Annotated in this window: 51 protein-coding genes and 2 pseudogenes (1 of these 53 cut by a window edge); 14 read left to right on the top strand and 39 right to left on the bottom strand. The window is 49.0% G+C overall.

Going from position 1 to position 57671, the window contains the following annotated elements:
- The 6 genes from EL268_RS06225 to adhP form a co-directional block, all read right to left on the bottom strand.
- A protein-coding gene (locus tag EL268_RS06225) for a tripartite tricarboxylate transporter TctB family protein (protein ID WP_106653867.1) crosses the window boundary here: on the bottom strand, positions 1 to 388 show its 5' portion. The gene continues 86 nt to the left of window position 1, outside the view; 388 of the gene's 474 nt are visible here — the first part of the coding sequence; the start codon lies at positions 386 to 388; its stop codon lies off the left edge, out of view.
- A 117-nt stretch (positions 389 to 505) separates the two neighbouring features.
- Positions 506 to 823: an HD domain-containing protein gene (locus EL268_RS06220; RefSeq protein WP_106653866.1), complete on the bottom strand. Its 318-nt coding sequence runs from the start codon at positions 821 to 823 to the stop codon at positions 506 to 508.
- Positions 824 to 1016: 193 nt separating this feature from the next.
- The gene (locus EL268_RS33660) at positions 1017 to 1139 is read right to left on the bottom strand and encodes a hypothetical protein (protein ID WP_255438721.1); all 123 of its coding nucleotides are present in this window, start codon (positions 1137 to 1139) and stop codon (positions 1017 to 1019) included.
- Positions 1140 to 1142: 3 nt separating this feature from the next.
- Positions 1143 to 2426, bottom strand: coding sequence for a helix-turn-helix domain-containing protein (locus EL268_RS06215; protein WP_106653865.1), 1284 nt, complete (start codon positions 2424 to 2426; stop codon positions 1143 to 1145).
- Between the two features lie 563 nt (positions 2427 to 2989).
- Positions 2990 to 3370 carry a hypothetical protein gene (locus EL268_RS06210; RefSeq protein ID WP_106653864.1) on the bottom strand — a complete coding sequence of 127 codons (381 nt, stop codon included), beginning with the start codon at positions 3368 to 3370 and terminating at the stop codon, positions 2990 to 2992.
- Positions 3371 to 3688: 318 nt separating this feature from the next.
- Positions 3689 to 4702, bottom strand: a complete 1014-nt coding sequence (gene adhP / locus EL268_RS06205; RefSeq protein ID WP_106653863.1) for an alcohol dehydrogenase AdhP — start codon at positions 4700 to 4702, stop codon at positions 3689 to 3691.
- Positions 4703 to 4962: 260 nt separating this feature from the next.
- On the opposite strand from adhP, the gene EL268_RS06200 reads away from it, so the two are divergent.
- The 7 genes from EL268_RS06200 to EL268_RS06170 all read left to right on the top strand — a co-directional run bounded on the left by EL268_RS06200 (position 4963) and on the right by EL268_RS06170 (position 16214).
- Positions 4963 to 6111, top strand: a complete 1149-nt coding sequence (locus tag EL268_RS06200; protein ID WP_106653862.1) for an iron-containing alcohol dehydrogenase — start codon at positions 4963 to 4965, stop codon at positions 6109 to 6111.
- A 10-nt stretch (positions 6112 to 6121) separates the two neighbouring features.
- Positions 6122 to 7435: a sensor histidine kinase gene (locus EL268_RS06195; RefSeq protein WP_106653861.1), complete on the top strand. Its 1314-nt coding sequence runs from the start codon at positions 6122 to 6124 to the stop codon at positions 7433 to 7435.
- Positions 7404 to 8840 carry a sigma-54-dependent transcriptional regulator gene (locus tag EL268_RS06190; protein ID WP_106653860.1) on the top strand — a complete coding sequence of 479 codons (1437 nt, stop codon included), beginning with the start codon at positions 7404 to 7406 and terminating at the stop codon, positions 8838 to 8840. Before EL268_RS06195 ends, EL268_RS06190 begins: the two co-directional genes overlap by 32 nt.
- Before the next feature lie 35 nt (positions 8841 to 8875).
- Positions 8876 to 10111: a benzoate/H(+) symporter BenE family transporter gene (locus tag EL268_RS06185; RefSeq protein ID WP_106653859.1), complete on the top strand. Its 1236-nt coding sequence runs from the start codon at positions 8876 to 8878 to the stop codon at positions 10109 to 10111.
- A gap of 226 nt (positions 10112 to 10337) precedes the next feature.
- Entirely contained in the window at positions 10338 to 10868 is a 531-nt protein-coding gene (locus EL268_RS06180; RefSeq protein ID WP_106653858.1) for a YhcN/YlaJ family sporulation lipoprotein, read from the top strand.
- A gap of 167 nt (positions 10869 to 11035) precedes the next feature.
- Entirely contained in the window at positions 11036 to 14539 is a 3504-nt protein-coding gene (locus EL268_RS06175) for a BadF/BadG/BcrA/BcrD ATPase family protein (protein WP_106653857.1), read from the top strand.
- A gap of 31 nt (positions 14540 to 14570) precedes the next feature.
- Positions 14571 to 16214 carry a 2-hydroxyglutaryl-CoA dehydratase gene (locus EL268_RS06170; RefSeq protein WP_106653856.1) on the top strand — a complete coding sequence of 548 codons (1644 nt, stop codon included), beginning with the start codon at positions 14571 to 14573 and terminating at the stop codon, positions 16212 to 16214.
- A 58-nt stretch (positions 16215 to 16272) separates the two neighbouring features.
- Here the strand turns inward: EL268_RS06170 and EL268_RS06165 are convergent, their stop codons facing one another.
- A complete protein-coding gene (locus tag EL268_RS06165) occupies positions 16273 to 17148 on the bottom strand; it encodes an SDR family oxidoreductase (protein ID WP_106653855.1) in 876 nt (291 codons plus the stop codon).
- A 121-nt stretch (positions 17149 to 17269) separates the two neighbouring features.
- Here EL268_RS06165 and EL268_RS06160 point away from each other — a divergent pair, with 121 nt between their 5' ends.
- Positions 17270 to 18226 carry a helix-turn-helix transcriptional regulator gene (locus EL268_RS06160; RefSeq protein ID WP_106653854.1) on the top strand — a complete coding sequence of 319 codons (957 nt, stop codon included), beginning with the start codon at positions 17270 to 17272 and terminating at the stop codon, positions 18224 to 18226.
- On the opposite strand, the gene EL268_RS06155 is transcribed toward EL268_RS06160, so the two are convergent.
- The 3 genes from EL268_RS06155 to EL268_RS06145 all read right to left on the bottom strand — a co-directional run bounded on the left by EL268_RS06155 (position 18195) and on the right by EL268_RS06145 (position 21338).
- Entirely contained in the window at positions 18195 to 19388 is a 1194-nt protein-coding gene (locus EL268_RS06155) for an MFS transporter (RefSeq protein WP_106653853.1), read from the bottom strand. The two genes, EL268_RS06160 and EL268_RS06155, sit on opposite strands and share 32 nt — an antisense overlap.
- A gap of 202 nt (positions 19389 to 19590) precedes the next feature.
- A complete protein-coding gene (locus tag EL268_RS06150) occupies positions 19591 to 20370 on the bottom strand; it encodes a helix-turn-helix domain-containing protein (RefSeq protein WP_106653852.1) in 780 nt (259 codons plus the stop codon).
- Positions 20371 to 20477: 107 nt separating this feature from the next.
- Positions 20478 to 21338: a LysR family transcriptional regulator gene (locus tag EL268_RS06145; protein WP_106653851.1), complete on the bottom strand. Its 861-nt coding sequence runs from the start codon at positions 21336 to 21338 to the stop codon at positions 20478 to 20480.
- 137 nt (positions 21339 to 21475) lie between these two features.
- Here EL268_RS06145 and EL268_RS06140 point away from each other — a divergent pair, with 137 nt between their 5' ends.
- A complete protein-coding gene (locus EL268_RS06140) occupies positions 21476 to 22447 on the top strand; it encodes a DMT family transporter (RefSeq protein ID WP_106653850.1) in 972 nt (323 codons plus the stop codon).
- Positions 22448 to 22544: 97 nt separating this feature from the next.
- Here EL268_RS06140 and EL268_RS06135 read toward each other — a convergent pair whose 3' ends face one another.
- The 3 genes from EL268_RS06135 to EL268_RS06125 form a co-directional block, all read right to left on the bottom strand.
- Positions 22545 to 23435, bottom strand: coding sequence for a GNAT family N-acetyltransferase (locus tag EL268_RS06135; RefSeq protein ID WP_106653849.1), 891 nt, complete (start codon positions 23433 to 23435; stop codon positions 22545 to 22547).
- Between the two features lie 32 nt (positions 23436 to 23467).
- A complete protein-coding gene (locus tag EL268_RS06130) occupies positions 23468 to 25942 on the bottom strand; it encodes a toxin Cry1Ac domain D-VI-related protein (RefSeq protein WP_106653848.1) in 2475 nt (824 codons plus the stop codon).
- A gap of 109 nt (positions 25943 to 26051) precedes the next feature.
- On the bottom strand, positions 26052 to 27041 hold the full coding sequence (locus EL268_RS06125) for a lipoate--protein ligase (protein ID WP_106653847.1): 990 nt from the start codon (positions 27039 to 27041) through the stop codon (positions 26052 to 26054).
- Positions 27042 to 27281: 240 nt separating this feature from the next.
- On the opposite strand from EL268_RS06125, the gene EL268_RS06120 reads away from it, so the two are divergent.
- The gene (locus EL268_RS06120) at positions 27282 to 29039 is read left to right on the top strand and encodes a methyl-accepting chemotaxis protein (protein WP_106653846.1); all 1758 of its coding nucleotides are present in this window, start codon (positions 27282 to 27284) and stop codon (positions 29037 to 29039) included.
- 86 nt (positions 29040 to 29125) lie between these two features.
- Here EL268_RS06120 and EL268_RS06115 read toward each other — a convergent pair whose 3' ends face one another.
- Together EL268_RS06115 and EL268_RS06110 are read right to left on the bottom strand one after the other, a co-directional pair.
- On the bottom strand, positions 29126 to 30889 hold the full coding sequence (locus tag EL268_RS06115; protein WP_106653845.1) for a sensor histidine kinase: 1764 nt from the start codon (positions 30887 to 30889) through the stop codon (positions 29126 to 29128).
- A complete protein-coding gene (locus tag EL268_RS06110) occupies positions 30879 to 31604 on the bottom strand; it encodes a response regulator transcription factor (RefSeq protein ID WP_106653844.1) in 726 nt (241 codons plus the stop codon). Before EL268_RS06110 ends, EL268_RS06115 begins: the two co-directional genes overlap by 11 nt.
- Positions 31605 to 31801: 197 nt before the next feature.
- On the opposite strand from EL268_RS06110, the gene EL268_RS06105 reads away from it, so the two are divergent.
- A complete protein-coding gene (locus EL268_RS06105) occupies positions 31802 to 32791 on the top strand; it encodes a M23 family metallopeptidase (protein ID WP_106653843.1) in 990 nt (329 codons plus the stop codon).
- A gap of 72 nt (positions 32792 to 32863) precedes the next feature.
- On the opposite strand, the pseudogene EL268_RS33215 reads toward EL268_RS06105, so the two are convergent.
- Positions 32864 to 32983: pseudogene (locus tag EL268_RS33215) on the bottom strand (DJ-1/PfpI family protein); the annotation flags it as partial.
- A pseudogene (locus tag EL268_RS33925) lies at positions 32978 to 33070 on the bottom strand (DJ-1/PfpI family protein); the annotation flags it as partial. The pseudogenes EL268_RS33925 and EL268_RS33215, both read right to left, overlap by 6 nt.
- A gap of 134 nt (positions 33071 to 33204) precedes the next feature.
- Here EL268_RS33925 and EL268_RS06095 point away from each other — a divergent pair.
- Positions 33205 to 33912 carry an ArsR/SmtB family transcription factor gene (locus tag EL268_RS06095; protein WP_106653841.1) on the top strand — a complete coding sequence of 236 codons (708 nt, stop codon included), beginning with the start codon at positions 33205 to 33207 and terminating at the stop codon, positions 33910 to 33912.
- On the opposite strand, the gene EL268_RS06090 is transcribed toward EL268_RS06095, so the two are convergent.
- From EL268_RS06090 to EL268_RS06060, 7 genes are all read right to left on the bottom strand, one after another.
- Entirely contained in the window at positions 33913 to 34800 is an 888-nt protein-coding gene (locus tag EL268_RS06090) for a DMT family transporter (protein ID WP_106653840.1), read from the bottom strand.
- 95 nt (positions 34801 to 34895) lie between these two features.
- Complete coding sequence (locus tag EL268_RS06085) at positions 34896 to 36053, bottom strand: GNAT family N-acetyltransferase (RefSeq protein WP_174769423.1); 1158 nt, start codon at positions 36051 to 36053, stop codon at positions 34896 to 34898.
- Positions 36034 to 37368 (bottom strand): F390 synthetase-related protein, encoded by a 1335-nt coding sequence (locus tag EL268_RS06080; RefSeq protein WP_106653839.1) that lies wholly within the window; start codon positions 37366 to 37368, stop codon positions 36034 to 36036. The genes EL268_RS06085 and EL268_RS06080 overlap by 20 nt, the downstream gene beginning before the upstream one ends.
- The gene (locus tag EL268_RS06075) at positions 37356 to 38207 is read right to left on the bottom strand and encodes an MBL fold metallo-hydrolase (protein ID WP_106653838.1); all 852 of its coding nucleotides are present in this window, start codon (positions 38205 to 38207) and stop codon (positions 37356 to 37358) included. Before EL268_RS06075 ends, EL268_RS06080 begins: the two co-directional genes overlap by 13 nt.
- Positions 38197 to 39198 carry an NAD-dependent epimerase/dehydratase family protein gene (locus EL268_RS06070; protein WP_106653837.1) on the bottom strand — a complete coding sequence of 334 codons (1002 nt, stop codon included), beginning with the start codon at positions 39196 to 39198 and terminating at the stop codon, positions 38197 to 38199. The genes EL268_RS06075 and EL268_RS06070 overlap by 11 nt, the downstream gene beginning before the upstream one ends.
- A gap of 15 nt (positions 39199 to 39213) precedes the next feature.
- The gene (locus tag EL268_RS06065) at positions 39214 to 40389 is read right to left on the bottom strand and encodes an ATP-grasp domain-containing protein (RefSeq protein WP_106653836.1); all 1176 of its coding nucleotides are present in this window, start codon (positions 40387 to 40389) and stop codon (positions 39214 to 39216) included.
- Positions 40379 to 41374: a beta-ketoacyl-ACP synthase III gene (locus EL268_RS06060; protein WP_106653835.1), complete on the bottom strand. Its 996-nt coding sequence runs from the start codon at positions 41372 to 41374 to the stop codon at positions 40379 to 40381. The genes EL268_RS06065 and EL268_RS06060 overlap by 11 nt, the downstream gene beginning before the upstream one ends.
- 337 nt (positions 41375 to 41711) lie before the next feature.
- Here EL268_RS06060 and EL268_RS06055 point away from each other — a divergent pair, with 337 nt between their 5' ends.
- Positions 41712 to 42605: a proline iminopeptidase-family hydrolase gene (locus EL268_RS06055; RefSeq protein WP_106653834.1), complete on the top strand. Its 894-nt coding sequence runs from the start codon at positions 41712 to 41714 to the stop codon at positions 42603 to 42605.
- On the opposite strand, the gene EL268_RS06050 is transcribed toward EL268_RS06055, so the two are convergent.
- The 11 genes from EL268_RS06050 to EL268_RS06000 all read right to left on the bottom strand — a co-directional run bounded on the left by EL268_RS06050 (position 42591) and on the right by EL268_RS06000 (position 53346).
- Entirely contained in the window at positions 42591 to 42887 is a 297-nt protein-coding gene (locus tag EL268_RS06050) for a hypothetical protein (protein ID WP_106653833.1), read from the bottom strand. The genes EL268_RS06055 and EL268_RS06050 overlap by 15 nt on opposite strands.
- 99 nt (positions 42888 to 42986) lie before the next feature.
- A complete protein-coding gene (locus EL268_RS06045) occupies positions 42987 to 43973 on the bottom strand; it encodes a FecCD family ABC transporter permease (RefSeq protein ID WP_106653832.1) in 987 nt (328 codons plus the stop codon).
- Positions 43970 to 44962 carry a FecCD family ABC transporter permease gene (locus EL268_RS06040; protein ID WP_106653831.1) on the bottom strand — a complete coding sequence of 331 codons (993 nt, stop codon included), beginning with the start codon at positions 44960 to 44962 and terminating at the stop codon, positions 43970 to 43972. The genes EL268_RS06045 and EL268_RS06040 overlap by 4 nt, the downstream gene beginning before the upstream one ends.
- A 72-nt stretch (positions 44963 to 45034) precedes the next feature.
- Positions 45035 to 46015, bottom strand: coding sequence for an ABC transporter substrate-binding protein (locus EL268_RS06035; protein WP_106653830.1), 981 nt, complete (start codon positions 46013 to 46015; stop codon positions 45035 to 45037).
- 109 nt (positions 46016 to 46124) lie between these two features.
- Positions 46125 to 46976 (bottom strand): AraC family transcriptional regulator, encoded by an 852-nt coding sequence (locus EL268_RS06030; RefSeq protein ID WP_106653829.1) that lies wholly within the window; start codon positions 46974 to 46976, stop codon positions 46125 to 46127.
- Positions 46977 to 47117: 141 nt separating this feature from the next.
- Positions 47118 to 49127, bottom strand: coding sequence for a peptidoglycan D,D-transpeptidase FtsI family protein (locus tag EL268_RS06025; RefSeq protein ID WP_106653828.1), 2010 nt, complete (start codon positions 49125 to 49127; stop codon positions 47118 to 47120).
- 11 nt (positions 49128 to 49138) lie between these two features.
- A complete protein-coding gene (locus EL268_RS06020) occupies positions 49139 to 51190 on the bottom strand; it encodes a penicillin-binding transpeptidase domain-containing protein (protein WP_106653827.1) in 2052 nt (683 codons plus the stop codon).
- A gap of 169 nt (positions 51191 to 51359) precedes the next feature.
- Positions 51360 to 52052: an FHA domain-containing protein gene (locus EL268_RS06015; RefSeq protein ID WP_106653826.1), complete on the bottom strand. Its 693-nt coding sequence runs from the start codon at positions 52050 to 52052 to the stop codon at positions 51360 to 51362.
- Between the two features lie 224 nt (positions 52053 to 52276).
- A complete protein-coding gene (locus EL268_RS06010; RefSeq protein WP_106653825.1) occupies positions 52277 to 52606 on the bottom strand; it encodes a cupin domain-containing protein in 330 nt (109 codons plus the stop codon).
- Between the two features lie 134 nt (positions 52607 to 52740).
- Positions 52741 to 52977, bottom strand: a complete 237-nt coding sequence (locus EL268_RS06005; RefSeq protein WP_106653824.1) for a hypothetical protein — start codon at positions 52975 to 52977, stop codon at positions 52741 to 52743.
- Between the two features lie 90 nt (positions 52978 to 53067).
- Positions 53068 to 53346: a DUF2277 domain-containing protein gene (locus EL268_RS06000; protein ID WP_106653823.1), complete on the bottom strand. Its 279-nt coding sequence runs from the start codon at positions 53344 to 53346 to the stop codon at positions 53068 to 53070.
- Positions 53347 to 53436: 90 nt separating this feature from the next.
- Here EL268_RS06000 and EL268_RS05995 point away from each other — a divergent pair, with 90 nt between their 5' ends.
- Positions 53437 to 53766: a hypothetical protein gene (locus tag EL268_RS05995; protein WP_174769424.1), complete on the top strand. Its 330-nt coding sequence runs from the start codon at positions 53437 to 53439 to the stop codon at positions 53764 to 53766.
- On the opposite strand, the gene EL268_RS05990 is transcribed toward EL268_RS05995, so the two are convergent.
- The 4 genes from EL268_RS05990 to EL268_RS05975 form a co-directional block, all read right to left on the bottom strand.
- The gene (locus EL268_RS05990; RefSeq protein ID WP_106653822.1) at positions 53763 to 54746 is read right to left on the bottom strand and encodes a helix-turn-helix transcriptional regulator; all 984 of its coding nucleotides are present in this window, start codon (positions 54744 to 54746) and stop codon (positions 53763 to 53765) included. The genes EL268_RS05995 and EL268_RS05990 overlap by 4 nt on opposite strands.
- A gap of 134 nt (positions 54747 to 54880) precedes the next feature.
- Positions 54881 to 55657, bottom strand: a complete 777-nt coding sequence (locus tag EL268_RS05985) for a GNAT family N-acetyltransferase (protein ID WP_106653821.1) — start codon at positions 55655 to 55657, stop codon at positions 54881 to 54883.
- A 29-nt stretch (positions 55658 to 55686) separates the two neighbouring features.
- Positions 55687 to 56580: an AEC family transporter gene (locus EL268_RS05980; RefSeq protein WP_106653820.1), complete on the bottom strand. Its 894-nt coding sequence runs from the start codon at positions 56578 to 56580 to the stop codon at positions 55687 to 55689.
- Positions 56581 to 56592: 12 nt separating this feature from the next.
- On the bottom strand, positions 56593 to 57558 hold the full coding sequence (locus tag EL268_RS05975) for a PfkB family carbohydrate kinase (protein ID WP_106653819.1): 966 nt from the start codon (positions 57556 to 57558) through the stop codon (positions 56593 to 56595).
- Positions 57559 to 57671 lie beyond the last annotated feature (113 nt).

Below are 57671 nucleotides of genomic sequence, written 5' to 3'. Positions count from 1 at the left end.
CAATGGACGTACGCCACCGGTAGCTGCCGATCAGTATAAAAAAGGCAAAGGAGACAAAGAGCGTAGCCATTGTGTAACCGATCGCGCCGAGCAGCCAGACATACAGCAACAGGAATAAAAAGCAAAGCAGCAGGCGCAGCCTTTTTCCAGGAAGAGGCGGCCCGGGATTTGGGGAAGAAACTTCCTCCGTCACACGGAATGATTGGACCAGCAGCACACCTCCGAGCATGAAAAACAATAAGCCGAGAATCGCAGGCAGCGTGTGATCCCCTACGTACAACGACGTCGAAAATGCCTCCAGACGATAGGCCTCGAACGATATGAAGACTCCAAGGATCATACTTAGAAGGGCACCGATAAAATCTGGCTGATTATCCGGGCGTCTCATGTGTATCACCTCAGCAAAAAAGCTACCATCAGCCTATGGCTCATGCGCCCATTGTGTGCGAAAACAGAAAAAAACTACCATACCCAGTCCGCACGGGACAAAGCATATGGTAGTCATCTAGATTTCGATTTGGTCGATCAGACGAATAATGGCATGGGCGACCTTCGCTTCATACGTCTCATTGCTTTCGAACTCGCTCCAAAGCTCTTTGATATCGTAGTTCGAAACATCGTCTATTCGCAGTCCGCAAATGGAGGAACCATCCTGCTGCTGGGTCGTTTCCCGTTTTGCAGACTCGGAGGAGACATCGTGGATCATCAGCATTTTCAAAAGCTTCTCCATATTGGCCTGATTGCGGATCAAATGAGGCTCCATCCGCTTAACCACCATCCATAATTTTTGCGAATTGACCATCGTCGTTGTCACCATCTGCATTCGCTACCCCCACACTAGTTATAACTATATATAACTAGTTATAATTAATTATAACGAATTACTCAAGTGAAAATGTTGTCTTCCGACTGTTGTGGTCAGTTTTGTACGTATAAGAAATGCCCTCCAATTGGAGGGCATTGATTGTATGGTTCAGTATGTTGCTTATATTTCTACTGTCAGAGAAAAAAGATGATTACCAAGGCTCCGGCCAGCCGTATTGTATAATCGAATTTGTTTGCTTGGCTGGTTGTTCTACTAAAACTGGTAATGTAACGAAGGCGGTTAACATACACAAAGACAATATCCATTTCTTCATGACCTATACCTCCTGTTTGGATCTATGATTACTTCCATTATACACGTTTACCAATTTATGGAGTATATCTACAGGAAGATTTTTTTTCTGTGACACATAGAATTCAAAAAGAACGCTAAGACTTTTATCTGCTTGTTTTATCTCATTGATTGCGCGATAGTAATTCACGCTTTCCACAAGACTATCGATTCCTAAGTCTACTTCGCTTTGTTGAATGTAAAAGATGCCCTTCGTTCGGAAATACAGTCCCATTTGATTGTATTGATTCGGAGTAGTTAAATTCTCTGGCAAAATAGATGCTTCTGCCAAAAATAGTTCACGAATTTTCTTTACTTCTCCTACCTGTATATAAATCTCCAGCAAATCATTCGCGATCACAATCTTGTCATCTTGTGCTTGTTGCGCAAGACACTCTTGTAATACCGGAATGGCCTTATCAAATTTCCCTGTCTTTCCGTATAGTTTCCCCCGAATATGTCTGGCATGTTTATGTACTTCGGGATAATCGAACATTTCGTATCTCTCCAGATAAAAATGTCCCAATGTGTAGTCTTCCAGCTCAAAATAGGAAATGATGATCGCAAGAATGGCTGCTGCTTTTTGCTCACTCTGACTATGGTCGATTTCAAGTCCTTGTTTACACAGATGGATGCAATCTGAATAGAATCCAAGACGCAATGCATGGAAGGAAAATTTATAGTAGGCCAGAATTCGCTCATTGATATGCAGATAGGACGTATAGTGCAATAGCTCCTTGCCCTCTACATAGGTTTGATCTAGCTCACTTAAATTTTCACGTCGAATCATGTATCGTTGGAAAAGCGATCTTGCCAGATACAAAGGAATTCCATGCTCACGTGAGTAGTTACAGATCACGTCATAAAGAGCCAAGCGCAGTTCTTCATCCACTTCCGTTCCTGCGGTTTGATACAGATAGTCTAAAGTAAGAAATGTATTGCTTTTGGGACAATTCAGCAATTGCAAAGCTACTTTGTGTGTAAGAACCACATTCTTCTGTTGCATCACAGCCTCTAATAGAAACTGAAGTGTCGCTTCACGCTTAATTTTATGTAAATAGGGTACGATCGCTGTATAAAGTGGAATATCCAGTACTTTTGCCAGTTTCAAGACATGCTGCATATTTGGTAAAGTAAGTGCATCGGATTCTATCTTACTAATGGTTCCAGAAGCTACACCTGTTCTTTCTGATAACTCAGTCAGTGTTAAGTTTGCTCTATTTCGATATGCTCGTAATATGCCCCCAAAGGTCTTTCCCTCTGAAATCACAGCAAATACACCCTCCTGATGATTCCTTTTTATGGATATGATAGCACAATAAACCACGGATGATATAATCGATTTGAATCATTTTTTAAATAGATTACACTTTTTACTAGAGTGAAGGAAGGAGAAAATGGAAAACTATCTCTTTAGAGGGTGCAACACTATTACTAGGAGTCCATAAGGCAATTATCACTTATTTATTTCCAATTGAGTGGAGAAGATTTGGGCCATGAAGTGATCGGGAAAGTTCCATGGCTTCATCAAAATCGAGTGGATAAAGCCTTTATGCAAGCCTAGCAATTGGTTTATTAAATGTTACTAAATTATTTTATGTTGTACTATCGAATTAATTTCATGTCAAACATAATTTGGTTAAGAATGACCTGATATGAAACTACACTCATCAATAATTCACTGTCATAACACCCAAGTATTGGTATGGGTATAGATCAACAGCAATCATATTATGCGTACATGAAGGCATTTACGAAAAAGCCGCTTAACCAAACAAGCGGCTTTTTATGGCTATCTACTTCTGTCTTCTTTAATACTATCCGTTCTTTCAATCATTTCTTAGAATCACGTTGTTGTCTATACGCATTTAGAGCATCCATCCAAATCGTAACGAGCTCTGCAAAATACTTTGTTTCAATGATCGACTCCAATTCCTCGCCAGTATCTATACCCGCTTCTAGCTGTTCCTCAACGTATGAGTTATAAATCCGAGTATAATCCCTCCGTATTTCGGAACTGTATAAATTCCCTGTCCCTTCTGATACTTCTTCTTCCCCGGAAACAACTCGTTGTATCCTATCTAAGATTAAGTTTTTTGAGAGTTCCGATCTAACCTGTCCCTCCAAATACTCTTCCACTAAGGAGAGGTGTTCCGGTAAGCAGATTCGTAGTTTATCAGCTTTTTCATCGAAAAAAATTTTGTAAGGTATCACAAGGATCCTCCCAGATTATGGTTCATAAATTGGGTAAGCTGTAGTAATCCTTCCCTCTTTGTCTAGCCACATTTCAATTTTAATGCCAAAGATTGCGTCAGCACACACTTCATAAATAGCGGTCATTACCTCATCTGCTGACCAATGTTTTGACAGAAGGTTGAGATAAGTATATGCTTTCTAGCATTTGTTGTCTTCCGACTGTTGTGGTCCTGTGAACCCCTGCCACAACCTCTTTCATTTATCCAAACAAATAAGCTGTCGCCAGGACAATGCTCGAGAAAGCATAGCCCGACAACAGCTTCACCTATCCTTCTACTACTCCATCGTCAAAACAACCCGACCATTGATTTGACCTTTTTCCAAACGCTCCAACACTTCGTTGATCTGATCAAGCGGCTGCGTCTCGATGATCGCGCGAACCTTGCCTCGTGCTGCAAAATCAAGCGCTTCTTGCATATCCTTGCGCGTCCCCACGATGGAGCCTTTCACCGTCACGCCATTCAACACCGTGTCAAAAATCGGTATCGGCAGCTCAGCATTCGGCAAGCCAACAACGACAAGAGAACCGCCGCGTCGAACGGATTTGTAGGCCTGTTCAAACGCCTTCTTGGTAACTGCCACGCTGATTGCACCGTGGACACCGCCCACCTGCTCTTGAATAGCTTGTACGGGATCAACCTCACTGCCGTTTACTGTCACATCTGCCCCTAGTTCTTTTGCCAAGTCCAGCTTTTCCTTGTGAATATCGACCGCTACGACGTTGTAACCCATCGCCTTGGCATATTGGAGAGCCACATGTCCCAAGCCGCCGATGCCATAGATCGCCACCCATTCACCCGGCTTCACGTTTGCTACCTTCAATGCTTTATAAGTGGTTACCCCTGCGCACAGAATCGGTGCTGCTTCCACATCGCCCAGCTCGTCAGGAATGCGTGCCACGTAAGCAGCAGGCGCTACGCAATATTCGGCATAAGCACCGTCAGCGGAATAACCCCCGTTTAACTGCTGCAAGCACAATGTCTCCCAGCCAGTGAGGCAGTAGTCGCATTCGCCGCAAGCGGAGAATAACCACGGAATGCCTACCCGATCACCAATTTTCAGCGAGGTAACGCCTTCCCCCAGCTTTTCGACAACACCTACGCCCTCATGCCCAGGAATCAAAGGCAGATTTGGCTTCACAGGCCAATCCCCATGTGCCGCATGCAGGTCCGTATGGCAGACACCGCACGTCTTGATTTTTACCAGAACCTCACCGTGCCCGACTTCTGGAATAGCGACTTCCTTTACTTCCAGCTTTTGATGGAATTCGTTGACTACTGCTGCTTTCATCTTGACCTTCCTCCTCTTTTTTCCCCTTCAGGCATGTGCGCAAAGGGCAGGTATTCTTCCCGCCTCCTACTAATTGCAAGCAGTGTGCCAATATGAAAGCGCTTTAAAAAAGCAGAAATGATGCCACTCCTCTTCTTCCGTGCAGCCGATATTGCGGCACATGAGCCGAAAAATCGGCCCACTTGCCAAGCTTTTGGCCGAAAAAGGGTATTCATCCTTGCCTGCGGTATTACTACGTAGTGGAAAAAGGGGGAGTACGCATGCAAATATCCAAGTTCATGACGCCGGAAATCATTTTCGGGAACCAGTCTCTCGGCCAGGTAGGGGAAAGCTTGCGCCGATTGGGAGCTTCTCGCGTCTTTCTTGTCAGTGATCCTGGTGTGGCAAGCGCTGGCTGGATCGAACGAATCATTTCTTACTTGCAGCAGCAAAAGCTCGACTACCATCTATGGACCAACGTGACAGCCAATCCGAAAGATTACGAGATTCATGCCGGGATTGCCGAATATCGCGCCAAGGAGTGCAATGCCATTCTCGGTGTTGGCGGAGGCAGTGCGATCGATGCAGCCAAGGCAATCGCTTTGTTGGCTACCAATGAGGGCAGCATCGTCCAATACGAAGGCGTAGATAATATCCAGCATCCCCTTCCTCCCATGGTGATGGTACCGACGACAGCGGGCTCCGGTTCGGAGGTTTCGCAATTTTCCATTATTGTGGACAGTGCACGCAAGGTGAAAATGGCGATCATCTCCAAATCGCTCATACCCGATATCGCGATCATCGACCCGCAAACCTTGATGACCAAGGACAAGCTGCTCACTGCCAATACAGGTATAGATGTGCTGACACATGCCATTGAATCGTATATTTCGCTCGCCGCGACGCCGCTGACCGAGGTGCATTCGCTGCAAGCCATGCGTCTCATCGCCCAGCATTTGCGCCCATCTGTCGCCAGTCAATACAATACAGAGGCCAAGCAAGCGATGGCCATGGCGAGCCTTCAAGCCGGAATCGCTTTTTCCAACGCCATACTCGGTGCTGTGCATGCCATGTCCCATCAGCTTGGGGGATTCCTCGACGCTCCGCATGGCGAGGTGAATGCCATCCTGCTCCCCCATGTGCTCGAGTACAACTATATCGCGGCACCGGAAAAATACAGGCAAATTGCTGAATGCCTCGGGGAAAACACGGCGGGCTTGAGCACACATGCCGCCTCTCGTCTCACACTCAAAGCGGTCAAGGAGCTGGTAAGCGATCTGGAGGTGCCCCAATCGTTGTCCGCCATCGGGCTGCATCCAGAGCAAATTGACCTACTCAGTTCGCTCGCCGTACTGGACGTGTGTATGACGACCAATCCCCGCGACATGACCGTCCATGATGTCGCAACGCTGTTTCGCCAAGCCTTGTAGGAGGTTCGTCATGCATACCAAACAAGAGATTTTGGAAAAATTGACCGGGATTCAATCCTCGCGAAAAAGCTATTACAGTGAGCTCGTCTATCTGATCGAGGAGATGAAAAAGAAAAACAAGCAGCTCGCCGTCATTAACCAGCTCACACAAATTCAGATCAACGCCACCTGGCAACAAACAACCAGTTATATCGCCGCACAGCTCTCGCAAATTCTCGCGTTCGAGCATTTTGCCCTGACCATTGTGAAGGGAGGCATGCTCTCCTCCTATCTCGCCAAGTGGAAGGACGGGGATTGGCAATGCCATACGCTGACACAGACCGTTTCAGTGGAAGCCCCTGTGCTCACCGGGCAGGTTCACCTTACCCTTGCCGAAGTGCTGCCTGAGCATCACGCTACCTCTGTTCCGCTGCGCAGCCAATTGAATCAGACCTTTGGTTTTCTGACGCTCTTACGCCAAACAAAGCAGCTGGCAGATCGAGACGAAGCCGAATTGATCCAGCTCGTCGCCAGCCATGTCGGTGTCGTCGTAGAAAACAGCCTGCTTTTTCAAGACGTGAATGAAAAGATCAAAATCGAAGCCCAACTGATTCAATCCGCAAAAATGGCGGCGATTGGCGAGATGGCTGCGGGCATTGCCCATGAGCTGAACAGTCCGCTCACGGCCATCCTCGGAAACTCTCAATTGCTCATGCGCGAGATGACAGATGCCCCAGAGGCCCCTTTGATGAAAGACATCTATCAATGCGGGGTACGCTGCAAAAAGATCATTCAAAACCTGCTCACCTTCTCACGGCAGGAAGAGTACTTGTTTTCTACTACCTCTATTGACGAGGTCGTAGAGGACGTGCTCGGGCTGATTGGCTACCAGCTGTCTGTTTCCGGCTTGACCATAACCCGGGAAATGTCCGAGCCTCCTCTGCTGTTTCATGGAAGTCGTCATCAGATCGAGCAAATTGTGATCAATCTCCTGTTAAATGCACGGGACGCTGTGGCAGGCAGGGAATCTCCACACATCGTTATCCGTTCCTTCCTCGTACCAGAGGACAATAGCTCTTACGTAGGGTTATCCGTTTACGATAACGGCACAGGGATTTGTGCAGAACAGCTTTCGCAGATTTTTCAGCCCTTCTTCTCGACGAAGGAACGGACAAAAGGGACTGGTCTCGGGCTTTCCGTCAGTCTTGGAATTGCAGAAGCACACGGCGGGAAGCTGTTTGCTGAAAGCGTGGAGGGAGAGTACAGCAAGTTTACGATGCTTTTGCCACTGTTAGCTGACGAGGAGGACAACGATGGAGAAAAAACGGATTTTGATCGTGGATGATGAAACAGAAGTGACTACCTTTTTCACCTATTTTCTTAAGAAAAAAGACTGCGATATTATCGTCGCCAATTCTGGCAAGGACGTGGAACGGCTGCTTCGCTCGGATTCTACCGGCTTTCACGCTGCACTCGTGGACCTGAAGCTGCCTGATGCCGACGGATTGACGCTGCTCAAACAGATCAAGGCCGTATTTCCCGCCTGCGAAGTCTTGATCATGACGGGCTTCAGTACGATTAAATCGGCTGTGACAGCGATGCAATGGGGCGCGCGCGATTACTTGGAGAAGCCATTCGACGATCTGGACAGTCTGGAGCAGGTCATCGACGCGGTGCTCTCCTCTGCCAGCAAACAAAGCGATCACCTATCCCAAGAAGCCGCCCAATATGGTATCGTGTATTCATCTGACAGTCCGATGGCCAATGTGACCGCAATTGCCAAAAAATTAGCAAAAAAGGCGATCCATGTGCTCATTGAAGGCGAGACGGGTACGGGCAAGGAGCTGATGGCCCGTTTTCTCCACGGAGCAAGCAATCGCGCCCAGCAGCCTTTTGTCGCTTTTAACTGCGGGGCAGTCCCGGAATCCTTGCTGGAAAGTGAGCTGTTCGGCTATGAAAAGGGCGCTTTTACCGGAGCCCTCAAATCTCGCAAAGGCCTATTCGAGCTGGCACATAACGGAACGCTGTTTCTTGACGAGATCGGGGAGGCTCCCCCTTCCATCCAAGTGAAGCTCTTGCGTACGCTAGAGACGGGAGAGTTCATGCGCGTCGGTGGCGAGCAGATCGGTCAGAGCAATATTCGCTTTATTTCTGCCACCAATCGCGATTTGGAGCATGAAGTCGAGATGAATCGTTTCCGTAGTGACCTCTTGTATCGTCTGGAAGGGATCAAACTGTCGATTCCTCCGCTTCGCGAACGGATTCAGGATATCCCCACCATCGCGCACTACTACTTGCAAAAGCGCAGTGGAGGCCCGTGCGAAATCGACCAAGATGCCATCGAGCTCTTGCAGCGCTATGATTGGCCCGGTAATGTCCGCCAGCTGATCAACGTTCTGAATCAAACCATCGCCTTGCACGAATGTGAACGACTGCGTGCCGAGCATTTGCCAGCGAATTTGCGAAGCCGCACGGTACAGGTGCATCCACCCACTGTCCCCAAACGGATCGAGCAGGTCATCGATCACGAATGCGAGCGTTTTGTCGATACGATACTCCGCCTTGTCACCTCTGTAGACGGGATCGACTTCGATTATCTGATCAAACGTATCAAGCAACTCGAAGGCGAGGTCGGGCGAACGATTATCGAAAAGGGCTTGACCGAAACGAATGGAAACAGACAGCTTTTAAGCAAAAAATTAAACATCACCAAACGGACGATTCGCTACATTTTGAATGAAAAAGCATAACGTCTGCATTGGCGCATCTAGGAGGCATTCACGTCGTGGTTCCCGAAAAACCTTTCTCGACCCTGAAAAAAATCCCTGCTGACTTCTCTCTATCTGCCGTTATTGTTGGACTTATCGCCACGATGGTCTCCTATGCAGGACCATTGCTGATCGTCTTTCAAGCTGCCAAGGGTGCCGGACTCAGCGATGCTGTCCTCGCCTCTTGGATTTGGGCCATCTCGATTGGGAGCGGCTTGACGTGCATTGTGCTCAGCATCTGGTTTCGCACCCCGATCATCACTGCTTGGTCGACGCCAGGGGCAGTTCTGTTAGTCACCAGCTTGACGGTATACTCTTTTCCCGACGCAATTGGCGCGTATATTTTTTCGGCCGTGGTCATCACACTCGTCGGTGTTTCCGGTTTGTTTTCCGTCTTGATGAAATACGTCCCGCAGTCGATTACGACCGCCATGCTCGCGGGGATTCTTCTGTCTTTTGGCGTAGAGGTCTTTGTTTCCATGCAGCACCTGCCTGTATTGGCTCTGCCGATGATCTTTTGCTATCTGTTCGCCAAGCGCTGGTCCCCACGGTATGCTGTCGTGCTTACGCTTTTGGTTGGCTTGGTTGTCGCCTTTCTTTTGGGGCGTTTGCAAATGGACAATGTCCAGATGTCCCTCGTCCAGCCCGTCTTTACGATGCCGACGTTTTCTCTCGATGCGATCATCGGCTTGGGAATTCCATTGTGCATCGTCGCGCTTGCCTCTCAGAACGCTCCAGGAATTAGTGTCTTAAAAGCAGACGGGTACGATACACCTGCTGGGCCGCTCGTAACGACTACTGGCATCGCTTCGCTCTTGCTTGCTCCTTTTGGTTCACCAGGAATCAATCTGGCGGCGATTACAGCTGCCATTTGCACGGGAAAAGAAGCTCATCCGGATCATACCAAGCGCTACATTGCCGGGATTGCCTGCGGGGGCTTCTACTTAATCTTCGGGATGTTTGGCGCTACGATGGCTTCGGTATTCGCTGCCTTGCCCAAAGAATTGATCGCCGTCATTGCTGGCTTGGCTCTGTTTGCTTCACTTAGTTCCAGCCTCGCACAGGCGATGAGCGAAGCGAAGGAACGGGAATGCGCCTTGGTTACATTTCTCGTCACGATTTCCGGTATTTCCATTGGCGGGATCGGCGCTGCCTTCTGGGGCTTGATTGCAGGGGTAATCACTCATCTGATTTTGAATGGCAATGTGAAAAGCTGGTTTGTGAAAAAGAAGAATACGCAGCCGTTGGCTTAAATAAAGGTGTGTTCCAACGATGCATCATGCTACAAGTTAAACCAGGGCAGGAACCTTAGATGGCTTCCTGCTCTTTTTGTTGTTCGCCCCATCTTGGCTCAACTCCTAACAGTTTTCAGTACGCCCTAAACCGTTTGTGCCGAAGTTAATCAATGAATTTGGCGAATGGGATACGAAGCATGAAACCATAATAAGGGCATATTGCTGGAAGGAGTGACGCACAATCATGAAAAGAATGACATGGCTATTCATCATTTCCATAATGATGGCTGGCTGCCTGAACAATAACCAAGGCCAACAACCAGGGGCTCAAACACAGCAAGCTCAAAATCAACAACAAAACCAAAATCAACAACAAAACCAAAATCAACTGCAAAACCAAAATCAACTGCAAAACCAAGCTCAACCGCAGGGTAATTTGAATAATCGCATTCAAATTGCCAATCAGGCGGCAGAAAAGATTACACAAATAAACGGTGTGACGCAAGCGAATGTGCTGGTTACACAAAGAAACGCCTATGTAGCTGCTGCAGTGAATACGAATCAAGGTCAACTCACCCAAGAGCTGGAAGATCAGATCTCCAAGCAAGTCCGCGCAGCCGATCCAAACATTCAAAACGTGTATGTGTCCACCAATCCGGAATTTGTTGATAGTGTCAATCGGTATGTGACAGATGTAGGACAAGGAAGACCGGCTGCTGGCTTTTTTGAAGAATTTAACGAGATGGTCCAACGGGTTTTTCCAAACGCCCGATAACGAACCGGTCTTTACAAATGAATCCTTGCCGGTATTCCTTAACGTACAGGATACCGGCGTTTTTTATATCAATCTCAACACTTCCATTTAACACTGTAACCATGTTGTATATGTTGCTTCCATTATTCGAATAATGTATTAGAAGAATTTGGAGAAGGAATGATGATATGGACAGCACAGATCAATGGTTAGATTCTGTCATTCTCGGCATTGATGTCGGCTCGACAACCGTCAAAGCGACAGTGGTAAACCCGAACAACAAAGAAATTCTGTGGTCAGATTATCAACGGCACCATACAAAGCAGGCGGAAAAGGTTCTGGAGCTATTGGTTGCCATTGGAAATCAGTTTCCTCACATTCCTCAAAAAAACATTCGTGTATTTATTACAGGCTCTGGCGCAGGTCCGATTGCTGAGCACATCGGAGCGAAGTTTGTTCAAGAAGTGAATGCTGTCACTATGGCTGTAGAACAGCTTCATCCCGATGTAGGGAGTGTCATCGAACTGGGAGGACAGGACGCCAAAATCATTATTTTTAAGGAAAACGAGGAGACAGGCAACAAGCAAGCCCTTACGTCCATGAATGACAAATGCGCATCTGGCACGGGTGCCACGATTGACAAGTGCATGATAAAAGCTGGCATGCCGATGGATGAAGTGGGCCGATTGCATTTTGATGATTCCAAACTGCACCATGTGGCAGCCAAATGCGGTGTGTTTGCGGAAACAGACATAGTCAATCTGGTAAAAAGCGGAATTCCCTCCGCTGAAATCATGTGCTCCCTTGCCGATGCGATTGTGATGCAAAATCTCTCCGTTCTCACCCGCGGCAATACGTTGCGCCACCGTGTCCTTTTACTAGGCGGTCCTAATACATACTTGCCTTTCCTTCAAGAATGCTGGCGAAAACGGATTCCGCAGACCTGGCAAGAGCGCGGATACGAATATCCTCTAGACATCCCGATCGAAGAACTGATCTTTGTTCCTGACAATTCCCAGTACTACGCCGCTTACGGTGCCGTCATTTACGGAATGCATGAGCCGGCTGGCGTTGGCAATTACACGGGTTTGGAAGGACTGAAGGAATTTATTGCGAACGGTCGGAAGGCAAAACTGGGTGAGAAGGCAGGCCCCCCGCTTATGCGTTCGGAAACCGAACAGGAAGAATTCCGCAGAATGTACAGCATACCCACATTTACATCTGCGAGCTTCACGCCGGGGCAAAAGGTACGCGCCGTAATTGGTCTCGATGGCGGCTCTACTTCATCCAAAGCGGTTCTCGTCGATGATAGCGGAACCATCTTACTGAAGGAGTACCAATTATCAAAGGGCAATCCCTTGGAAGATACAAAGGAAATGCTGAAGAGGCTTCGAGACAGGGTGAGTGAGCAAGGAGCCGAATTAGAGATCATCGGCTTCGGGGCCACAGGCTATGCTGCCGATGTTCTGGAAAAAACATTGAAGGCGGATGTCAACATTGTCGAAACCGTTGCTCATATGATGAGTGCTGTCAACCAATTTGGCGATGTCGATGTTATTTGCGACATCGGTGGACAAGATATCAAGGTCCTCTTCATGAAAAATGGAGACATCCGCAATTTCAGACTGTCTAACCAATGCTCTGCAGGAAACGGAATGTTGTTGCAAGCGATGGCAGACCAGTTCGGCATTCCCGTTCAAGAATATGCGGATACAGCTTTCCAAGCTGACCTTTCCCCTACCTTCTCATACGGATGTGCCGTTTTTCTCGATGCCGACCGTGTCAATTTCCAAAAGGAAGGCTATTCGAAGGAAGAGCTGTTGGCCGGCCTCGCTTTGGTTTTGCCGAAAAACGTTTGGCAATATGTCGTGCAAATCCCGCGCATGTCTGAACTGGGACGCAAGTTCGTTCTGCAAGGCGGCACGCAATATAATCTCGCTGCGGTAAAAGCACAAGTCGATTACATCAAGCAGCGCGTTCCTGATGCAGAAGTTTATGTTCATCCCCATCCAGGAGAAGCGGGAGCAATCGGCGCCGCGATGGAAACGCTGCGTGTGGTCAAGCGCCGCGGCTATTCTACCTTTTTGGGCCTTGAATCAGCGATTAACCTGTCCTATTTGAGCCGTAACGATGAATCTACTCGCTGTACATTCTGCCCGAACCATTGCAGCCGTACGTTTATCGATTCCGAGACGCCGGATGGGCAAACGGCCAGGTATATCTCCGGTTTTAGCTGTGAGAAAGGAACGGTGGAGGACAAGGAAGCCGTGATCCAGCTCACCAAGAAGCGACAAGAGCTGAAGAAGCACTATCCGAATTTGGTGGAATATGAAGCCGTACGCATGTATCAGCACTTTTACGACCCAGAGCCGCTCCCCCAAACGGATACACTCGTAGAGGATGTTCGGTTCAAACGAAGCTGGTTAGGATGGGGGGGCACGCGGAAGGCTTCCTATCAACGTCCATTCCAACGCTCTGCCCCGGCGGCAATGGAACGAAGAAACCAGATACGCATCGGGATTCCCCGCGTGCTTAATATTTGGTCCACCGCCCCTTTTTGGCGCACCTACTTCGAAACGCTGGGTGTAGATAAAAACAATATTGTTTTCAGTGACTTTACCAGTGAAGAAATGTGGCAAGAAGGCGGAAAGTACGGTTCTATCGACCCTTGCTACCCGTCTAAGGTGGCGCAAGCCCATATCCACAATTTGCTGTTTAAGCACCATGAGAAAAAGCCGCTTGACTCCATCTTTTTCCCATGCATCACCCATATCCCGACGCATCTGCAAAATGTAATGGATTCATCAAGCTGTCCCATTGTAGCAGGAGCACCTAACGTGATTAAGGCCGCCTTTACAAAAGAAGTCAACTTCTTTGAGACGAGAGGAGTCACCTATCTCGATCCAGCCGTTACCTTCACCGAGCTGAATTTGATGAAAAAACAGTTGTATGAAGCGTTCAAAGACTTTTTGCAAATGACAGAGGATGAAAGCGATTTTGCCGTGCAGCAGGGCTGGATCGCAATGAATCTGTTTGATGCCGAGATGCAGGAAAGAGGAAAAATGATACTGGAACAGGTGGAAGCGGATAATCGGCTCGCGATTCTGATGATCGGCCGTCCCTATCATTCCGATCCTGGCATGAATCATGGTGTTTTGGAAGAGTTTCAAGTATTGGGTTATCCGATTCTCTCCATGCGCTCCATTCCGAAAGATGAAGAGTGGCTGCACCGCTTTTTCCAAGACGATCTGGAGAGCGGACGTGTGGAGTATGCATTAGAGGTCAGTGACGTGTGGCCGGAAAACTTCAGTTCCAATTCTGTGCAAAAAGTATGGGCATCCAAATTTGCCGCCCGTCATCCCAATGTGGCCGTACTTGACTTATCCAGCTTTAAATGCGGACATGATGCGCCTACCTACGGGCTTATAGACTCGATCATTTCGACGGCAGGGACGCCTTACTCCGCCTTGCACGATATTGATGCCAACAAGCCAAGCGGGTCGATCAAAATTCGCGTGAAAACCTATGCCCATAGCTTGGGACTCCATGAAGAACGCTTGCATGATCTGGCCCAGAAAAAGGCGGAACTGCAACAGCGTTTAGAACAGAAGCGACTGGAGCTTTCCAGCTTGCAAACAAAAGAGCAAACGAACTCCTACGAGCAAAAAAACCTTTCTCAGACCGGCAACTAAACGTCCAGAAAAAAGGAGCGACAACCACCAGATGACTACAAGCAAGGTGCTTCCCAACGAATCGGAGACAAAACACTCAACTGATGAGAGCAAGTTGCTTCACTTTCAAGCAGAACAGGAACTTGCGTTAGGTTTGGAACAGGCAAAAAGAACACAATGGTTCGATCCGGTACCGCGTCAATTTTTAATGAAAGATAAGGCAACCACAACGATCCTCTTTGGCGGACTTACCATGGCGCACGATTTTCTGGTTGAGGGAGTATTGAAAGGATTGGGCTATACGGTGAAGCACATGGATTGCCCGGATACCGAGTCACTTCGGTTTGGCAAAGAGTTCGGAAACCGCGGGCAATGCAACCCGACGTACTTTACCGTAGGCAATCTGATCAAGTATCTGCATCATCTGCGCGAAGTCGAAGGAAAATCAAAAGAGGAAATCGTGAGCAACTACCTGTTTATCACCAGCGGTTCTTGCGGCCCATGCCGCTTTGGCACCTATGTCACGGAGTATCGCAAAGCCTTGCGTGATGCCGGATTTGACGGATTTCGTGTTCTTTTGTTTCAGCAGCAGAACGGTCTGAAACAGGCAACAGGCGGCGAATCGGCTCTAAAATTGGACACCTCGTTTTTTGCCGGTTTTCTCAAGGCGGTTCTCCTGGGAGATATTTTGAATGCCATCGCTTATCGGATTCGTCCCTATGAGGTGGAAGCAGGCTCCACCGATGCCGCTCTCGCACGCTGCAAGCAGTTCTTGTACGATGCCCTGCATCAACGCAAGTGGCTGATTCCCGCGCTGCTCAGATGCCGCAAAGAACTGGAAGCAATCAAGGTAGACCGTACACAAGTCAAGCCGAAGGTGAGCATCATCGGCGAGTTTTGGGCGATGACAACAGAAGGTGACGGCAACTATCAACTACAGCGGTTTCTCGAACAGGAAGGGGCCGAGGTGGAAGTACAATCGATTACCGCGTGGATTCTTTTCCTGATTTGGGAAGGACGCTATGACACTCAAAAGCGGATGAGACTGCGTGGAGAAGATTCAGGCCGCTACGGCTTGGAAGGGAAAAACCCTGTGGTACGTCTGCGCATGTTGGCTATAGCTGACCGTGCCATTCGAGTCCTGTTCCAGGTCTACGCGAAGACGATCGGGCTCAATGGTTATCATCTGCCCGACATGGACGAGATCGCAGAGGTATCCCACCAACACTACAACAACCATGTCCGCGGTGGAGAAGGTCATATGGAAGTAGGGAAGCTAATCTTAAACGTCGCCAAACGGAAAGTAAACATGACCCTCTCCGTCAAGCCATTCGGATGTATGCCGTCTTCTGGCGTCTCCGATGGTGTTCAATCATTGATTACTGAAAAATACCCCGATGCCATCTTCCTTCCGATTGAAACAACGGGAGATGGAGCGATCAACGTATACAGCCGCATACAGATGATGCTGTTTAAAGCAAAACAAGCTGCGCAAAAGGAGTTTGACGATGCTTTAACCAAAAAAGACATCACGGTTGAGCAGCTTCAGAGCGCTAGCATTTCAACAAGTACCCATCCATTGCGAAAAAGCCGTCATGTCGTGGCTTGTACGGCGGCAAACATGGTATATGGCATGCGCGGTTTTATGAACTGGTATTCACTCCGACGAAACAAGGAGGAAGTAAAAGGGGTATAAAACTTTTAAGGAAAAACGGCTCTTTCGAACTGATTCGAAGGAGCCGTTTTGTATGTTCTTACCGGTAAAGTCCTTGTTTCTCGGCGTAATTTCCCCAATGCGGGCGGCTACCGTCTCTATCCGTAAAAGGATACTCGTCCGACAAGCCCCATGTACTGACTGTTTTCCCCGTTTTTTCTGCGACAGCCGGGTCCGAAGCCAGCGCAACCACTGCTCGACCGATGTACGCAGGTGTTTCCGACATGATGAAGTGCTTATCTTGCTTCACTGCCTCTCTCCACGTCTCTTCTGTCACGCCAAAATGATCGAGCATCGCTTCCGAGCGTAGGAAGCCCGGCGTTAGAGCCAATGCGGTAACCCCGTGTGGGCGCAGGTCCTCTGCCATCGACGCAGCCAAATGAATCGTCGAGATTTTTGCCAAGCTGTAGTACAGATTGCCGCGGTACCGATAGTCGATTCCGTCCGTAATCTCGATGATCAACCCTTTTTTCTGTGCCACCATGAGCGGAACCGCATAGTGACTGGTGATCATATGCGTGCGAATGGCGCGCTCTTGCATCAATAGGCCGTCTGCCAATGGCTGCTCCCAGAACGGCGTTCCCCAGTGAGTCAACGGATCTCCACCCCAGATGTCATTGACCAAAAGATCGAGCTGTCCATCTTGCTCCGCCTTTACTCGCGCAAAGAACGCTTTTACCTCTTCTTCCTGCGTATGATCGACTCGCACAGCGATCCCGATTCCCCCGCTTGCCGTCACGAGCTCTGCTGTCTCTTCGATCGTCTCCTGTCGTGCCATATCAGAGTGCTGACCACGCACCGTGCGTCCCGTTACATATACCGTCGCCCCTGCTTCTCCCAGACTGACGGCGATGCCCCGTCCTGCCCCTCTTGTGCCGCCTGCTACCACCGCTACTTTGCCTTGTAATGGTTTCATTCGTAATGCCTCCTTATATCGATTCATGCATCAAGAATAACGAAGTAAATATGACAACCGCTGTCATATTCGTTACGATACAATCAAAGTAATTTTGTTTTTATTTCTAGGAGGGCTTATTATGCGGGCAGATCGACTCCTTACGATCTTGTTGCTCTTGCAAAACCACGGTCGCATGACTTCCAAGCAATTAGCAGAAAGGCTGGAGGTGTCCGAGCGAACCGTTCATCGTGATATGGAAGCTTTGAGTGCGTCGGGTGTTCCCGTCTATGCGCTGCGCGGTGCAGATGGGGGCTGGGCTTTGGCAGAAGGCTATCGCAGTAATTTGACCGGAATGAAAATAGATGAGCTGCAATCACTGCTCGTAGCCTCCCCTGCTGCCTTGTTGAATGATCTCGGACTCCATGAAAACTATGAAGCTGCTTTTCTCAAACTGCTGTCCGCACTGCCAAAAACCGTTCAGCAGGACGCCATCCACGTACGCCAGCTCCTTCATATCGATGGGGCTGGCTGGCATGAATCGACGGAGACGTTTCCGTTCTTATCGGTGGTTCAAGATGCCGTATGGCTTTCCCGCAAGCTGTTCATTCGTTACATGCGCGAAGATGTGACAGTTGAACGCATTGTCTGCCCGTTCGGACTCGTCGCCAAGCGCAGCATCTGGTATTTGGTCGCCAAAGTGGACGAGGACATGCGGACGTACCGGATTTCACGACTTTTGGATGCACAGCTGTTAGATGATGGCTTCATCCGCCCAAGTGATTTCGATCTCGCTTCCTATTGGGAACAATCCACCTTGGACTTCAAATCCAGCCTCCCACGTTATCCTGCGCGGTTACTCGTCAAAAAAGAGACGTTGCCAGCTGTAAAACAGGAGCGTTATATAAAAATAGCTTCCACCCAAGCCGCAGCAGACGACTGGATGGAAGCAGAGGTTGAATTTCATACACTTGCGTCAGCATGTTCGCTGGTGCTCAGCTTCGGCCCGCACATTCAAGTGTTGGAGCCACAAGAGCTGAAACGTGAGGTCGCAGAGCAGGCGCATGCTATACTTCGCCTGTATGAGGGCCAGAATTAGCAAGGACTTTTGTTTCTCGTCCGCACAGGAGCAGGACGATTGTTCCCACGATCAGCACTGCGGTAAACATACTAAAAATGAATGTGTAGCTGTAATGATGCGACGAGTAGTAACCGACGAGATACGGCGCGATAATACTGCCGATTCTTCCGACGCCGGATGCCATACCAGAACCGGTAGCGCGCAGCGGTGTCGGATAATTTTCCGGCGTGTACGCGTACAAAGCACCCCAGGCCCCCAGATTGAAGAAGGACAAGAAGGCTCCCGTCACCAACAGCTCCATGGTGCCACTGCTTTGTCCAAAAGCAAAGGCCATCACTCCGGTCATGAACAAGAAGGTTGCCAGCGTCCATTTCCGTCCCCATTTTTCCACGAGGTAGGCTGCCGCGAAATAGCCTGGCAGTTGGGCCAACGTCATGATCAGTACGTACTGGAAGCTTTTGATCATCGTAAAGCCTTTGTCGACCAAAACAGATGGCATCCATAAAAACATGCCGTAGTACGAGAAAGCAATTGCGAACCAGACAACCCACAGCGTAATCGTCTCTGTGCGATGGGACGTCAACAGCTTTGCAACAGGAATCTTCTCGGCTTGCTTTTGAAACTGCGGAGATTCAGGAATGCTCTTCCGGGCAAACAAAGCGTACACGACAGGCAGCGCTCCGATCATGACAGCCACGCGCCAGCCATAGTCCGGAATGATGAAATACGCTATGACAGCCGCCGCGATCCAACCGACCGCCCAAAAGCTCTCCAACAGCACAACCGTACTTCCTCGCTTCTCCGGTGGCGCAAACTCGTTTACCAGCGTCGAGGCCACTGGCAGCTCGGCACCCAAGCCGAGTCCCATCAGGAAGCGGAACAGCAGCATGGTTGCAAAACCAGTTGCGAAAGCGCTCGCAAAGCTCGCCAAGCCAAACAAGACCAAGGTCAGCAAAAATACTGGCTTGCGGCCAATCCGGTCAGCCAAATAGCCACCTGCAATCGCCCCAATCGCCATGCCGACGAGATTGCCCGTTCCTAGCAGCCCGGCCTCTTCCCCTGTCAAACCCCATTCCTGTCGTAATGCCACCATAATAAAAGATAAAAGTGCAACATCCATGGCATCGAACATCCAGCCAAAACCGGCTGCCCAAAAAACTTTTTTGTAAGGCTTTGACATTCTCGTTCCCTGCTTTCCTTTCTTTTGCGCATGATATTTGCGCCTAGTTATCATTTCGCTTTTTCGTCCAATATCCTGCTCGCAGAAAAAAGTTCGACTATTGTGATAGTAGCCTTTCCCAAGAAGCTCCATTCTAACCAGACCATGACGAAAAGGCAGTCCGATGATTCGTAAGACCGCCGAATAACAAGAGACTATTTTTTTATTGAGGAAGCCGCTGAATGAATCTGTTCATGAGCAAAGAAAGAGAAATCAAGATGGGAGGGTCGTCCGGATGAGGCACATGAAGAGTAACTTGCTGATGAGGGACGATCGTAGTTGGTGTGACAATGATTGGTTTCTTGGATCGTGTGCGCAATGTCTCGTACGGCAAGAGAAAATCCATCGCCTGCATGCCCCAGGCAACAGACGTCGCCATCAAGTAATACGTGCCCGGCTTGACATTGGTAAAACAAAAATTGCCTAGTGAGGGCAGCAATGTTCCGTATAAAGGAAGACCTTCTGGAATCGGCTTGGCAAACAATCCAATCAAAATGACGCCTTGAAAAGGCTCTGTGGACTCGATTGTTCCTGCAATGGTCATCGGTCGCTCGGGGGCCGGATGTAACCGGGTCCACTCTGTCAGCTGCTGCAAGGAACGGAGGCGGTCTTCCGCTAGCTGCGCCGTTTCTCGAAATTCGCTAGGCGATACCCCGACACGCTCTGTAAAACGGGTGGAGAACGTCCCCAAGCTCTGCTGACCAATTTCCAGACCGATGTCGCGAACACTCATATTCGTGCGTAGCAGTAAATCCTTTGCCCTTTGGAGTCGCATGGTCGATACGTAATAAAGTGGCGGGAGCCCGATTCTTTCTTTAAAAATCCGCGCAAAATGATACTGACTATACGCAACATGATTCGCCAGCCGGGAAAGTGGTAAAGGCTCGTCTAAATGCCGATGTATATAAGCAATCACTTCGTCAATTTCCGTATACCTGTCCATCAATCGAGCCGCTCCCTCCTTCTTCTGCACAGCCAAAGACAGAACGTTTGTTCTGAAATAAAATTTACCATATTTTTCTCATCGATGGAAGGAGTAATTTGCATCACTTACGCTTTCGTTTTCTGCAACCGGATTTCGTTCAGAAACGCTTGCATCGTGTTCGTTACAAATGAATCTTTTCGGCGAATAAAAACGGTTGTCACCTCATGATAAGGCTCCGGGATGCGATGGATATGAACCGTTCCGCTCTCGACCAAGTGGTGTACTGCCGACTTCGGCAAAATGGTAATGCCAATCCCCGCTGCTACGCCCCCGATAATGGTCTCAAACGTTCCGAACTCCATCACTTTTTTCGGAATCAAGCCCTCTACCTTCATCCAGGTCTCTAACCGTTCCCGATACCCGCACCCCTTTTTGTAGAGCAAAAGAGCTTTCCCTGTGATATCACTGGCAGTGAAGGAACTGTTTTTCGTTACCAACACCAGCTCCTCTTGAAACACTTGCTCCTGCTCGATCAAAGGATGGTTGATCGGTCCACTCACGAACGCTCCATCCAGCGCGAGATCCAGCACTTTTTGCAGCAAATTCTCCGTTACCCCAGCCTTGAGTGAAATATCGACATGGGGATACTGGCTGCAATACGAGGATAACAACCCCGGAAGGCCATTAATCGTCTCAACCATCCCGACTTCCAACACCCCGGACGGCTCAGACGCCCGATGAAAGTACTTTTGCATTTCTTCGAATTTGGCGATGATCTCTCGCGAATATTCAAGCAGGCGCTTCCCTTCTGTATTTAAGGTCATGCCTCGCTTGTTGCGATAAAACAAAGGTGTCCCCAGCTCTTTTTCCAGCAGCTTGATCCGCGCCGTCACATTCGACTGAACGTAGCTCAGCTCGGCTGCGGTCTTGCTCACGCTACCCAAAGTGGCAACCATCTGAAATATTTTCAAATCATTGATCTCCACGTTTCTCTCCCTCCTTTCATCTATCACTGAAAATGATACATAAAGTTATTATCAATCATTATACTAACATATTTTCATCCAGTATGATGTGGGAAGTCAACTTTGTCAGCTTCAGATTGAAAAGGAGAAATCGCATAATGAACAAGCAACTACTTTTGGGGTCTATTTTCTGCATGGTCGCCAGTATGTCATGGGGGGCGATGTTTCCGGTTGCGCACATCGCACTGCAAGAGATCGATCCATTTTACTTCTCATTTCTTCGCTATTTTTTCGTAACGATTATTTTGTGCGGTTTGCTCTGGGCAAAAGAAGGCTTGTCTGCGTTTCGTTGGGAGGGGCGCGGGAAGTCTCTGCTGTTTTTTGGAACAATGGCGTTTACCGTCTACAATATGGGAGTATTTCTCGGGCAGGATTTGATGGGAGAGCCAGGCACGATTGCAGCGTCCATTATGGAAGTGCTCATGCCGATGATTTCGATTGTCCTTTTGTCCATTACGACTAGAAAGCTGCCGCCTTACTATACGTTGGCGACGATTCTGGTAGCTTTGGTCGGCGCTGTCCTTGTTATTACGAATGGCAATCTTACCTTCTTTACTACAGCAAGTGAGCATTTGATCCCGTTGTTCTTCATTTTCATCGGTGTCGTGGGTTGGGTCGTTTACTCGATCGGCGGCGGGCGTTTTAGCACGTGGTCTACACTTCGCTACTCCACGTTGACGTGTCTCTTGGGAACAGGAGTGAATTTCGTGATTGTCACGACTGCCTCCCTCTTTCAATGGCTTCCGGTTCCTACCGTCGAAACTGTGATGTCCATCAAGTACGAAATGGCGTTCATGGTTCTTTTACCCGGCTTTGTAGCTCTTCTGAGCTGGAATGCAGGCATTAAGCTGCTTACTCCGCTCAACGGCATTTTGTTTATCAACCTGGTTCCGATCACGACCTTTGCCATGATGGCGTTTCAAGGCTATGAGATCAGCCGTTATGAATTGTGCGGCACCTTGCTCGTGATCCTTGCCCTGATCGGGAACAACCACTTCCAAAGAAAGCAACTGCAATACCGTTCAGTCACCAAGCAACAACCGAGTGGAAGAAAAGTTCCGTCCATGTAGTCTAAAAAAGGAAGGATAGAAATTCAGGAAGCCCTGAATCTCTATCCTTTTTTTATCTCTACGGTCGCCGCTACCCCTGCGTGACAAGCATACATTTTTAACAGAAGTGATCCGAATATTGTCCGACTAGCACCTTCGTCGTTTCAATCCAGAGCTTCCGGTGCAAAATTGTCGGACCCAATCTTCTTTCCATAAACCGCAGCATTGGCTCGTTGTCATGCTCGACAAAGCACATGCCATAAGGAAACGTTGGCAGCGCCTGTTCAATCGTTTTCATCAACAGCGTAATTCCTCTTGCCTGCTTCTGATACTTTTCCTGGACGAACATCGTTTTGTACAAAAGCAGATTACCAGCCATTCGCTGTACGATCACCCAGCCAATGACTTTCCCCTGATAGCGCAAGCCTGTACTGTAATCGGGATCGAATTTTCCTTCTTCAAAAAACGGAGACAATAGCGACGTGTACCATTGCCCTTCTCCCTGTTCAATTTCCAGTCGCTCTGCTGGTGTCAGGTCTTTCCAAGGAAAGAGGGTAAAATCTTCGGGGAGCGTCAGCCTCTCCACCCACTGGCACTCACCCAGCCGCATTGAGCCGAGTGTGTACATATAGGTTTTGACCTTTGGCAACTGCCAGCCTTCCCTGATCGCTATTTTGGAGAGCCATGAAAAATCTTGTGCTTTGATGAAGCCAGCGAACTGACCATCGCTGATGCCTTGCTCTCTCATCTTTTGCTCAGCGTGCCACAGCAGCTTCATGCCCATTCCCTGCCGTTGATGCCCCTCTGCTACAACAAGCTCGATGATCTTGGCCTGTCCCTCGTTTATAGCGGATCGCCCCAACACGATGCCCGCAGGCTGATTGTTATTAGAAGCCCCAAATCCCCAAACGGATGAGCTGTTGATCTGGTCCAGCCACTCCAAGTGCTTGGGGTGCACCAACGATTTATACGCCCGTGCAGTGCTAGCAGTCAGTTCCTCTAGTTGCAATGTTCGTACCTCCTCGATGGACTTTGGCTTATTCATTGCTTGGGTTTTACAGATGCTGTTGCTGTACCTTGTATGAGATTCCCGGCCTTATCCCTCATGAAGCCTGGTCCAAAGGAAACCTTGCTCTGTTCCGTGATGAGAGACCCGAACGTGGTGTAAAACGTATCCTGAAACGTTACGCGAATGGTGTTTCCCGACACCTGGAATTTGGCATACCCTGTTACCTCTCTCATGTCGTCAAAATTCCCGGAAGGTGAGAATAGCAACCTCAAATTGGGGTTCGGGTCATTACGAAGTGGTTCTGACGCCGACAATGTATAGGTTGTTCCCTCTTCAGTGACGTCTGGGGACAATTGTGGGTTAGTAGCATCAAACCCGACACCGATCTCCTCTGTATCCAGCAAATCTTGGCCGCGATACAGCTTGAACACTGCATAAGAGTTATCATCTTCTGTAACCGTTGGCTTGGCCTTGATCGTCACGCCATAATCTCCATGGTTCATTTCCAGTAAAGACCCGTCGACCTCGACTGTGATGTATTCCTTTTCATTGATCACAAAACGGTCCAACTGGTTGTCATATTTGTACGAGAGAGGCTGGTTTTTTACAGATACCTCAAGATATTCGCTTAATACCCTTTTATCCATTGCCGGCTCCCATTTGTCGGCAATCGTAACTTGACGCGTCTGAGTCGGAGCAATCGGCAGCTCGATCTTTGCATCTGGCAAACGTTCCATGCGTGGAATGTTGAACAACATTTGTGCTTTTGCCACATACGACATCCAGTGTGTTTTTTCTGGACTTTCACTCAGAAGCTCGACCTTGGAAGAGGCCGCATCGATCATTTCCTGAGTGACCTTGGGCCTCAGCTCGATCATATCATTCGTCGTATAAAGGCCCTCAACTGCCTGCTTCACTTCCTCCAGCAGATTGTTCCCTTGATCAAATAGCTCCTGTGCTTTTTGGATGTCCGCTAACAGCAATACCTTTGTCTCCGAACCATCTTTTAGTTTCGCCACTTTCGCCTTCGCTGCATCGATCGTGCTCTGTGTCACTTCCGGTTTTAGCGCTGTCTGGGTTTCATCGGTGAACAGGTCACGAACGGCTTTTTGGGCTTCCTCCAGCAAATTGTTCCCGTTATCTAAGAGTGTTTGAGCTTTCCCGATATCAGCAAGCAGACCTGACTTTTCCGATACACGATTGTCCAGCCCCTCGACCAGCTTTTTCGCATCATCGATCTGTTTCTGGGTCGTTCCTGCCCGTAGTTCTTCTTTCTTCCCATCCGTAAACAGCTCTTCGACTGCTCTCTTGGCTTTCAGAAGAGCGGGGATCGGCGGAGGATCGATTGGCGGCGGAATCACAATGACGGGTTCTTTGAATCGGATGGAAAAACTGTCACTCGTGACATCTTTCTGTGCACGCTTGATGTGTCGCTTGTCGATCGTGAAGCTGACCTCTTTCACATTGTCCGTAGCGGTATGCTTTTTGGCTTGTCCAATAAACAAAATGGTGAGCTCGTCGTCACTCTCTTGTTTAACCTCAATATCCAGCCCGTCAGGCAGATGATGTACCTCGATATCATCGGCAGACAGTTCACCAAGGAACTTGCCGTTAGACAGCTTGAGCGTTTGTTTTGCCGTGATGCTGCCATCATTTGCTCCTGCCTCTTCTATCACCGTCTCGCTGACAGAAAGCGCGGGCAAATCAGGCAGCTCGGCTCCATCTATGGCTATCTCAAAGACGGCTTCCGCATCGTCCATTTTTGCCGTAATTTCTACCAAACCTTCTTTCTTTGCTGTTACCTTGCCCTCAAAGTTGACGAATGCAATTCGTCTATTGCTAGAGCTCCAGAGCAGCTCCCGTCCAGAGACGATGCGATCATGATCATCCCAAGCAACCGCGACCAGTGTCAGCGTCTTGTCCGTTTTCTCTTCCGTAGACAACTCTGCATCTTTTGCCATCGCTACCAGCTCGATTCGCTCTGCTTTTGTCCCTTTCTCAGCGATCACGAATGGTTCAAATTCCTCTTCTTCGCCGTCATGCTGCAAGCGCAGGGAAACCGTCTGTTCTTTTTTCGCGGCACGAATCGGTGAAAAACTGAGCAAAACAAGCTGTTCTTCCTCTAGCCAGACGAAGCTTTTGATTTTGATCCAAATGGGATTTCGATCATCTATAGCGGACGTCAAACGGAAATCCTTTGCAGCAGGTGCTTTGTCGGGAGCTGTCTCCAATCGATAGGCAATAAAGCCGTTGGTCGCTGTATGCCCCTCTGACTCTAGCAAGGACTCCCATGACTGGTTCTCTTCTTCTACTACTTCTTCTGATGCCTCTCGTACTTCCTCATCTGTTTTGTCTTCTGCTACTGACGTGCTGGCTGTCCCGATTGTCTGGATTTCTTTAATCGGATAGGAAACGGCTGCATAGGCGTTGCCGACAAAAGAAAGCAAAAAACCAGTGGAAACAACGGCTGTCAGGATTGTTTTGGCTTTTGGCTGCTGTTTGCCCATATGTAAATACCCCCTCTTTTTCTTTTGTATGACAAAATCATGCAAACTAATGCTATCAGAGGAGGAAATGAAAAAAACCTAACAAAAGTTAGGTTTTTGACGTTCTTTTTTAGACGAGTAACAGATCGACAAAAGACGCTTGTTCCAGATTCCCGAAAAACTCCTGAAGATTGATGTCGGCGAGTCGCTCACTGACTGAGGAGCGGTCGTACGGCGTATCTCGCAGCACTGCTTCAAGCTCCGCCACATCACGTACACCGAAGAAATCTCCGTATATCTTCGCTTCTTTAATTTTGCCTTTCTCAATATCAAGCTGGATCTCCACGGTGCCGATATCGAAACGTTTGGATTGACGGTAATTGCTTTTCGGTGACTTGCCGTAGTTCCACTCCCAAGTCTGGTAACGGGAACGGGAAAGCTCGTGAATGTTCTCCCAATCCTTTTCAGTCAGTATGTATTCTTCGATCTCCCCTTCTCCAAAAATCGAACGGAGAATCGCCAGACGGAACTCTTCAATGGTCATCTTCGTCCCCAAAAACTCCGAGATGTTGGCGACGCGGCTGCGAATAGATTTGATCCCTTTCGACTGGATCTTCTCTGCGTTTACCTTTAGAGCAGACACGACGTTTTCCATTTCCGAATCAAAAAGCAGCGTTCCGTGGCTGAACATGCGTCCTTTGGTCGAATACTGCGCATTGCCAGAAATTTTCCGTTCCCCGACCTGTATGTCATTTCGTCCTGTCAGCTCTGCTTCTACCCCTAATGTTTTCAAGGCTTGTACCACAGGAGCCGTGAATTTGCGGAAATTGTGGAAGGACTCGCCGTCATCATTCGTAATAAAGCTGAAGTTGAGATTGCCCAGATCGTGATAAACAGCACCGCCTCCAGACAGTCTGCGAACGACGTGGATATTGTTTTCCTCTACATAAGCCGCATTAATCTCCTCAATTGTGTTCTGGTTTTTCCCGATAATAATAGAAGGTTCATTGATATAAAACAGCAAGTAGTCGTCACTGTTGGGCAAATGCTTCAGGGCGTACTCCTCAATCGCCAAATTGATGCGCGGATCTGTTATCCCTTGATTATCGATGAATTTCATTAGATAGCCCCCATCCGTAAGCGTTCTATCTTCCTATCATACCATTTCCTGCTGGTCTGCACTGCTTTCGAATCTGCTCATGTATGCGGCTACGTTTACTTATCTTATTTTTTTTGTAGTTTTTTTGAAAATCCTCTATAAAAACGTTTTCAAATTGTCGATAAAGGACGTAAGTCTAGGGCAATCATCTTGGTGTTTTCTTTTCTAGATGAAATACTATGGATCAACGAGGTGTTCTTTATGAAAACAGCCAAGTTCTCCCGTTCAAGCTCTCTACGTACCAAGCTCGTCCTGTTATGTCTCCTGCTATTGGCGCTTCCTTGCCTTAACATCGGAATTCAGGGCTATTATTCTGCAAGCTACAGCTTGGACGACTTGGGCAGCCGCATCTTAAAAAACAACGTGAACTTGACGATTGAAATGATTGATGTTCTCCAGAAACAGGTCGAAGCTGGGAAAATCAGCAAGGAAGATGCACAAGAGCAAGTAAAAATTCGCATCCTCGGGCCAAAGCAATCGGATGGAACCCGCTCGATTAACAAAAATATCGATTCCGGTGCCAGCGGGTACATGTTCGTTCTGGATGAGAAAGGTGTCATGCTCGCCTCTCCTTCTATTGAGGGGAAGAATCAATGGGATACAAAAGATCCTGACGGTGTCTTTTTTACCCAAGAAATGATAAAGCGCGGTCAGGAAGGTGGCGGCTTTACATACTATCAGTGGTCAAAGCCAGCGGAGCCAGATGTTCTCTATCCGAAAATCGCTTATTCCAAGCTAGACCCTCACTGGGGATGGATCGTAAGCGCAAGCAGCTACATGGAAGACTTCAATGCCCCTGCCGAAAGTGTACTGTCTGATTTGCTGATCGTGCTGGGACTCTCCTTGATCGTCGGATTCTTCGTCTCGTGGTATGCCTCCGGGTTCATTTCCAAGCCCATCTCCTTGGTTGCTGAGCGCGTGAAAGAAATTGCCGGTGGAGATCTGTCCGGGAAAGACATCGTGGTAAAAAATCGTGATGAAATCGGACAATTGGTACATGACGTGACCCATATGACAGATCATCTGCGCCAGCTCATCTCTCGTGTCCGCATCAGCTCTCTGCATGTTGCTTCTACCTCTGAGGAGCTGACAGCGAGTGCAGAACAGACGAGCAAGGCAACCGAGCAAATCGCCGTCACGATGCAAGAGATCGCCATCGGAGCAGAGGATCAGTCCAAAACGATCGATGGAACGGTCAAGACGATCAACGACATGTCCTCCCGTCTGCAACAAATTGCATCCAGTTCCGAACAAGTCTCTCTGACAGTCGATACAGCGAACATGCTGGTCTCAAGCGGCAATGAAGCAATTGGCGGTGCCATCGCTCAAATGAATTCCATCAACACGACTGTTCTCGAGTTGGCAGAATCAATCAAAATGCTTGGTCACCGCTCTTCGGAGATCAGCAATATTGTCGAGGTCATCACCTCGATTGCCGAACAAACGAACCTGTTGGCGCTAAACGCTGCGATCGAAGCGGCCCGTGCTGGAGAGCATGGACGTGGATTTGCTGTCGTCGCCAATGAAGTACGCATCTTGGCTGAGCAATCAGCAAAATCTACCCAGCAGATTAAAGACCTCATTAGCGCGATTCAAGTCGACACGAACAAAGCCGTATACGTGATGCAGACGACGACATCTGAGGTTTCGGCTGGAATCGAAGTCGTACATGAAGCCAGCAAGGCCTTCCAGGAAATTTTATCTGGAACGACAGAAGTAGCACGTCAGATTCAGCAAGTTACAACTGCTACTCATCACATGACAACCGGAGCGGAGCAAGCTGTCCATTCCATTGAAGCGATTGCCTCCACTGCGGAGACAACGGCTTTCGGAACACAAAACATTTCGGCTGCCGCTGAACAGCAATTAGCCTCTATGGAGGAAATTTCGTCCTCTGCTGCTTCCTTGTCAAAAATGGCGGACGAGCTGCATGAATCGATTCAGCAATTTAAGGTGTAACCATCATCTCTGAAACGAAAAAGGCTGCCTTTGCTGGTCACCCCTGACCTCGCAAACGCAGCCTTTTCGATTCAATAAAAGCCTCTTTAAGCCCGAGGCGGTTGCTCCGCTTCCCACGTAATCGAAATCGTCGTCCCCTGCCCGACGGCTGTTTTCACCTCGATTGAACCACCAAACGCTTCCACTAATGCTTTTGTAATGACCATCCCAAGGCCTGTGCCTTCCGTCCGGGACTCGGTGTCTGTGCCACGATAATACCTCTCAAATAGTCGATCAGCTGTTTCTTCATCCATCCCACTACCATTGTCGTTAAAAATAAGCACAGCTGTAGATGGCTGGACTGCCTGTACGCAGATGGACACAGTCGTACCGCTCTCGTTGTGAATCAAAGCATTGGCAACCAGATTATCCACGATACGCTGAAACCAAGGCTTGTAGACGAGTATGTAAACAGGTTCGGTAGAGGGGATAAAGCGGATGCAGCCTTCCGGATACAACGGATGTTTTGCTGCTTCCGTAATGGCTTCAGCTGTGCAAACATTCAGGTCAACGAGCTCGACTGTAGGGGCACCTTGTCCGTTCCTCAATCGATACGTCAGCGCCAAGTCGTTGATCAAGTCTTCCATATACGCTGACTTGTCCAAAATAATTTTGGCGAAAGCATGTACCTCATCTGTCGTCCACGTATACTCGGTATTTCCTAACAAATGCGCGTACCCTTTGACAGAGGACAGCGGCGTTTTCAGATCATGGGAAACGCCTGCGATCCACTCATTTCTCAATTGCTCCGTTTCTTGCCGAAGCTTTTCGTTGCGGTTAAGCGTTTGCGACAAGGAGTCCATCGAATCGATCACATCTTGGAAGATAAGGTATTTGCGCTTTTTCTTCCCTCGCTTGTCTTGGCTGAGCGGAACACCATCCGCATTGGCAGGCTCCTCGTACTTTCCTCCACGCAGAAAGGTCAGCCATCGTAAAACGTGAACAATCGGTGCGCCAAATCGCTGTCCGAACAAGTAGGACACAATCCCGAAGACGAACATTGCCGACAAGAGCAACATACCCATCCCGATGAAAAGGGCCTTACTTTCCGGTGTCAAAAGCGGCTCTTCCCCGGGAGTCGTTCCTGGCAACGGAAAACTGAGTACCCAGGTTTGACCGCTGTTTTGATCATAATGCGATACAATTGTTGCTCCGTAGCGATCCGGGTATACCGAGCGCAACGCCAGTTCTTCCACTGAGAAATCCTTGATCGCTTTTGCAGGCTTATTGAATGAAGCCAGCTCCGCTCCCTTCGGATCAAGGAGCTGCACCCAGCCCGATTTACTCTTCAGTTGATTTTGGATGCTTGGAGGAAGCATAATCTCGTGATTTTTATGTACAGCCTCCTTAATCACCTGCTGCAAGAAATCGTCATCGCGATTCGTCCTCCCATACAGCAAGGTGTGAACTACGCCGTCTTTCTCCTGTATCCATAACGATAGCTGATACGGAAACGGGCTTTTTCGGAGCCAATAAGCGGTTAATTGGCCGGGACCGTAGTAGCTGGGTACGTCAGCCGGGGTAAAGAAAGAGTCGGTGACATAACCCTTTTCATCAATCCGCTGAAGCCACCCACCGCTATCTCGCACCTGCTCCAGCAGCTTCGGGTCAAAACGGACATCCTCTCCCTCTACTTCAATGGTCTGGATCAACCGCTGCAAGCCGACACTCTCAAATTCACGTGAGGACTGTACTTTTGACATTTCTTCAAGCGTCCAATATAACGTAAACCCAGCAAGTACAAAGAGGATCAGGCCAACCAGCACCAGCCACATGATCAGATGGAGCGCAATTCTGCTCTTAATATTCATAAGGAATGCCCTTTTTCACCATTTTGTACCCGAGTCCCCTGACGTTCACCAAAAACTCCGGCTGCGCTGGATCGGGCTCGATACGCTCCCGAATCCGATGGATATGCACCATGATGGTGTTGTCGTCACGTAAGCTATTCACGCCCCACACTCGTTCGTACAGCTCGCTTTTCGAAAATATCCGATTCGGATTTTTGCACAAAAATAGCAACAGTTGAAAAACAAGGGACGGACAAGGAATAACTTTCCCCTCCACATAGAGCTCCCCTGCTGCTTCATAGACTTGAAAACGACCAAAATCATAGACCCCATAAACGGGTGCTGTCGGTACGGTCGGGTTCGTTTTGCGCGTACGGCGAAGCAATGCCTTGATGCGTGCGACGATTTCCATCGGGTTAAAGGGCTTCGTCACGTAATCATCCCCGCCAACGGCAAATCCGGTCAGCTTGTCAAAGTCGGTATCTCTCGCACTCAAGAACAAAATCGGCGCTTCCGTCAGACGGCGGATGAATGGACAAGCTTCTATGCCGCTCATGTTTGGAAGCGTTACGTCCAGGACGATCAGATCATAGCTTTTTCGTTCGCATGCACAGAGCGCCTCTTCGGATGTTTTCACCTTGTCGATTGAGTGGAACCCTTCTTTGTGCAGTACGGTCTCAAGCAATTGGAGAATGGCTTGTTCATCGTCCACGAGAAGGATAGCTGCATCTTTCACGATCACTTCGCTCCTTTTGCGCTTTTGCGTTATCCTCCATTTTATCATGCGTACTGTCATCACGCGCCCGCAACAACCTTAACGGAATCATAATTTTGCCGCGATCGATTTAAGCATCCTGTAAGCCAGCGTTTCATGTCCGATAAGAATGGCTTTCTATAATGGAGCTAGCGCTAGAAAAAGATAGGAGTGGCGACATGAAAAAAGTATGGATTTTACTTGGTGTGGGAGCAATTCTTTTGACAGGATGTGCTGGGCAATCAGAAGCAACCTCAATATCCGCTGCTGCTGAATCCCCTACAAAGAAAGAAGAAGGTGCAAAGACGATGACTGTTCAAGCGGAATCTTTTGTGCAAGCTCTCCATGACGGAAAAATAGAGGATGTGTATGATCAAACAAGCTCGTCATTCAAACAGCAGGTTTCAAAAGCACAATTTGTAGAGGGGTATACCGCTTTTAGCAAGGGGGTGAAATCATGGAATCACCATTCCCACACGTCCGTAAACGGCAGCTATTCTGACACCTGGGTGGATCAGGACGCCAAACGGGGCCTCGTCCTTACGACGGATGAAAAAGGGATCATAACGGGCGTTTTATTAAAGCCGCTGCAAAGCTACCCTGACACCGACAATGCTTTAACAAAGCTGGTATATAGCGCACCGTTTACAGGTGAGTGGTATGTGTTCTGGGGAGGTCAGAATGTCCTTTCGAACTATCATTACGAGGTGGAAAGCCAACGCTATGCATACGATCTGATTCAGGTCAAAGACGGATTGTCCTACAAGGATGATCCTTTGAAAAACGAGAGCTACTATGCGTTCGGGCAAGAAATACTCGCGCCACAGGCAGGAACAGTCGTGCATGTCGTCCATGATATCAAGGATAATGTCCCTGTCGGAGCAATGAACGCGCAGCAGCCTGCTGGCAACGTCGTCATCCTCGATCATGGCAACGGAGAATTCAGCTACTTCGCCCATTTGAAGGAAGGCTCTGCCAAGGTGAAGGTTGGCGATCATGTGGAGAAAGGAGATTTGCTTGGGCTATGCGGAAACTCCGGCAATTCCAGCGAGCCTCATCTGCATTATCAGGTCTCTGACGGCAAAGATTTGTTCCATAGCAAATCCATTCGCGTGCAATGGGAGGACGGATTGAATCCGCGTCAAGGTGAAAGCATTACCGCGAAATAAATCGTATAGCTGTTAAACAGTGGCAGTCCATCCCTTTGCCTTATATTCAAAGAGATGGACTGCCGCTTTGTTTTAGAGGACAATATCATACTCCATTGTCTTGGCAGTTTGTTCTGCTACTTCCGCGTCTACTACTCGTTTGATGATGTGAAAGGACATATTGATACCCGCTGAGATCCCAGCAGATGTCACCGAGAATACTTCAAACGGACCTGCAAAATCCAAAACCTCCACATCGTCAAACAAAAAAATTCCTACTTGCCCTTGCTTGGTCTCCATGTGGATCTCCCCCATTTCACGTTTGGATATATTTTACAATAGCTTTTTGCAAACATCTCTAGTTTTTTTAGCTGTAAGATTCTGCTAGAGTCATTGATAGAAGATTAAAAATGATGGAGGAGGTCCGCTGTCTGATGAGTACCAGCCCGAATATTATAGAGGTCGCGTCCCTCATAGGAGAACCATCCCGCGTCTCCATCCTGGTCAGCCTGATGAACGGCAAGGCACTCCCCGCCAGTGAACTCGCACGAAACGCAAAAGTCACCCCCCAAACAGCAAGCACGCATTTGGCAAAGCTGGTGGAAGGCGGTCTTTTAGTCAGCGAGTCGCACGGCCGACATCGCTACTATCGTCTGGCCAGCCCTGAAGTCGCCCATGCCCTGGAATCGTTAATGACTATTGCTGCACCTAAGCCTGTTCGTTCCTTGCGCGAGTCCGACCAATTGCGAGCCGTCCGCTATGCTCGCACCTGCTACGACCATCTCGCAGGCGAAGTGGGCGTTGCCCTGACGCAGAAAATGCTGGAATTGCAATTGATCGAGGCATCCGGACAAGACTACGTGCTCAGTGATGCGGGAAAAACCAAGCTGCAATCACTCGGCGTAGACCTTCAGGCCAAGCCGAAGAGCAGGCGTCGCTTTGCCCGTCCGTGTTTGGATTGGAGCGAGCGTCGCCACCACTTGGCAGGCAGCCTCGGGGCCTCACTCACCAACCGATTATTTGAGCTTGGCTGGATCGAGCGAGTGCCAGGAGGGAGAGCAGTCCGTGTCACGCCGTTAGGCAGCTCTGGATTTATGACCGAGTTCGGACTGCATGTAGATGAATGCAAAAAGCACAGCTAGCTACTCTGCCAGCTGTGCTTTTTCACTTACTTGCCTTCGTGGGGCAAACGTCCAGTTCACGAGGAAAATCCCTGCGAAAATCAACAATCCTCCCGCATACACATGCCATTGCACTACCTCACCCAGCAACACCCAGCCCGACAAAACACCGAAGAACGGAGCGAGGAACAAGAATGCACTCGTTCTGCCCGGATCTCCGTGATTCAACAAATAAAACCACGTCGCAAACTGCACAATGGAAGCCATAATCGCGAGCCATAGGACGACGAATACAGCGGTCGGTGTGATAATCAGCTTCGGCGTTTCCAACGTGAACCCCATCACGAGGAGAAGAATTCCTCCGAACAACATCTGATAGGCTGTCATCACCCATACATTGAAACGGACTCCCCACTTTTTGACGAGAATCGTGGCAATTGACCACGCAAGGGCGGACCCGATACCAAACAGCGTTCCCGTCTCCCATTGCAGATGGAAACCAAGCGTGATGAACACCCCAACCAGTCCAATCAGAACCCCCATCCATTGCGTCAGCCGATAGGATATGCCTAGAAGCAACGTTCCCCATATGACCACGAGCAGTGGGTTCATAAACGTCAGGATCGAGGATTCACCCGCTGTGATCGTACGCAGACTTAAAAAGATACACCCCATGACGGCGGCCGTCTGCAAAAATCCGATCAAACACAGCTTTCCCCAGTCACCCACCGACTTCGGGAGCGGCTTTTTCCATACCCATGCTCCCATGATCAGTCCTGCCAGGGTAAAACGCAGCCCTACCAGCAGCAATGGTGAAAAATAGGCCAATCCAATTTTTCCTACCGCAAAAGACGAGCCCATCAATGATGTCGTCACGACGACAAGTATCCCGAACAAAATTCGATTCATGGCGTTGTTCCCCCGTTTCAGGCAAGCTACTTGTTTCTTCTTACATGTAGTGTACCTGACGGTTAGTTCGATGAGGGTCGAAGTGTGCAAAAGGTTTACAGTCGGTACTTCTCTACCATCTTGATCCCGATTTGATTCAGCAAGACAGCGAGCACTTTCCAGACCGCTTGACGATAAAACGGCAAATGTTTGACATACACCGCAGTATATTCCGGTTCTCCCTCAGCTCCCCTGTCCGCTTTGAATGCGCCTACGCCCGCACTTTGATGGAGCAGGATGCCTTTGCTCTGTGCTTCTTGTACCAAGAGGCATGACAGCATCCGATATAGCCCGGTCTCTTTGGGGAGCGTCGTATCATAGCCGAATAGTGGCGTCGTCATCACACCATTTCGCTCAAAGTAGCCAAGAATGCCGTCCAGTCGTCCGTCTTTTTCCAAGCCGATGAGGGTCAATGTCTTCTTTTGTATCGCCAGCCGGACGAACTCCACCGAAAACTGTGGATTATGCCGGGAGTATTTATCCAGGTACAGCGCGTTATATAAAGCAACGATTCGCTCGACATGCTGTTCTCCCAGCTCCTCATGACGCAGGATGCGATAGCCGGATTTGGCAAGCATTTTCCGATCGCGATTGAGCGTATTGCGGACCCGCCACTTACCCTGCGCTGGCCAATCGGGGTGAAAAAGGTAGACGTAGCGGCTGGGAACCATGAGATAGCCCTTCTCTACGAGTCCCTTGTGGAAATCCGGATACAGCCTGCGACAGACAGATCGAAACGCGATGACATGGCCAGGGAACTTTTGGATGCAGTTTTCCGTGATGTCCTTGACCTCATCTGTACTCACATCATGATACAGATTCGTCGATAACAGCCAGTTGTTGACGATGACCATTTTGTTGCATTGGCTTTTTTTCATCCAACGTCCAAGCCCTGTGAGTACTGTCGACAATACCCGCCTCAACATCCTTGAATCGAGCATGCCTAGCTCTTCCTTCGCATACGTCACGTAATGGGTAAACACCGAACTTACATACGAATTGTCGTACTCGGTATCGTTCACCGTTACGGGCATGATCCGATCTCCTACACGAAGTGCATGCATCCGCGTCTGTACATTTTGCACATAGCGAGATGGTTGTTCCGTCATCATGGGCAGCAAGTAGCTTTTGACGTAGTCGGCATCCTGTACTTGTTCCCAAGGGATTGGCCCCGCCGAGATCCCTTCATACCATTCAATCCATTGCCTGCTCACCTGGAACAAACATCCTCTCTACCCGCCGCAATTTTTTCGTACCGAGATTCAACTCGTACGGTGCAAACACAATCGCAGGCAATTGTCCTTGCTGATCGGCAATGACTCGCTCAAGACTTTGGCGTACTCGTTCCTGCTCCCGCATGGACGGTCCTTTCCCATCCTTCATGAGCAGTGCTACCTCAACTTGCTCGTAGCTTAGCTGCCGTACCGTGTACTCTTCAATCGCATCAGACGAGGTGATGACAGCACGACGGATGAAATCAGGAAAGACCGATATTAGGCGCACCTCATTTTCATGGCGAAAAACAAACAGATCATCTGCCCTGCCCTCAATCGATTCCAGCGCCATAAATACCGAGCCACACGGACATGGGGTACGCTTTTCCGTTAAAATGTCGTTCAAACGGTAACGGATAATCGGCTGTGTCGTCCGGGAAAAGTCTGTGATGATCGGAAAGAATCGCTCCTTTTGCTCATCGAGATATTCCTTTTCCACCACCACGAGGTCTTCATTGATATGCAGCGTCCCGTGAGAGCAGCTCACCGCAAGCAGTCCTTCTGTGCATTGATAAATTTGATGCACGATCTGCCCGAACACTTCTGCGATGTATGTTTGATCCAACGGGTCCAGCACTTCTGCCACCGAGATCACTTTGATCGGAGATATCCGCAATTTCCCTTGATGCTGGGCAGCCGCGAGCATTCTCAACATCGAGGCTGGCGCAACCAGCACCGTCGGCTGATACTGATTCAGGTGATCAAGGTGCTGATCGAGCGGTATTTGCAAATCGAAGAACGAGAATTGAATGCGCCGCCTGTTGACCGCCGTATACAGGTTGCTGTTCGCTCGCAGGAAAAAAGCAATCCGATGCGTTGACCATAGCTGACCAGGCAGTGCTTTTGCCAAAATCACCCCTGCCCATTTCGCCTGCTCCTGCGGTCCCACGAGAAAAAGCCCGCGATTGCCAGATGTCCCAGAAGACAAGCCTACGGTCACGCCGTTTAATTGGGGAGTGAAATCGCGTGTCGTTTCTGCTTTCAGTGCAATCCCAAACGCTGCTTCCCTCTTGATCCCGCACGTATTCAGCTCGTCAAAATGACTCATCATGCTCTTTTTATCAATCGGCTCCATCTGTCTCCATTGTTCTGGCGTTCCCAATCTCTTTCGGTAAAAAGGAGAGGCTGGCAAAATGCGAGACAGCATCGCTCTGACCTGCGCTTCTTGCCATTTCACCAGCTGCTCACGCGAGGAAAACCGACGGGCAAGCCACTTCGTTTTTACATACTGCTTCAAGAGCGTCATGATCTCCATGTGAACTCTCCTCTGCTGGCCTGCCAGACTTCCCCGCAGTGTGTCGGCATGATTTTCATGTCGGGGCGTTGGCGGGATAGCACATGAAGCTTGTGCAAATGCTCGCGATACGCCGGTCGATCCGCCATGATCAACCTAGCCAGCGGATGAGGCAACAGGTTGCCGCGATAGGCTTCACTCGACCAAGCGGCATCCGCACACAAAAATACATCCCCATGATCCCGATCACGCAGGATTACACCAAACTGCCCGATTGCATGGCCGTTCAGATCGACGATATACAGACTCTGATCCGCAAACAAATCGTAGCCTTCGGTGTACGGCGCGTAAGCTTCAGGCAATGCCACCAGCCCTCCGCGATTAATGAAAGTCACCCTTTCTTCGAAGTCGTCAGGCATCAATTCAGGCAAGTACGCCTCCCGTAGCGCCGCCCACCCCGTTTTTCCCTTGACGTGGTTGTAGGCACTCTCGAAGCAATATAGTCGCGCATGTGGAAAATCGCGCAAACCGCCGATATGATCCGCATGAAAATGAGAAATAAGAATGCCCGCTATATCTGTCGTTTTGATTCCGCGTACTGCGAGCTGCTCAGAAATACTCTCATGTGCCTCCGAGAATACCGGCGTTATTTTGCCGTACAGCGAATAAGGAAGCTTGCTCGTAGCTTCAAAAAAGCGCTGCGAATAGCCCGTATCAAAGAGCAGCAAGCCGTGGACGGGGTGCTCGATAAGCCCTGCAATGGCGTGAAACGGGATGTTTTTCATCCGGCCGCCTTTTCGTGAAAACATCTCGAGCTGCTGGCAGTAGCCCGTGTCCATCAGCGTCAGTTTAACGTCCATTATGCGTCCTCCACCAATCTGTAAACGTCTCGATGCCCTGGGCAATGCTCACCCGTGGTTCATAGCCCAGATCGCGCTTCGCCTTGGAGATATCCAAGGTTTGTGATTTGGCGAGCACGCCTACCGAGTAACGCGTCAAAACCGGCTCGCGATAGCCCAAAACGGTCTTGGAGAGCGTCTCCAGCACCCAAGCTGCCGCATACGCCTTCCAATATGGCAGCTCGCGCGTTTTCAGCGGGACCCCCAAGCGGCGGAATACATCTGACAACACCTCGATCATCGTCACTGGCTCCCCATTTGTAATGTTGTAAGCCTGTCCCAATGTGTGCGCTGGAGAATCCATGCACAAGATCAACGCGTCCACGACATTTTCCACATAGGTCAAATCAACGATCGCCTTGCCTCCGTCGATCAGCGGAACGAATTTCTTTTCATTGGCGCGAATCAATCGAGGAAGGATTGCATTGTCCCCTGGGCCAAACAAGGCCCGAGGACGAATCGTTATCGTCGGAAGCCCTGCAAGAAACGCCTTGTCGACTTCCAGCTCCGCCTGGTATTTGGTCTGTGCGTATGTATTGGCAAAACGTACGGGCATCGGCTCATCTTCGCGGATTCCCAGCTTGTCGTCAAAAGCAAAATAAATACTCGGTGTCGATACATGAACCAGACGCTCGATGCCGTGTTGCTTGCAGCCCTCGATGACATGAATCGTTCCTGTCACGTTCGTCTCGTACATGTCACGGTACGTTCCCCACGGCGAGGAAAAAGCAGCCGCGTGATGCACGATATCCTGATCGCGGCATGCCTTCCGCATGGCTTCTCTGTCTCTTAGGTCTGCCCGAAGAAATCGTATGCCTCGCTCCTGCAATAGCTGGCCGATTCGCTCGTCTCTCCCTTGAGCTGTTACCTCATAGCCCATTTCATGGAGTCGTGTCGTCAGCTTCTGTCCGAGAAACCCCGTCGCCCCTGTTACTAGAACTCGCTTGTTCATTACTTCCTCACGTCCTTACGCCTCTTCTCCGTTCCATTCGATATCGCTCGTACTACAAGCGATCATGCTTTTTCTCGTTCGAAAACTCTGCCAAGCCAAATCTGCCAGCATGGAGAACTGATCAAAAAAAGGCCGCGGATCATCCCGCCTAAACAGAACATCCCTTGCAGAAAGCAGATCGCTTACCCAACGCTTTGCCTTCTCTCCATTCGTCATGCCAGCAAGGCCGTATGTCAGCATCGCCATCCCTAGCATGCAAGCTTGTTTTCCAGCAGGAACAACCGTTTTTCCCCGATCAGAAAAATAAGCAGTCGCAGCCTCTTGCTGTCCTGCAAACAAATGCACACCGCTTGTCAGGCGTGGATTGCACTCGATCACGTATAGCTCTCCCTGCTCATTCTCCATGAAATCAAATGCGATTTGTCCACTAAACGTATGCTGTTGCACGAAGCGACTAACAAAATCTCTTACCTGTGGATGGTCTGAATAGACGAAGTGAATCGAGGCACCCTGCCCTGCTGTATATGTTGTTTCGTAATCGGCGTACAGGGTGAGCTGTCCATCATGAGCAACCGCGTAGCTGCACACCTGTTTCCCTTTTATAAACTGTTGGACTAGCCATGGCTGCCTAACTGTCGGTTCGGGTAGCGTGGACTGCCCTGCCGCAGAGGACGGGTTTGCCACGATCTGTACATGAGCTGCGAAGCGAGAATACACGGGCTTCAGCACAACTGGCCCCCTAGCTTGCAGCATAGCCTCCCGCAATTGAACAGGAGATTGTACCCGAACCGTCTGTGGAACCAGTGCGCCCACCTCACGGGCCATTTCGGCAAAAAGCCATTTGTCGTGCAACGAACGCAGTACCTCGATTCCTTCTACAAGTACTTCACCAAAGTCAAGCAAGCGATCCCGCCCGCGCGATACGTAGAATATCTCCTCGCAAGTCGGGATCAAAAGATCGATACGCTCACGCTGCATGATTTCACACAGCTTTTCGATATAAGCATCGGGCTCTTGTCGGGGAGGAGGCACTTGGTAGGAGCGCTCTACATAACGAGAGTGCTGGCATAAATGTCGCCGCGCACTCTCTGCTACAATGACTCGATGTCCCGCAGAACCCAGCAAGCGCGCCAACTCTAACGTAGCTGGAGCTCGCCCTCCTGTCAGCAAGACGGATTGTTTAGTATTCAAGCACAATTCCTCCGAGAGACAAGCCGGCAGATGTGCCCAGCAGCAACAGATGATCGCCTCGCTGTACCCGATTCTGCCCAATCGCTTCATGCAGCGCCATCGGGATCGAAGCTGCGATGACATTGCCGTGCTCCGCCAGAATGTTCACCATTTGCTGGTCGCTAAATCCGAGCTTGCCTGCCATGATCCGCATCGCCATCCCACTGGCCTGATGAGGAATGACTGTACGAATTTGTTCCTTGGTTACGGAGGCTGAGGACAGCAAGCGCTCCACAAATCCGGTAATCAACTGCGAGGTCAGGCGAAAAATTTTCCGTCCATCCATATCAAACGCAAAGTCTGCTTCTCTTCCTTTCGCAAATTGGCTCGGGTGGATCAGCGTACCGCCACCCCTTATTTCGGAATAATGCGCTCCTTCACTGTATGTTTTCATACTTGAACCCAAGATGCGGGAGCTTTCTGTTGCTGGCGTCCTGCCGATGACAACAGCCGCAGCTCCATCTCCGAACAGCACGCAGCTCTCTTTTTGCTCCCAATTCAAACCTGCGGAGGATATCTCCGATGAAATGATCAAGACTCGCTCATAAATACCAAACGCCATCTGGCACGACATCACATCCAGCGCAGTGACGAAGCTCAGGCATGTCGCATTTATATCAAAGCAAGGGATACCTGTTTTGCTTAGTTGAAGCTCTTCCTGAATCAAGGCAGCCGTGCATGGGATTTCCTGCTGCGCCGTCCCGCTTGCACATACGATACAATCGATATCGTGAAGGGAGAGGCCCGCCGCTTCCAAAGCACGCCTGGCAGCGATGGCCCCCATCTGTGCTGCCGTTTCGTCCGTCACAAAATGCCTGACGCTTACCCCGGACTTTTTCTCTACCCATCCAGCCGCAAGTCCCAGCTTTTCTTCCAGTTCTGCCGCTGTCACTCGCCGAGTGGGCAAGTATTTTCCTGTTCCGAGGATTTTGATTTTTCTCTCCATAATCTGTGTCTCCCTTAGCTCGCATTACTCACACACTATTCGACATCTGCCCTATATTTTACATAAGTTTGTCGATTTATGGTAACAGAATAAACACTTGGTACTAATTACCCAAGTGTTTGTCGTATCGGGATTTCTTTTTTGATCCGCATTTCTAATATGCTGGTTATGATCGATCTTTGCGACTCCCTCGAGAGTGAGCTTTTTCGCATGCTGATCCCTCCTATTTTCATCGAAAGCAACTGTCATCGCTTTCTATACCAATGATGATAAATTGAGGGTATGCTATATTGAAAGTAAGAGAGATCAGCATGAACCTGAAGTGGAGGCATCATCGATGAGTATGCAAGAAGGCTATATTGAAGTTCCTGGCGGAAGAGTATGGTACAGTCGTGTCGGCGCAGGGGAGAAAACGCCTCTGATCGTCCTTCACGGAGGACCTGGCAACACGCATGATCCGCTCAAATCAACGCTTCATGTCTTAGGCAACGACAGACCCGTCATTTTCTACGATCAGCTCGGATCAGGAAATTCCGATCGACCAACTGATCTGACTCTTTGGAAAACCGAACGCTTTGTGGAAGAGCTGGCTTGCATCAGACAAGCCCTTGGCTTAAAAGAGGTTCACATTCTGGGACACTCGTGGGGCACGATGCTGGCAGCAGCTTATTTGGTGGATGCCAAGCCGGAAGGGGTACAGAGCATCATCTTCTCCAGCCCATGCCTGAGCGCAGAACGTTGGAAACAGGACGCAGATCGCTTAATCGAGCAATTGCCAGTGGATGTGCAACAAACCATCGCTACACACGAGGAGCAGGGCACAACTGATTCACAAGAATACCAGGATGCCATGAAGGAATACTACAAGCGCCATGTGTGCCGCCTTGATCCAATGCCAACAGTCATGACAGAAAGCCGTCCAAGAGCAAACAAAGAGGTTTACATGACAATGTGGGGACCGTCTGAGTTTTGCCCGACAGGGAATCTGAAAACATTCGACTACACACCCAAACTGCATCAAATCAACATCCCTTCCCTGTTCGTTTGTGGCCGCTACGATGAAGCGACTCCAAAATCGACAGGTTATTATCAGTCTCTGGTGCCAAATGCCGAGCTCCATGTCTTTGAAAACAGCTCCCATGTCGGCTATCTGGAAGAGACAGACGAATACGTGCGAGTCGTCCGCAGTTTTTTACAAAAAGCAGATACGAAAACCTCATTCTTTTTTTAAGTAAATCAGGAAATTTAGTATGTTTAACCCTAATATGATGAGAAACATATAGGTGGACATAGCATCGCCACTTAGATTAAATTCATCCGCTATGTAACCCATAATCATAAGATTCGTTCCAGAAACGATTACTGAAATTGCTGAAATCATACTAAGTGTAAATCCATTGACAAGATTACATCGTTTCTTTTGAAGCAATAAAGCAACGGAAATAACGAGTAAACTTATGATAAAAGTAATCAAAACAATTCTTACTAAATCGTTTATCTCCATCCCTGCCATAGTCATCCCCCTAACAATCTTATACCTGCTATATTTTACCACACAAAAGAAAGACCGAATCTCGCAAGCAAGTCCTTTTGCAAGATTCGGTCCCTTCTTTTATACTCCTTTTCTTTTCTCTCTTCCGATCAAATACAAGAAATACGGCGCACCAATGACAGCTGTCACGATGCCTACGGGAACCTCCATCGGCGGCAAAAGCCATCTGCCTAGCCCATCAGCGGCGACCATGAGCGTAGCACCGAGCAGAGCGGCGACCGGGAGAAGAAGCGCGTGCTTCCCACCTACCAATCGACGAGCAATGTGCGGTGAGAGCAGACCGACGAACCCGATGGAACCGACAACCGCCACACATGCACCTGCAAGTGCGACAGAGGTTATCAAAAGTACAACACGCAGTCTCGTCACATCCTCGCCCAAGCCTTCTGCTACTTCATCTCCGAGAGTCAATACGTCGAGCCGGTACGCCAATAAATAAGCAATCGGTAAAAAGACGAGTATCCACGGAAGCACCGCCCATACGTGTTCCCATCCACGCCCCCACAAGCTGCCTGCCATCCAGAGCAGTGCCGCATTGACATCCCCCGGATTTTTGACCATCAGGTATTGGATGCCCGCCTGACAAATAACCCCGATAGCGATCCCTACCAGCGCTAGAGTAGCGGGCTGGACGCGTTTTCGCGCGGTATATACATACAAAATAGCAGCGACAACTGCCGCACCCCCAAAAGCCGCCAACGGCAGTAAATAAGCTGGAGATTTGGGAAAAAGAAAAATGACGATGGCAGAAGCGAGCCCCGCCCCTTTGGTGATGCCGATTACGTCAGGCGAGGCCAACGGATTGCGAATCATTCCTTGTAAAATAGCCCCGGATACCGCCAATCCCGCTCCAGCCAGCATGCCGAGGACGACACGCGGCAAACGATACTGTCCAATAATAAAGCTATGATTTTTCGGCCCCGTCCCGAAAAGTGACTCGACTACCTCGCGCGGCGATATGGACACCGCCCCCGTTCCGATGCTGATAACAGCGGTGACGATGAGCAACAGAAGGAAGGCAGGTGCAATACTTTGTCGGCGTGTCATGAAGCTTTCCTCTCCTTGCCCACTAAGTAAAGGAAAAAGGGAGCGCCCAGAAAAGCGGTCACGATGCCTACTGGCGACTCATACGGATACGCAATGAACCTGGCAAGAATATCCGCATAGACCAGCAGCAATGCGCCGAGCAGCGCTGTAATCGGGAGGTATAGCTGACTCTCTCTTCCTAACAAAAGTCGGGTCAAATGTGGCACCATCAATCCGATAAAGCCGATCGGACCAGCAACGGCAACAGCCGAGCCTGCGAGTACGATGACAATGATTCCAAAGATCGTCCGCACCCGAAATACATGTTGTCCAAGATTTTTGGCCACATCCTCACCCATACGCATAATCCCGATGGAGCGAGCCATAAAAAAGGCAACCACGAGCCCACCAATCGACCATGGCAGCACACGGTTCACATCCGTCCAATCTGCTCCATCCAATGAGCCTGCAAGCCAAAACAGGACTTGGTCGGTAGAATGCTGATGGAACAAGATGAATGCCTCTGTAATCGAAGCGAGAAACAAATGGACTGCTGTCCCAGCCAAAGCCAGCTTAACAGGAGTCATCCCCCCAGCCGCACCGAGATAGTACACCGCAAAGCCACCTATGACAGCCCCGCCAAAAGCGAGTGGCGCTAAAAATGGCACCGGGAGATTGGGCAAGAGTACCAAGGCAGCTACGACAGCCATCGATGCACCTGCGTTAACCCCAAACGTCTGTGGAGAAGCAAGCGGATTGCCTGTCATTGCTTGCATAATCGCACCAGCCACACCAAGACCAGCCCCAATGATGACCGCCAATAGCGCTCTTGGAAGCCTGAGCGTCGTCACAATCAGATGCTCCTGCGATGTAGAGGAGGCAAATAGTGATTTTACGCCACTCACCACCCCCATGTCTGTCCAACCAACCGAGATACTGACGACTAAACCAAAAACGAGCAGGAGAATTCCTGCCGCAAGAACAATGCCCGCCTTTGAAGCTCCCTCCATAGGTACAACCTCCTCCCGCAAAAACGACGGGATCGATGTCAGCTACGACACCCATCCCGAAAAGTTTCCTCTTTATTTGCCAGAAAGAAGCGTTACTGCTTCCTCCGAACTTAACTCCGATCCGATCAAGCCACGCGACAGCGCCCATTTATTGCGTGCCACTTCAAACACCTTGCCATTTTTTACGGCGTTGATGTTTTGCCAAAGTGGATTCGTCTTCCATTCATCCACAATCGTCTTGTCACCTGTTTTCATCAAAAACAGTACGTCTGGATTGAGGGCAACCAGCTGTTCCAGATTGGTTTTTGGATACGCCTCTTCACTCTTTGCCGCATCCTCCAACCCGAGGTATTCCATCAAAGATCCCGCATAGGAAGCATTGGAGTGAGCGAAGAATCCGGTCGGGTTCACTACTGCTGGCAGAACCTTCAGCTTTGCATCTGTTTTTGGCAGCTTCGCTTTGATGGCATCCATTTTCACTTGATGCTCGTCGAGGCGCTTTTTGCCTTCTTCTTTCATGCCTGCTGCATCTGCGATTACGGCGTAATTGGCTAGCATATGCTCATAGTTCGCCTGATGGTCATTCAGTACAATGGTCGGTGCAATTTTCTTCAATTTGTCGTACACAGCCTTGTGCTTGTTCAAATCTGCAATGATGAGATCAGGAGCAAGAGAACTGATCAGCTCCATGTTTGGTTCGTAACGAGAACCGAGTGATGTATAGGTTCCTACTTTTTCTTTCACCTCAGGAATGATCAGATTCGCATCACTGTCATCAGAGATTCCTACAGGAGCTACACCCAATGTCGCCAAGGCATCTGCAAAGGAAAAGTCCATCACGACAATACGCGCAGGCTTGCCAACGATTTCTGTTTCCCCCAGCTCATGCTTGATCACTCGCTTTTCACTTGGAGTAGCCGGTGTAGATTCTTTATTGGTCGCAGCTGCTGGAGTTGTTCCCTGTGCATGTTGTGTCGCTGTACCGCAACCACTCAAAAAGACAGATAGTATAAAAATAAGAAGAAAGCCGGGTAAAAACAGTCTTGCTCTCATGATGAGAAAACCTCCTACCAAAATAAAACTCTATCGAAATTGAAAATCATTTTCAATAGAGATTATATCGATAGCCACTACACCATACCATGAAGAATCTTGCTCGATTTCATGAATTATCTTGTCTCATATGCGTCTTGACGTATTCCGATGGGGATAGGCCCACCACTTTTTTAAACATCTTGCTGAAGTAAAACTCATCGTTATAGCCCACGCTTTGAGCCACCTCACGCAATCGACTCCCTGACAATCGGAGCAGCACCTTTGCCCGATTGATTCGAAGGCTTGTCATGTAATCGGAAAAGCTCACACCCTTTAACATTTTGAACATGCGTGAATAATAGCTGGGACTGACATTCGCCTTTCCTGCCAACATTTCCAGCGTGAGATTAAGCATGTAGTGCTGATCGACATACAGAATCGTTTCTTCAATGCTAGCTATCGTATTTTCGTTGCTCTCAATCGAAGAAAAATCTTTCACCAGGATGTACAGAATGCGCTCGAATAACAACCTCTGCCGAAATTGCTCTCTCTCCTCATTCGACGCATAGCTTTTATGTAGTTCCTCCATTAAATGCAAGACCTGCGAATGGCTTCGTACCCGGAAAGTCCCTTCCAGAGGAAAATTTTCTCCGCCCGGAACAAATACTCTCTCTTTCCCTGTTTCGTTTTGTTCGATCCAATAGGAGAACGCAATGAAAAAGACCTCCAGCTCTTTGTCTTGTTCCGTCCGCAAAGAAACGCTCTTCTTCGGCTTGATAAAAAACACATCTCCTGCCTCAACTAACTGCCTCTTCCCGTTCTCTTCCATTGTTCCTTTACTATTTTTGATAAACCCGATTCGATGAGAATTGACAGCTGAGAGAATCAGTGGTTCGTTGTGACGGCAAATCGCAACACTGACCGTGTCGAGGGAGTAGATCATCTGTTTTAACTGTCGATAGGCTTCATTTGCAATCAACGGTGCATCCCCCTCTCCTATTCCTTCTATTATAGCTTGTTTACGCTATCTGACGCATTATTTGAGGGTCTATGAGGGCCATGGTAAATGAAAGAAAGCTGCCCGAAGTAGATCCTCGACAGAACCACTTCGAACAGCCTGTTATTTCAATCCAATATGCTTGTCATACACATCGTATACGGAACGTGAAATGATCGCAGCCGATCTTCCCCCATAACCACCCTCAGGAACGATTACGGCTACTGCCAGGACAGGATCGTCGACTGGGGCATACGAAATGCTGACACCATTCGTAATGCGGGCATGCATTTTCCACCTTGTCTTTTTCTGTCCTGTTTTCTCATCTGTCACCATCACCGGTACATAAATATCTTGCTCAGATGTACCCGTTTTTGCAGCTACCTGAAACGGCATTCCCTCATACGCGCGGACTGCTGTTCCACCTGGCTTTGTCACCATCACCATGCCTTGCTCTAAAATATCCCAGTATTTATCGGGGTGAGGGAAGGTACTCATGGTTTTTGGCGTGTGCGTTTTCACCAGTTTTCCTTTAGCGTCTGTGATCTTATCTACCATCTGCGGCTGCAAACGCACACCTTTATTCGCAAGTGTCGCTGCATACTGTGCCAATTGCATCGTCGTTGCTCGAACTTGCTGGCCGAAGGAAGCCTGCACCATCGCTGCTAATGGACCGTAGTTTTCATTCATCACCAAATAGTCTTCTTTGCCTTTGTTTTCATTCGGCAGATCCACGCCAGTCTGAACCCCTAATCCAAATGCGTGATAGTACGATTGCAGCACGGACGCTGACTGTTTTCCTTTTCGACGGGACAGCTCCTCCCCGATTCTCGCCATGTACGTATTCGAGGATTTTTGCAGGGAAATCGCAGGCGTAATCATGCCATGCGCTTTGGAGCTGTCGTTCTTAATCCGGTCTGTTCCACGTCCATAGTGATAGACACCTCCGTCATTCCAACGATCGAAGGGAGTGATGATGCCTTCCTGCAAGCCGAGCAATACCGTAATCGGCTTGAGGACAGATCCTGATGGCACAATTGAACCCGGATGCTTGTAACCCTCCTGGATGGCCGCCTCGCCCGTTAATGGCCGCGTATCGTATGGCGCTTCCCGAATCGTCCCATTCGTCACCGCCAGCTTGATCTCGTCATACATTTTTTGATCCGGTCCCTCAATCCATACGTTTGGATCGTATTCCGGATAACTGACCATCGCGACGACCTTGCCTGTCTTAACCTCGACTGCCACGACGTACGCTCCCTTTGCCCCCTTCGCCTCAGGGATGGTTGCACGCATCTTCGGAAGAAACGCTCGGATCGAATCCCGGATATCTAGCTGTACCCGCTGATCGATGGTGAGATACACATGATTGCCCGGAACGGATGGAACTTCCTCCACTTGCTTCACAATTGTCTGATCTGCTGCGACCTCATACATCCGGTAACCGTTGCTCCCGCGAAGCTCTTTTTCGTAAGACAGCTCAATCCCATCGAGCCCGACTAGCTGGTTCGGCAAATACCGCTCGCTCTCATCCTTGTAGGAGGCGAGCTTCACATTTTCAGCAATGTGAAAGGGCCGAACATACCCGACCGCCTGTACAGCGATTTGCTTGGGATCGTAATTCCTGATCGGTTTTGTTACTACTTCAATCCCCGGCAGATCGCCGCGATGCTCACCCAGTACCGCGATTTCTTTGTCCGTCAAATCCACCTTCAACTCTTTTTCCAAATAGCGCGGCAATTGCCGTGCCACTTCCACATAATTGCCTTTCTCGTAGGCATAGCCGACATCCATCTTTTTTAATAGCGTGGCCTTGTCGAGGCTCAGTATTTTCTCCAGCTTTTCCACCAGGTCAAAGTACGCTTTCTTCTCCATGACCTCTTGTTCACGGAAGACAGCGAGATGGGAAGGCCGACTTTCGGCAATGACATACCCGTTGCGGTCATAAATGTTTCCTCGCATAGCAGGAATGTAATCTTTTTTATACGATCTGTCTGCCAGCTCATTTGCATAATCGCTCCCTTGCTGGATTTGGATTTGCGCCAATCTCAAAATGATGACCACAAACATCAGAAATACGACGATATAGACGATTTGCAGGCGCTTCACTCGATCATTTTTTTCTTCCTTCATCCTTGCTCTCCCTACTCTTTCAGTACCTTCGTGAAAATCCGTTTGATACGTGCATCGAGTACGTGACTGCCACCCCGACCACGGACATCTTCGATCATCATGGTAACCAGCAAACGCGGATCATCTGCATTAAAAACGGCGTACCATCCGTTTTCCACTCCGAGCTCGCCCTTTTTCTGTTTCAGCTCAGCTGTTCCAGTCTTGCCCGCCATGCGAATACCAGGCACACGCGCTCCTCGTCCTGTGCCGCGCGGGTCTTCCATGACCTTTATCAAATGCTGCTTCACCGTGCTCGCCACATCGGCAGGTATGACATTTGTCTTCCAATACCCGCCTTTTTTGTCTTCCTGCACTAGTGATGGATAGACGATACTCCCGTCATTTGCAAAAGCGCTGTACACCAACGCGAGGTGAAGCGGTGTCATCGTTACCTCGCCCTGACCGTATCCGGAGTCTGCCAATTGAATCTCGTTTTTGAAACCGTCGTTATACAGCTTCGACTTGTCCAGTGGATATGGAATCGGGAGAGCTTCATGGAATCCAAACAGCTCGCTCTTTTTCACGAATTGCTCCTCCCCCATGGAGAGTGCCGCTTTTGCAAAATAAATATTGTCGGAGTACACCAATGCTTTTTCCAAATTGACAGGTCCCCCGTAATCGCTGACCCGCGTTACCTCGTACCCACCCCAAGACGCATCCTTTTGCCAATGCAGTCCGCGGACATGGATACTGTCCGCAGGGGTAATTGCGCCTGACTCAAGTCCAATTGCTGCCGTAATCGGCTTGAAGGTAGAGCCCGGCGCAAACCCGCGCGCGAATCGATTGAGAAGCGGCTTTTGCGGGTTTTCATTCAATTGCTTCCACTCTGCAGCCGACATCCCAAGCACAAACGCATTCGGATCAAAGGACGGCGAATTGACGAGGGCCAAGATTTCCCCGGTCTTTGGTGAGATCGCCGCAGCCGTGCCTGCTTCGTTTTTCAGCTCCTGGTAAATCGTCTGCTGTACTTCAGCATCTATGGTTAATGCCAGAGGCTGTCCATGCTTGGCGGAGCGTTCCGCCACGGTCTTTTTTTCCGTTCCATCTGCTTCCGTGATGACGATACGCCCACCTGCCCTCCCTCTTAGCTGCTCTTCAAAAATCTGTTCCAGTCCTGATTTTCCAATCACATCGGACGTTTTATAGCCCTGATCCTTTCGCTTCTCGTACTCTTCCTGATTGATCGCTCCTACATAGCCAACCAGATGGGCTGTCGCGTCCTGATAGGGATAGTAGCGGACTTTCTTTTTGTGCAATGTGAGCCCTTCTGTTTTTTCCAATGGTTTGATGCGTGCATCGTCCTGCGGCAGCGTGGCGATCCGGATATACTTGGCCGACTTGCTTGTCGTAGCTTGGACCTTCGAGGTGAGGTCATCTAACGGAATTTGCAAAAGCTTGCTGACCTCCATTTTCCCGGTCTGTGAAGCCTGGCTCCATTCTCCCGGATTTATCCCGATATCTACCACGACACGCTCTGTTGCCAATGGACGCCCTGCCCGATCCGTGATTTCACCTCGTCTGGGATACACTGTATTAGCTCTTACTTTGTCCCCTTCTTTCATTTCTGGAAAAATAAAAGAAGGATTCCAATGAATGTACCAGTCCTCCAAGTCGTTCTGCGTTTCTTTGACAAGCGTTGCTTTCCCTGTAAAGGAAATCGGTTCGACGAATGTTTCCATCGTCAGCCGATAATGAAAGTTGATCTGCCCATCCTCACCCGGCATGACGTCGCCATTGTACATCGGCTCGACCGCAACCGCTTTGGCCTCGATTCCTCCGTAAATGTTTTGGTAACGCGAAACGAATTCTTCTTTGCTGATGGTCTTTTTTGTATGTAAAGAAAGCTGCTCATACATGTCAGAGAATTTCTGTTCTCCCCACTTTGTCGTATAAGTGGTGAATGCTGCCTTTGCCCTCTCGCCATCCGACCGCGTGGTGTCCTTCCAAAAGTCCCAGAAAAGATAGAAAAACCCTGAAAGAACAACGACAAAAACCGTCCAAAATACCAACCATGTCTTTTTCACTAGTCATTCACCTTCCCTCCCACACGATATTACAGTCGGATACCATAATATATGGAAAAAAGATGATGACAAGATGAGACTATTCTCATAGGACGATGATAAGTGTCAGATAGTTACATCAAATGCAAAAAAACACAGGAAATTCATCCTGTGTCTGTCGTACTGCTTACTATTCTTCCCACATGTAACCAAAGCGCGGAATCGTGGTGACGTTCTCGCCATATCTGCCCAGCCGCTTACGCAAGCGATAAACGAGCGCGTTGATCTCCGCTCGGCCAACATCCGGGACGCTGCTCTCCGTATTCAGCAACCGCTCCGGCCAGACGAGTACCATGATTTCCTCATAGCTGACCGCCTGATTCGTACGTTGGTACAAAAGCATGAGCAAGTCCATATCTTTTCCGGTCAAATGGATTCTCGCGCCATCGAGACGTATTTCTCTGCGTTCCAGATTGATGACCAAGCCGGAAGTGGAGGTGGTTTCTTTTGGATTCGTCAAAGGGAATGAGAACTCCCTCGTCACATCCATCTCGCTGCCCTCTGCGAAAAATATCATCTCAACCACGCCTTTTGCCAGCGTAATATGATCACCGTGATAAAGAAAATGCGGTGCTTGCTGTATCGGCATTCCGTTTACTTCTGTCCCATGCTTGCTTTGCAAATCAGAAATCGTATATTGGTTATTGATTTTCCGTATCACTGCATGCCTTCTGGATATATACGGACTGGAAAAAGCAATGTCTGGTTGTAATTGATTGCCCCGTCTTCCAATTGTACACTCTTCCTTATGTAGAAACTGACGCTTTTGAAGCTGCTCGGGGTCTCCTTTTTTGATCAATACATATATGCCGTCGTCCAACATTCATCACCTCGAAAAGAGTTGGAGCTATCAGTATTTATTACATAATAAATTACGCATAAGTCAATACTTTTTTCTTTTAGTGGAAGGTCAAAAAGTTTTAAACATAATTAATAGCAAAAAAGCCGCCAATTGTCCAGACAACAAAAGTGACCGGTCGATTGACAGCTCTATATCATCGCTATCCGACAAACGAATAGCGCTCGATTTTCTATGTTGATCGTGTCTTAGGAGCAGCGCTTGAGAGCAGCGAATTGTTTCGGTTCAATCGCCAGTAGATGACAATCTCCATTCGGGATAAACAATTTGTAGGAAACTCCCTTTGGCACAATGATAAACTCTCCGGCTTCCACCCATATATTACGCTCGTGGTACATCATCAACACTCTTCCTTTGACGACAAACAGCAGTTCATCTTTCTGGTCATTTTGTTGCCAAGGATACTCACCTTGCAGCTTCTCTAGCTTAATAGACGTATCATTCATCTCTCCGACAACCAGAGAGCCCCAGGAATCTTGCAAGCGTGATAAATGTTGTGCGATGTTTACCTTTTCCATGATGATCCTCTCCCCTTTGCACTCTACGATATTATAATTTGCAAGAGAGAGACATAGTAGCGAAATGATAAATCATCTCATAAGGCGATGATAAGATACTGAAATTTCTGATACAAAACAACTGTCATCCAAAATTAATCGGAAAAGTCTCGAAACAGCACATCCAACTCCTTCTCGTCGTACCTATCACCGTCACTTATAAATTTTTCGATCTCTATCGTACCGTCCTCCATAATCTCGATCTCCCATCTTTGACCAGGGACAGCTACCTCGATCATGATGCTTTCACTCCTTATTTTACTCAAGCGATAAAAGATATGTCGCTCCTCCAATTTGTTTAGCAAATCGTTCAACTCATTTAGCCGCTCCATAGGCTCACCCCGTATTCATTTCTCGCAAAATAAAAATGGGCAGTTGCCTTAATGGACTGCCCCTAGAATAGACTGCTTGTCTTCATCGTCTCACTGCTCTGTCGTGCCAAACCGTTTGGCATTTCTCGCGCGAGCACGCTCGATTTCGACTTCTCGATTGCGTGGCTCTGCATTCGTCACCAGCGAATCCAAGAGATTTTTCGCAACAACGGAGACCTCTTGGACCGCGCGGTGAAAAGCCTCTTCATTGGCCTTCGAAGGCGTGTTGAAGCCCGAGAGCTTTCGCACGAATTGCAGGGCTGCTGCTTGAATCTCATCTTCTGTCGCGGGTGGGTCGAAGTTGAACAAGGTTTTGATGTTTCGGCACATCGCTTACACCTTCTGTTCCTTTTTTTGTATCATTTTACTATACGTGATCGTTGAATCGCTAGATGAGAGGAAACGGAGTGAAGCACAATTATGGCCAAACGCGCATTAACCTATGCCCTCCTGATCATGTCCATTCCTGTTGTTGTAGGAGGATGTACGGAGTTCTTCGGGACCATATCAGGCAGGATACAAACGAACCAAGATGCGATTGCTTACATCCATCAAAAATATAACATTCCTTTAGAAGATTTGAAGGCTGACATGCCATCATTTCGTTACGGGATGAATCGGTATTTTACGAGAGTCCACGATGTCAAAAACAAGAAAGTGTATGAGTTAACAGTAAGGCCCATGCCTGATAACCATGTGCCTGTTGTAGAAGAGTCACCTTTCAATCCACAGGAAGCAGCGTCTAACTAACAAAATCTTCCCCGCTTCACTTCGGAAGGATTGAGTCCATACTGCTTGCGAAACGCCTCGGAGAAATGACTGAAGTTGGAGAATCCCACGATGAGTGCAACCTCACTGACATTCAGATTGCCCTCCCGCAGCAATCCAAGCGCTTTTTCCAAACGCCTTTCCCGCAAATAGGCAAATACACTCGTCCCGAACTCTTCTTTGAAGCCGATCTTCAGCTTGTATTCATTGAGCTGTGCCATACGCGCCAGTTCGATCAGAGAAGGCGGAGACTCCATATTTTCGAGTAGAATGTCACGGGCGTTGTGAATCTTTTCCCGATCACTCCGAGATAACTGTGTCCTTGGTCGATTCTCTTCCCGCTCGAACAAAAACGTATCCAGCGCCGACGACACAATCTCCAGAATCTTGCCTTCCGTATGCAATCTACGCAGCTTCAGATGAGAGGATGAAAAATCGTTCAACTGCTGGAGCATCCGAGCCATATTCGGTTGCAACGGCATCCGAAACAGACGATAGGCTTGATTGCCAAGCAGCCCTTGAAATGAATACGCTGCTCCCACATCGCTCTCAGCCACCCAATCATTAAATTGCTCCACGGAAATACCGATCCCGACAGATCGATGAGGAACATCCGCCCGGTACATAAAATGCGCATGAAAGTCGTTCATCAATTGAAGGGAGCAGCTCCCAGGCAAAAACTCGTGCTGACTTCCCGAAACGACGAACTCCCCGCTCCCCTCCAAACAAAAGCTGAGCTCAACCATGGCTGCCTGCGACTGTAAATTCATGACGCGGTTTTCCTGAAGGGAATAGCTGGATTCGACCAGCTCCAATCCCGGTCGAGGAATCACTCTCCGAAGGTAGCCATCACTATTCGTCAGTGTATACCGATTCGCTTCGGACACAATGCGATCACTTTTTGTAGAGGGCAATGCATTGATATAGCTATCGTATATGGAATGTACAGATGCTTGATCCATGACCTTCTCCCTGCCTAACCATATGTAGGATATTTTTGCAAATGATTCTTATTCTCATAATAGTTACACAGGCGACTATCTGCAACTACAAAAGCTGCCCCTCAGAGCATTGGGCAGCTTTCTTTTTCACGATACTATTTATACTCATAAAAACAAGGATAAGAATAGGCGAGAAATTCAAAGCCTTTTTTCTCCAAAATCGGTCGACTCATCGGACTTGCATCCACCATCAACAGCGGATACCCGCGTTCCTGTGCTGCTTGTACCCGTACTGCCACGAGGGCCGTATAATAGCCTTTATTTCGGAAGTCAGGCAAAGTAGAGCCTCCCCACAGACTGCCGAAGGACGTATTCTCATGCAAATACATCCAAGCTGCACTCACTGCCTGATCGCCACTGTACGCAGCGTACACGAGCAGGTGCTCAGGATCTTCCGCCAAATCCCGTTTTAATCTCGCAGCAAGCTCCGCATTGACACTGCCCCATAGCTGCTCCTTCAGCTGCATGATATCATCAATGCCCGCCGAGTCTGTGATTTGCCGTATCTCTGGCGGAATGACAAGGCTTCGCAACTCCTCTGCCTGCGCCACCTCCAACACAAGCAGCGCCTCCTCCTCATCAACTGTAAAACCATGGCCTTTCAGCCTCTCAAGCAAATTAGCCGGTTGATCATAATCAAACAGCTTCCACTCAAAGGACTGCTGAAGACTTGAGAAATAGGCAAGTTCCTGCTTGATCACTTCCTCTGCATTTTCTTCATACAGCCTGGAAAACAAGACCACTCCTGAATCATCCGGGGTTGGCGAGACGTGGCGAACAAGGTGTTCTGTCTCCTCCCGTCGAAGTGGCGGATAGGTGATTTCCACTCTCATCTCTTTGTCAAAAAGCTGCAATACCTCAGTCTTATTCATGTTTTCTTCCTCCCTTGCCTATGTCAGGACTAGTGCAGAATGTTCAGCAAAAACGTTAATGTACCTATACTGATAACCGTCGTAACCAACACGCTGCTAGAGACGAATTGTGGTCGCATATTGAATTGGATCGCATAAATCGCAGTGGTTGCGGCAGAAGGCATGGCTGCCAGAACGACCAGCACCTTTTGCAGCAGCGGATCAATCGGGAATAACAGACAGATGAAGTACGCCAAAAGTGGTGACGCCACCAGCCGAATGACACTCGCAGCACTGAGTCCCTGCCACTCTAGCGCTTTCGTAGATACATTGGCGAGCTGCATGCCCAAAATGAGCATCACAACTGGAATCGCCGCCTGTGCAACGAGATCAATCGCTTGGTAGTAGCTTTGCGGGATGACGATTTGCAGTTGTTGCAGCAAAATCGCGAGAACCACAGCGTAATTGGACGGCTGCTTGAAGATCGCCTTGATAGCCGTCCCCATTCCATTCCCGCCTCTGGAGGCAAAATACACACCGAATACGCCCATCATGATCGAGTGGAAAACCATGATTTGCACCGCATACGTAAAGCCAGCCTCTCCGAAGGCGAACAAAATAATCGGCGTCCCGTAGTTGCCACTGTTCATGAAGGCGGTCGCGAGCATCAGCGCGCTTTCCTGTTGCTTGTCGTATTTGAACAATCGTGCCGTCAACTGCGTGATCACAACGAGAGCAGCCAGCAAGAGCAGCGAAATCACGACGATATAAAATAATTGCAAGTCGAGCTCTGTTTTGTAAAAGGTACGAAAGACGAGCGCCGTCGACAAGATGTAAATCGCCAAAGAAGAGATCGGCTTCAAATCCATTTTGAAAATGCGCTGCAAAATATAGCCGCTAAGAAAAATGAGCAGGACAGGCAGGATGACTTCCACAAATATCATGACTCTTCCCTCCTACCGTGCTGCTTCCATGAAGCTTTTGACCTCAGACAGCGTCGGCAGGGCGGGAATGGCGCCCGTCCGTGTTGTTGTTAGCGCACCTGCCGCATTGGCAAAGCGCACCATGTCCTCTAATGCGGCTTGTGGGATATCCAGCATACTTTCCCCCGCCTCAAGAAGCTGATAGAGCAGTGCGCCCACAAACGCGTCTCCCGCTCCAGTCGTGTCGATCGCGGTTACTTGAAAGCCACCGACTGTACCGAATCGATTTCGTGTGCGGTAAAAACACCCCTTTTCCCCCAGCGTGACAAAAACAGCCTGCAGATCATATTGCGCAAGCATCCACGCTGTCGCTTCCACGACATCCTCGCTCCCCATGAGAAAAGCCAGCTCTTCCTCGGACAGCTTGACAATATCAGCCTGCGCCACTCCTTTGAGGGCCATAGCCTTCGCTTCCTCCAGATTCCCCCATAAGGACGCTCGAATATTCGGGTCAAATGAAAGGAGCCGCTGATGCTTTTTCGCGTACTCGACGGCTTTCCAGGTTGCTGATCTGGCTGGCTCATGCGTCAAGGACAACGTACCGAAATGAAAAATGGCAGCCTGTGCAATCAACGCCTCGTTCACGTCTTGCTCCCGCAGCATAATGTCTGCACCCGGATTGCGGTAAAAGTGAAAAGAACGATCGCCTGTCTCATCGAGATGGACAAAAGCCAATGTCGTAGGCGCTTCCTCCGTGAGTACGAGCCCTTCTGTGCCAATATTCTGTCGGATCAAGGTCTGTTGCAAAAAACGCCCGAACACATCGTTTCCCACCGCACCGATAAAGGAAGTCCGCTTCCCAAAGCGCGACAGGGCGGCAAGTACATTGGCAGGCGCTCCTCCAGGGTTTTGCTTAAATGCAACGCTGCCCGGCTTTTCCTTCTGCTGTACAGGTGTAAAATCAATTAATAACTCGCCACATGCAACCACATCTACCATGTTGATTTCCTCCGATGACCGTGATAGCTCCAGTATGTCACAGGTTCTTTTTTTTGCCAATGAAAGCCAGCGGCTGTATGTTGATGCTTCCATTTGGTAAAATCAAGAAACGA

The sequence above is a fragment of the Brevibacillus brevis genome, from assembly GCF_900637055.1.
In the GTDB taxonomy this organism is placed as follows: domain Bacteria; phylum Bacillota; class Bacilli; order Brevibacillales; family Brevibacillaceae; genus Brevibacillus; species Brevibacillus brevis.
This window is presented reverse-complemented; position numbering and strand designations above follow the sequence as displayed.

Bases quoted from the DNA above. Each gene is read 5' to 3' on its own strand.
- EL268_RS06220 (WP_106653866.1), bottom strand. From the start codon at position 823: ATGCAGATGGTGACAACGACGATGGTCAATTCGCAAAAATTATGGATG.
- EL268_RS33660 (WP_255438721.1), bottom strand. From the start codon at position 1,139: ATGAAGAAATGGATATTGTCTTTGTGTATGTTAACCGCCTTCGTTACA.
- adhP (WP_106653863.1), bottom strand. From the start codon at position 4,702: ATGAAAGCAGCAGTAGTCAACGAATTCCATCAAAAGCTGGAAGTAAAG.
- EL268_RS06200 (WP_106653862.1), top strand. From the start codon at position 4,963: ATGCAAATATCCAAGTTCATGACGCCGGAAATCATTTTCGGGAACCAG.
- EL268_RS06195 (WP_106653861.1), top strand. From the start codon at position 6,122: ATGCATACCAAACAAGAGATTTTGGAAAAATTGACCGGGATTCAATCC.
- EL268_RS06190 (WP_106653860.1), top strand. From the start codon at position 7,404: ATGGAGAAAAAACGGATTTTGATCGTGGATGATGAAACAGAAGTGACT.
- EL268_RS06180 (WP_106653858.1), top strand. From the start codon at position 10,338: ATGAAAAGAATGACATGGCTATTCATCATTTCCATAATGATGGCTGGC.
- EL268_RS06175 (WP_106653857.1), top strand. From the start codon at position 11,036: ATGGACAGCACAGATCAATGGTTAGATTCTGTCATTCTCGGCATTGAT.
- EL268_RS06170 (WP_106653856.1), top strand. From the start codon at position 14,571: ATGACTACAAGCAAGGTGCTTCCCAACGAATCGGAGACAAAACACTCA.
- EL268_RS06165 (WP_106653855.1), bottom strand. From the start codon at position 17,148: ATGAAACCATTACAAGGCAAAGTAGCGGTGGTAGCAGGCGGCACAAGA.
- EL268_RS06160 (WP_106653854.1), top strand. From the start codon at position 17,270: ATGCGGGCAGATCGACTCCTTACGATCTTGTTGCTCTTGCAAAACCAC.
- EL268_RS06155 (WP_106653853.1), bottom strand. From the start codon at position 19,388: ATGTCAAAGCCTTACAAAAAAGTTTTTTGGGCAGCCGGTTTTGGCTGG.
- EL268_RS06150 (WP_106653852.1), bottom strand. From the start codon at position 20,370: ATGGACAGGTATACGGAAATTGACGAAGTGATTGCTTATATACATCGG.
- EL268_RS06140 (WP_106653850.1), top strand. From the start codon at position 21,476: ATGAACAAGCAACTACTTTTGGGGTCTATTTTCTGCATGGTCGCCAGT.
- EL268_RS06130 (WP_106653848.1), bottom strand. From the start codon at position 25,942: ATGGGCAAACAGCAGCCAAAAGCCAAAACAATCCTGACAGCCGTTGTT.
- EL268_RS06125 (WP_106653847.1), bottom strand. From the start codon at position 27,041: ATGAAATTCATCGATAATCAAGGGATAACAGATCCGCGCATCAATTTG.
- EL268_RS06120 (WP_106653846.1), top strand. From the start codon at position 27,282: ATGAAAACAGCCAAGTTCTCCCGTTCAAGCTCTCTACGTACCAAGCTC.
- EL268_RS06115 (WP_106653845.1), bottom strand. From the start codon at position 30,889: ATGAATATTAAGAGCAGAATTGCGCTCCATCTGATCATGTGGCTGGTG.
- EL268_RS06105 (WP_106653843.1), top strand. From the start codon at position 31,802: ATGAAAAAAGTATGGATTTTACTTGGTGTGGGAGCAATTCTTTTGACA.
- EL268_RS06095 (WP_106653841.1), top strand. From the start codon at position 33,205: ATGAGTACCAGCCCGAATATTATAGAGGTCGCGTCCCTCATAGGAGAA.
- EL268_RS06090 (WP_106653840.1), bottom strand. From the start codon at position 34,800: ATGAATCGAATTTTGTTCGGGATACTTGTCGTCGTGACGACATCATTG.
- EL268_RS06080 (WP_106653839.1), bottom strand. From the start codon at position 37,368: ATGGAGATCATGACGCTCTTGAAGCAGTATGTAAAAACGAAGTGGCTT.
- EL268_RS06075 (WP_106653838.1), bottom strand. From the start codon at position 38,207: ATGGACGTTAAACTGACGCTGATGGACACGGGCTACTGCCAGCAGCTC.
- EL268_RS06070 (WP_106653837.1), bottom strand. From the start codon at position 39,198: ATGAACAAGCGAGTTCTAGTAACAGGGGCGACGGGGTTTCTCGGACAG.
- EL268_RS06060 (WP_106653835.1), bottom strand. From the start codon at position 41,374: ATGGAGAGAAAAATCAAAATCCTCGGAACAGGAAAATACTTGCCCACT.
- EL268_RS06055 (WP_106653834.1), top strand. From the start codon at position 41,712: ATGAGTATGCAAGAAGGCTATATTGAAGTTCCTGGCGGAAGAGTATGG.
- EL268_RS06050 (WP_106653833.1), bottom strand. From the start codon at position 42,887: ATGGCAGGGATGGAGATAAACGATTTAGTAAGAATTGTTTTGATTACT.
- EL268_RS06045 (WP_106653832.1), bottom strand. From the start codon at position 43,973: ATGACACGCCGACAAAGTATTGCACCTGCCTTCCTTCTGTTGCTCATC.
- EL268_RS06040 (WP_106653831.1), bottom strand. From the start codon at position 44,962: ATGGAGGGAGCTTCAAAGGCGGGCATTGTTCTTGCGGCAGGAATTCTC.
- EL268_RS06035 (WP_106653830.1), bottom strand. From the start codon at position 46,015: ATGAGAGCAAGACTGTTTTTACCCGGCTTTCTTCTTATTTTTATACTA.
- EL268_RS06025 (WP_106653828.1), bottom strand. From the start codon at position 49,127: ATGAAGGAAGAAAAAAATGATCGAGTGAAGCGCCTGCAAATCGTCTAT.
- EL268_RS06015 (WP_106653826.1), bottom strand. From the start codon at position 52,052: ATGTTGGACGACGGCATATATGTATTGATCAAAAAAGGAGACCCCGAG.
- EL268_RS06010 (WP_106653825.1), bottom strand. From the start codon at position 52,606: ATGGAAAAGGTAAACATCGCACAACATTTATCACGCTTGCAAGATTCC.
- EL268_RS06005 (WP_106653824.1), bottom strand. From the start codon at position 52,977: ATGGAGCGGCTAAATGAGTTGAACGATTTGCTAAACAAATTGGAGGAG.
- EL268_RS06000 (WP_106653823.1), bottom strand. From the start codon at position 53,346: ATGTGCCGAAACATCAAAACCTTGTTCAACTTCGACCCACCCGCGACA.
- EL268_RS05995 (WP_174769424.1), top strand. From the start codon at position 53,437: ATGGCCAAACGCGCATTAACCTATGCCCTCCTGATCATGTCCATTCCT.
- EL268_RS05990 (WP_106653822.1), bottom strand. From the start codon at position 54,746: ATGGATCAAGCATCTGTACATTCCATATACGATAGCTATATCAATGCA.
- EL268_RS05985 (WP_106653821.1), bottom strand. From the start codon at position 55,657: ATGAATAAGACTGAGGTATTGCAGCTTTTTGACAAAGAGATGAGAGTG.
- EL268_RS05980 (WP_106653820.1), bottom strand. From the start codon at position 56,580: ATGATATTTGTGGAAGTCATCCTGCCTGTCCTGCTCATTTTTCTTAGC.
- EL268_RS05975 (WP_106653819.1), bottom strand. From the start codon at position 57,558: ATGGTAGATGTGGTTGCATGTGGCGAGTTATTAATTGATTTTACACCT.